The organism is Streptomyces sp. NPDC052396 (assembly GCF_044593195.1).
In the GTDB taxonomy this organism is placed as follows: Bacteria; Actinomycetota; Actinomycetes; order Streptomycetales; family Streptomycetaceae; genus Streptomyces.
The window spans coordinates 280,936-329,619 of record NZ_JBIUAW010000005.1; the positions used below are offsets into that span (position 1 = coordinate 280,936).

Annotated in this window: 47 protein-coding genes, 3 tRNA genes and 1 pseudogene (1 of these 51 only partly in view); 31 read left to right on the forward strand and 20 right to left on the reverse strand. The window is 70.1% G+C overall.

Going from position 1 to position 48,684, the window contains the following annotated elements; genetic code table 11:
- From sigM to trxA, 4 genes are all read left to right on the forward strand, one after another.
- Positions 1 to 570, forward strand: partial view of an RNA polymerase sigma factor SigM gene (sigM, locus tag ACIHFE_RS15185; protein ID WP_400106532.1) — the 3' portion only. It extends 138 nt beyond the left edge of the window; the window shows 570 of its 708 coding nt (coding positions 139-708); the start codon falls outside the window, past its left edge; the stop codon is at positions 568 to 570.
- Positions 567 to 1,496: a hypothetical protein gene (locus ACIHFE_RS15190; RefSeq protein WP_400106534.1), complete on the forward strand. Its 930-nt coding sequence runs from the start codon at positions 567 to 569 to the stop codon at positions 1,494 to 1,496. The genes sigM and ACIHFE_RS15190 overlap by 4 nt, the downstream gene beginning before the upstream one ends.
- 123 nt (positions 1,497 to 1,619) lie before the next feature.
- Positions 1,620 to 2,594, forward strand: coding sequence for a thioredoxin-disulfide reductase (gene trxB / locus ACIHFE_RS15195; protein ID WP_400106535.1), 975 nt, complete (start codon positions 1,620 to 1,622; stop codon positions 2,592 to 2,594).
- 45 nt (positions 2,595 to 2,639) lie between these two features.
- A complete protein-coding gene (gene trxA, locus ACIHFE_RS15200) occupies positions 2,640 to 2,969 on the forward strand; it encodes a thioredoxin (RefSeq protein WP_400106537.1) in 330 nt (109 codons plus the stop codon).
- A gap of 65 nt (positions 2,970 to 3,034) precedes the next feature.
- On the opposite strand, the gene ACIHFE_RS15205 is transcribed toward trxA, so the two are convergent.
- The 9 genes and pseudogenes from ACIHFE_RS15205 to rpmH form a co-directional block, all read right to left on the reverse strand.
- Complete coding sequence (locus ACIHFE_RS15205; protein WP_400106539.1) at positions 3,035 to 3,652, reverse strand: GNAT family N-acetyltransferase; 618 nt, start codon at positions 3,650 to 3,652, stop codon at positions 3,035 to 3,037.
- A 316-nt stretch (positions 3,653 to 3,968) separates the two neighbouring features.
- Positions 3,969 to 5,081 carry a ParB/RepB/Spo0J family partition protein gene (locus ACIHFE_RS15210; protein ID WP_400106542.1) on the reverse strand — a complete coding sequence of 371 codons (1,113 nt, stop codon included), beginning with the start codon at positions 5,079 to 5,081 and terminating at the stop codon, positions 3,969 to 3,971.
- The gene (locus ACIHFE_RS15215; protein ID WP_400106544.1) at positions 5,078 to 6,154 is read right to left on the reverse strand and encodes a ParA family protein; all 1,077 of its coding nucleotides are present in this window, start codon (positions 6,152 to 6,154) and stop codon (positions 5,078 to 5,080) included. Before ACIHFE_RS15215 ends, ACIHFE_RS15210 begins: the two co-directional genes overlap by 4 nt.
- Positions 6,155 to 6,412: 258 nt before the next feature.
- Positions 6,413 to 7,129, reverse strand: coding sequence for a 16S rRNA (guanine(527)-N(7))-methyltransferase RsmG (gene rsmG, locus ACIHFE_RS15220; RefSeq protein WP_400106546.1), 717 nt, complete (start codon positions 7,127 to 7,129; stop codon positions 6,413 to 6,415).
- A gap of 160 nt (positions 7,130 to 7,289) precedes the next feature.
- Complete coding sequence (locus ACIHFE_RS15225) at positions 7,290 to 7,814, reverse strand: protein jag (protein ID WP_400106548.1); 525 nt, start codon at positions 7,812 to 7,814, stop codon at positions 7,290 to 7,292.
- Positions 7,815 to 7,827: 13 nt separating this feature from the next.
- The gene (gene yidC, locus ACIHFE_RS15230; RefSeq protein WP_400106550.1) at positions 7,828 to 8,928 is read right to left on the reverse strand and encodes a membrane protein insertase YidC; all 1,101 of its coding nucleotides are present in this window, start codon (positions 8,926 to 8,928) and stop codon (positions 7,828 to 7,830) included.
- Positions 8,929 to 8,931: 3 nt separating this feature from the next.
- On the reverse strand, positions 8,932 to 9,249 hold the full coding sequence (yidD, locus tag ACIHFE_RS15235) for a membrane protein insertion efficiency factor YidD (protein WP_400106552.1): 318 nt from the start codon (positions 9,247 to 9,249) through the stop codon (positions 8,932 to 8,934).
- A 98-nt stretch (positions 9,250 to 9,347) separates the two neighbouring features.
- Positions 9,348 to 9,707, reverse strand: a pseudogene (gene rnpA / locus ACIHFE_RS15240) (ribonuclease P protein component); the annotation flags it as partial.
- Between the two features lie 24 nt (positions 9,708 to 9,731).
- The gene (rpmH, locus tag ACIHFE_RS15245; RefSeq protein ID WP_003949374.1) at positions 9,732 to 9,869 is read right to left on the reverse strand and encodes a 50S ribosomal protein L34; all 138 of its coding nucleotides are present in this window, start codon (positions 9,867 to 9,869) and stop codon (positions 9,732 to 9,734) included.
- 445 nt (positions 9,870 to 10,314) lie between these two features.
- On the opposite strand from rpmH, the gene dnaA reads away from it, so the two are divergent.
- The 10 genes from dnaA (at position 10,315) to ACIHFE_RS15295 (ending at position 23,025) form a co-directional block, all read left to right on the forward strand.
- A complete protein-coding gene (gene dnaA / locus ACIHFE_RS15250) occupies positions 10,315 to 12,141 on the forward strand; it encodes a chromosomal replication initiator protein DnaA (protein WP_400106554.1) in 1,827 nt (608 codons plus the stop codon).
- Between the two features lie 841 nt (positions 12,142 to 12,982).
- The gene (gene dnaN, locus ACIHFE_RS15255) at positions 12,983 to 14,113 is read left to right on the forward strand and encodes a DNA polymerase III subunit beta (protein WP_400106556.1); all 1,131 of its coding nucleotides are present in this window, start codon (positions 12,983 to 12,985) and stop codon (positions 14,111 to 14,113) included.
- A gap of 82 nt (positions 14,114 to 14,195) precedes the next feature.
- On the forward strand, positions 14,196 to 15,107 hold the full coding sequence (gene gnd, locus ACIHFE_RS15260; protein WP_400107018.1) for a phosphogluconate dehydrogenase (NAD(+)-dependent, decarboxylating): 912 nt from the start codon (positions 14,196 to 14,198) through the stop codon (positions 15,105 to 15,107).
- 33 nt (positions 15,108 to 15,140) lie between these two features.
- Complete coding sequence (gene recF, locus ACIHFE_RS15265) at positions 15,141 to 16,265, forward strand: DNA replication/repair protein RecF (RefSeq protein WP_400106558.1); 1,125 nt, start codon at positions 15,141 to 15,143, stop codon at positions 16,263 to 16,265.
- A complete protein-coding gene (locus ACIHFE_RS15270) occupies positions 16,262 to 16,777 on the forward strand; it encodes a DUF721 domain-containing protein (protein ID WP_400106560.1) in 516 nt (171 codons plus the stop codon). Before recF ends, ACIHFE_RS15270 begins: the two co-directional genes overlap by 4 nt.
- 306 nt (positions 16,778 to 17,083) lie before the next feature.
- Positions 17,084 to 19,105, forward strand: a complete 2,022-nt coding sequence (gene gyrB / locus ACIHFE_RS15275; RefSeq protein WP_400106562.1) for a DNA topoisomerase (ATP-hydrolyzing) subunit B — start codon at positions 17,084 to 17,086, stop codon at positions 19,103 to 19,105.
- Positions 19,106 to 19,151: 46 nt separating this feature from the next.
- Positions 19,152 to 21,797, forward strand: a complete 2,646-nt coding sequence (gene gyrA / locus ACIHFE_RS15280) for a DNA gyrase subunit A (RefSeq protein WP_400106564.1) — start codon at positions 19,152 to 19,154, stop codon at positions 21,795 to 21,797.
- A gap of 138 nt (positions 21,798 to 21,935) precedes the next feature.
- Positions 21,936 to 22,598 (forward strand): DUF3566 domain-containing protein, encoded by a 663-nt coding sequence (locus ACIHFE_RS15285; protein WP_400106566.1) that lies wholly within the window; start codon positions 21,936 to 21,938, stop codon positions 22,596 to 22,598.
- 50 nt (positions 22,599 to 22,648) lie between these two features.
- Positions 22,649 to 22,722 (forward strand) — tRNA-Ile (locus ACIHFE_RS15290).
- Positions 22,723 to 22,890: 168 nt separating this feature from the next.
- Positions 22,891 to 23,025: a DLW-39 family protein gene (locus ACIHFE_RS15295; RefSeq protein ID WP_003958712.1), complete on the forward strand. Its 135-nt coding sequence runs from the start codon at positions 22,891 to 22,893 to the stop codon at positions 23,023 to 23,025.
- Between the two features lie 126 nt (positions 23,026 to 23,151).
- Here the strand turns inward: ACIHFE_RS15295 and ACIHFE_RS15300 are convergent, their stop codons facing one another.
- Positions 23,152 to 24,327 (reverse strand): serine/threonine-protein kinase, encoded by a 1,176-nt coding sequence (locus ACIHFE_RS15300; protein WP_400106568.1) that lies wholly within the window; start codon positions 24,325 to 24,327, stop codon positions 23,152 to 23,154.
- A 19-nt stretch (positions 24,328 to 24,346) separates the two neighbouring features.
- Entirely contained in the window at positions 24,347 to 24,892 is a 546-nt protein-coding gene (locus ACIHFE_RS15305; RefSeq protein ID WP_400106570.1) for a helix-turn-helix domain-containing protein, read from the reverse strand.
- A 117-nt stretch (positions 24,893 to 25,009) separates the two neighbouring features.
- Between ACIHFE_RS15305 and ACIHFE_RS15310 the strand changes: the two genes are divergently transcribed.
- The 5 genes from ACIHFE_RS15310 to ACIHFE_RS15330 all read left to right on the forward strand — a co-directional run bounded on the left by ACIHFE_RS15310 (position 25,010) and on the right by ACIHFE_RS15330 (position 30,006).
- Positions 25,010 to 25,082 (forward strand) — tRNA-Ala (locus ACIHFE_RS15310).
- A gap of 199 nt (positions 25,083 to 25,281) precedes the next feature.
- Entirely contained in the window at positions 25,282 to 27,111 is a 1,830-nt protein-coding gene (locus ACIHFE_RS15315; RefSeq protein WP_400106572.1) for a glycoside hydrolase family 15 protein, read from the forward strand.
- 89 nt (positions 27,112 to 27,200) lie between these two features.
- Positions 27,201 to 27,410 (forward strand): ferredoxin, encoded by a 210-nt coding sequence (locus ACIHFE_RS15320; protein ID WP_400106574.1) that lies wholly within the window; start codon positions 27,201 to 27,203, stop codon positions 27,408 to 27,410.
- Positions 27,400 to 28,773 (forward strand): NAD(P)/FAD-dependent oxidoreductase, encoded by a 1,374-nt coding sequence (locus ACIHFE_RS15325; protein ID WP_400106576.1) that lies wholly within the window; start codon positions 27,400 to 27,402, stop codon positions 28,771 to 28,773. Before ACIHFE_RS15320 ends, ACIHFE_RS15325 begins: the two co-directional genes overlap by 11 nt.
- A 36-nt stretch (positions 28,774 to 28,809) precedes the next feature.
- Positions 28,810 to 30,006, forward strand: coding sequence for a cytochrome P450 (locus ACIHFE_RS15330; RefSeq protein WP_400106578.1), 1,197 nt, complete (start codon positions 28,810 to 28,812; stop codon positions 30,004 to 30,006).
- Positions 30,007 to 30,107: 101 nt separating this feature from the next.
- Here ACIHFE_RS15330 and ACIHFE_RS15335 read toward each other — a convergent pair whose 3' ends face one another.
- Positions 30,108 to 30,758 (reverse strand): DUF5324 family protein, encoded by a 651-nt coding sequence (locus ACIHFE_RS15335; RefSeq protein WP_400106580.1) that lies wholly within the window; start codon positions 30,756 to 30,758, stop codon positions 30,108 to 30,110.
- A 226-nt stretch (positions 30,759 to 30,984) separates the two neighbouring features.
- On the opposite strand from ACIHFE_RS15335, the gene ACIHFE_RS15340 reads away from it, so the two are divergent.
- Both ACIHFE_RS15340 and ACIHFE_RS15345 read left to right on the forward strand, forming a co-directional pair.
- Entirely contained in the window at positions 30,985 to 31,509 is a 525-nt protein-coding gene (locus tag ACIHFE_RS15340) for a peptidylprolyl isomerase (RefSeq protein WP_400106582.1), read from the forward strand.
- A gap of 101 nt (positions 31,510 to 31,610) precedes the next feature.
- Entirely contained in the window at positions 31,611 to 32,468 is an 858-nt protein-coding gene (locus tag ACIHFE_RS15345; protein ID WP_400106584.1) for a rhomboid family intramembrane serine protease, read from the forward strand.
- Positions 32,469 to 32,713: 245 nt separating this feature from the next.
- Here ACIHFE_RS15345 and crgA read toward each other — a convergent pair whose 3' ends face one another.
- Positions 32,714 to 32,968 (reverse strand): cell division protein CrgA, encoded by a 255-nt coding sequence (gene crgA, locus ACIHFE_RS15350; protein ID WP_400106586.1) that lies wholly within the window; start codon positions 32,966 to 32,968, stop codon positions 32,714 to 32,716.
- Between the two features lie 150 nt (positions 32,969 to 33,118).
- On the opposite strand from crgA, the gene ACIHFE_RS15355 reads away from it, so the two are divergent.
- The 6 genes from ACIHFE_RS15355 to ACIHFE_RS15380 all read left to right on the forward strand — a co-directional run bounded on the left by ACIHFE_RS15355 (position 33,119) and on the right by ACIHFE_RS15380 (position 37,192).
- Positions 33,119 to 33,883: a DUF881 domain-containing protein gene (locus ACIHFE_RS15355; RefSeq protein ID WP_400106588.1), complete on the forward strand. Its 765-nt coding sequence runs from the start codon at positions 33,119 to 33,121 to the stop codon at positions 33,881 to 33,883.
- Positions 33,884 to 33,898: 15 nt separating this feature from the next.
- A complete protein-coding gene (locus ACIHFE_RS15360; RefSeq protein WP_400106590.1) occupies positions 33,899 to 34,660 on the forward strand; it encodes a class E sortase in 762 nt (253 codons plus the stop codon).
- Between the two features lie 91 nt (positions 34,661 to 34,751).
- Entirely contained in the window at positions 34,752 to 34,928 is a 177-nt protein-coding gene (locus tag ACIHFE_RS15365) for a hypothetical protein (RefSeq protein WP_400106592.1), read from the forward strand.
- A complete protein-coding gene (locus ACIHFE_RS15370; RefSeq protein ID WP_400106594.1) occupies positions 34,925 to 35,569 on the forward strand; it encodes an aminodeoxychorismate/anthranilate synthase component II in 645 nt (214 codons plus the stop codon). The genes ACIHFE_RS15365 and ACIHFE_RS15370 overlap by 4 nt, the downstream gene beginning before the upstream one ends.
- A complete protein-coding gene (locus ACIHFE_RS15375; protein WP_400106596.1) occupies positions 35,566 to 36,459 on the forward strand; it encodes a class E sortase in 894 nt (297 codons plus the stop codon). Before ACIHFE_RS15370 ends, ACIHFE_RS15375 begins: the two co-directional genes overlap by 4 nt.
- A gap of 40 nt (positions 36,460 to 36,499) precedes the next feature.
- Positions 36,500 to 37,192, forward strand: a complete 693-nt coding sequence (locus ACIHFE_RS15380) for a class E sortase (RefSeq protein WP_400106598.1) — start codon at positions 36,500 to 36,502, stop codon at positions 37,190 to 37,192.
- Positions 37,193 to 37,253: 61 nt separating this feature from the next.
- On the opposite strand, the gene pknB is transcribed toward ACIHFE_RS15380, so the two are convergent.
- The 6 genes from pknB to ACIHFE_RS15410 all read right to left on the reverse strand — a co-directional run bounded on the left by pknB (position 37,254) and on the right by ACIHFE_RS15410 (position 45,257).
- Positions 37,254 to 39,272: a Stk1 family PASTA domain-containing Ser/Thr kinase gene (pknB, locus tag ACIHFE_RS15385; RefSeq protein ID WP_400106600.1), complete on the reverse strand. Its 2,019-nt coding sequence runs from the start codon at positions 39,270 to 39,272 to the stop codon at positions 37,254 to 37,256.
- Positions 39,273 to 39,406: 134 nt separating this feature from the next.
- Positions 39,407 to 40,867 carry a peptidoglycan D,D-transpeptidase FtsI family protein gene (locus ACIHFE_RS15390; protein ID WP_400106602.1) on the reverse strand — a complete coding sequence of 487 codons (1,461 nt, stop codon included), beginning with the start codon at positions 40,865 to 40,867 and terminating at the stop codon, positions 39,407 to 39,409.
- Positions 40,864 to 42,279: an FtsW/RodA/SpoVE family cell cycle protein gene (locus tag ACIHFE_RS15395; protein ID WP_400106604.1), complete on the reverse strand. Its 1,416-nt coding sequence runs from the start codon at positions 42,277 to 42,279 to the stop codon at positions 40,864 to 40,866. The genes ACIHFE_RS15390 and ACIHFE_RS15395 overlap by 4 nt, the downstream gene beginning before the upstream one ends.
- A 19-nt stretch (positions 42,280 to 42,298) precedes the next feature.
- Positions 42,299 to 43,813: a Stp1/IreP family PP2C-type Ser/Thr phosphatase gene (locus ACIHFE_RS15400; protein ID WP_400106606.1), complete on the reverse strand. Its 1,515-nt coding sequence runs from the start codon at positions 43,811 to 43,813 to the stop codon at positions 42,299 to 42,301.
- Positions 43,814 to 43,888: 75 nt separating this feature from the next.
- Positions 43,889 to 44,416, reverse strand: a complete 528-nt coding sequence (locus tag ACIHFE_RS15405; RefSeq protein WP_400106608.1) for an FHA domain-containing protein — start codon at positions 44,414 to 44,416, stop codon at positions 43,889 to 43,891.
- A 10-nt stretch (positions 44,417 to 44,426) separates the two neighbouring features.
- Complete coding sequence (locus ACIHFE_RS15410) at positions 44,427 to 45,257, reverse strand: FhaA domain-containing protein (protein ID WP_400106610.1); 831 nt, start codon at positions 45,255 to 45,257, stop codon at positions 44,427 to 44,429.
- Between the two features lie 325 nt (positions 45,258 to 45,582).
- Between ACIHFE_RS15410 and ACIHFE_RS15415 the strand changes: the two genes are divergently transcribed.
- Positions 45,583 to 45,669, forward strand: a tRNA-Leu gene (locus ACIHFE_RS15415).
- Positions 45,670 to 45,774: 105 nt separating this feature from the next.
- Here the strand turns inward: ACIHFE_RS15415 and ACIHFE_RS15420 are convergent.
- Positions 45,775 to 46,218, reverse strand: coding sequence for a MarR family winged helix-turn-helix transcriptional regulator (locus ACIHFE_RS15420; protein WP_400106612.1), 444 nt, complete (start codon positions 46,216 to 46,218; stop codon positions 45,775 to 45,777).
- 76 nt (positions 46,219 to 46,294) lie between these two features.
- On the opposite strand from ACIHFE_RS15420, the gene ACIHFE_RS15425 reads away from it, so the two are divergent.
- From ACIHFE_RS15425 to ACIHFE_RS15435, 3 genes are read left to right on the forward strand one after another with little or no spacing between them, the layout of a single operon-like run.
- On the forward strand, positions 46,295 to 47,329 hold the full coding sequence (locus ACIHFE_RS15425; RefSeq protein ID WP_400106614.1) for a hypothetical protein: 1,035 nt from the start codon (positions 46,295 to 46,297) through the stop codon (positions 47,327 to 47,329).
- A gap of 35 nt (positions 47,330 to 47,364) precedes the next feature.
- On the forward strand, positions 47,365 to 48,165 hold the full coding sequence (locus tag ACIHFE_RS15430) for a hypothetical protein (RefSeq protein ID WP_400106616.1): 801 nt from the start codon (positions 47,365 to 47,367) through the stop codon (positions 48,163 to 48,165).
- A gap of 10 nt (positions 48,166 to 48,175) precedes the next feature.
- The gene (locus tag ACIHFE_RS15435; protein WP_400106618.1) at positions 48,176 to 48,523 is read left to right on the forward strand and encodes a rhodanese-like domain-containing protein; all 348 of its coding nucleotides are present in this window, start codon (positions 48,176 to 48,178) and stop codon (positions 48,521 to 48,523) included.
- Positions 48,524 to 48,684 lie beyond the last annotated feature (161 nt).

The window sequence follows — 48,684 nt, forward strand, 5'->3', positions numbered from 1 at the left end:
GCGCTGCGCACCCTGGGCGACCGGGAGGAGGCCGCGGACGCCGTCCAGGACGCCCTGGTCTCCGCCTACCGGGCCGCTCACACCTTCCGCGGTCAGTCCGCCGTCACCACCTGGCTGCACCGCATCACCGTCAACGCCTGCCTGGACCGGGCCCGCAAGGCCGCCTCCCGGCGCACCGCCCCGCTCGCCGAGACCGAACGGCTGGAACAGCTCCTGGAACCCCATGAGTCGGCCGCCGAACCCGCCGAACGCGGCGATCTGCACCGAGAGTTGCTCGGCGCCCTGGCCACCTTGCCGCCCGACCAGCGGGCCGCGCTGGTGCTTGTGGACATGCAGGGCTACCCGGTGGCCGAGGCGGCCGCCGTGCTGGACGTACCGGTGGGCACCGTGAAGAGCCGCTGTGCCAGAGGACGGGCCAGACTGCTGCCGATGCTCACCCATCTGCGTCCCGGCGGCAGGGGTAGCCCTCCCGCCGACAGGGAAAGGAACCGGTCGCAGGGGACGTCCGTCCCACCACCGGCGGGGCAGAGTGACACGGATCCAGTGAAGGGCGGAGGTGGACGAGCGTGACCTCGACGACCGGCACGGACGGGCACCCGGAGGTCGCGGAGATCTCCGCGCTCACCGAGGGAGTGCTCCCTCCCGGGCGGACAGCCGACCTGAGGGAGCATCTGGCCGACTGCGCGCTCTGCGCGGACGTCCGCAGCTCCCTGGACGAGATCCGCCGCACCCTGGGCACCCTGCCCGGACCGGTGCGGATGCCCGCGGACATCGCCGGGCGGATCGATGCCGCGCTGGCCGCCGAGGCGCTGCTGGACGCCACCGCCCCGCACACGGTTTCACGTGAAACCACGGCGGTCGCCCCGGATGGGATGCCCCACGACGTGGTTTCACGTGAAACAGCGGCCGGGGACACCGGACGGGCCGCCATGGAGGGGCGTGTTTCACGTGAAACCGGCGACCGTCCGCCGGCCCGGCCGCGCTCGAGCACCGGCCCCGGCCGCCGCCCGCCCGCCGTCCCGGCCCGGCGGCGCCGCTGGTCGCGCGCCCTGCTGGGCACCGCCTGTGCCGCCGCGGTCCTCGGCGCCGGCACCTTCCTGCTCCAGTCCGGCGGGGACGACGGCGGCCAGGCCCGCTCGGCCGCCCCCACCCCGGCGCGGAGCCTGGCCGCCGCGGATCTGCGGACCAGGGCGCACACCCTGCTGAGCTCCCTGGAACCCACCTCGACCCGTGGCATGAGCGCCCAGAACTCCTCCGAGACCCTGCGGGACTCCGGGGCCACCGCCCCCGCCTGTGTCCGCGAGGGCATCGGCCGCCCCGAACAGGCGCTGGCCACCCGCCAGGAGAGCTTCTCGGGCTCCGACACCTATCTGGTGCTGCTGCCGCACCCCGGAGATGACACCCTGGTGGACGCCTATGTGGTCTCCGCGGCCTGCGCCTCCGCCTCTCCCTCGGTGCCGGGCCGGGTGCTGACCCACCAGACCGTGCCACGCTGAGCGCACCCGCCGCTGCCACTGCCGGGGTGCCACCGCGGGGAATGCTCGCCCCGTAGGATCCGTTGGGTGGGGTGAGACCCAGCAAGGACCTCAGTCAGCAGTCGGCAGACAAGGAAGACACCCGTGAGCGACGTCCGCAACGTGATCATCATCGGCTCCGGGCCCGCGGGCTACACCGCCGCGCTCTACACCGCCCGTGCGTCGCTGAAGCCCCTGGTCTTCGAGGGCGCCGTCACCGCCGGTGGTGCCCTGATGAACACCACCGACGTGGAGAACTTCCCCGGCTTCCGCGACGGCATCATGGGCCCGGACCTGATGGACAACATGCGGGCCCAGGCCGAACGCTTCGGCGCCGAGCTGATCCCGGACGACATCGCCGCGGTCGACCTCAGCGAGGACATCAAGACGGTCACCGACTCCGCCGGCACCGTGCACCGCGCCAAGGCCGTGATCGTGGCCACCGGCTCCCAGCACCGCAAGCTGGGCCTGCCCCGCGAGGACGAGCTGTCCGGCCGTGGCATCTCCTGGTGCGCCACCTGCGATGGGTTCTTCTTCAAGGACCAGGACATCGTGGTGGTCGGCGGTGGCGACACCGCGATGGAGGAGGCCACCTTCCTCTCCCGGTTCGCCAAGTCCGTCACCGTGGTCCACCGCCGTAACGCCCTGCGGGCCAGCAAGGCCATGCAGGAGCGCGCCTTCGCCGACCCGAAGATCTCCTTTGTCTGGGACAGCGAGGTGGCCGAGGTGCACGGCGAGACCAAGCTCTCCGGCCTGACCCTGCGCAACGTCCAGACGGGGGAGACCTCCGAGCTGCCCGTCACCGGCCTGTTCATCGCCATCGGCCACGACCCGCGCACCGAGCTGTTCAAGGGCCAGCTGAACCTGGATGACGAGGGCTACCTCAAGGTCGACGCGCCCTCCACCCGCACCAACCTCAAGGGTGTCTTCGCCGCCGGTGACGTGGTCGACCACACCTACCGCCAGGCGATCACCGCCGCCGGCACCGGCTGCTCGGCCGCCCTGGACGCCGAGCGCTTCCTGGCCGCCCTCGCCGACGGCGAGAACGTCCGCGAGCCCGAGCAGACCCCGGCCGTCTGATCCACCCCCACCCCCACCCCTACCGAAAGATCCAAGGAGACCTCAATGGCTCTCAAGGCCGTGACCGACGCGTCCTTCGACGAGGACGTGCTCAAGAGCGACAAGCCCGTGCTGGTCGACTTCTGGGCCGCGTGGTGTGGCCCCTGCCGCCAGATCGCCCCCTCCCTGGAGGCCATCGCCGCCGAGCACGGTGACAAGCTGGAGATCGTCAAGCTGAACATCGACGAGAACCCGGATACCGCCGCCAAGTACGGCGTGATGTCGATCCCGACCCTCAACGTCTACCAGGGCGGCGAGGTCGTGAAGACCATCGTCGGCGCCAAGCCCAAGGCCGCGCTGGAGCGCGACCTGGACCCGTTCCTGGCCGGCAAGTAGTCGTCGCACGCCGCTGTTTCACGTGAAACGGGGCCGCCCCTCGCCAGGGGCGGCCCCGTTTTCCGTCATAGCGGCCGCAGCGCCGGTTCCTTCTGCACCGCGCCCAGCAGCCGGTCCAGCGCCAGCTCCACGTCCTCCTTCCAGGACAGCGCCGACCGCAGCTCCAGCCGCAGCCTGGGGTAACGCGGATGCTGCCGCACCGTCTTGAAACCCACCGCCAGCAGATGCTCGGCGGGCAGCACACAGGCCGGTTCCTTCCAGCAGGCGTCGCCAAAGGCCTCGATCGCCTTGAAGCCTCGCCGCAGCACATCCTTGGCGACGGTCTGCACCATCACCCGCCCCAGCCCCTGCCCCTGGTAACGCGGCATCAGCCAGGCCGTGGTCAGCTGTACCGCGTCCGCGGCGACCGGACTGGTGGGAAAGGCCGTTGAGCGCGGCACATAGGCCGGCGGGGCATAGAGCACAAAGCCCACCGGCACCTCGTCGACATAGACCACCCGGCCACAGGAGCCCCACTCCAGCAGCACTGCGGAGATCCAGGCCTCCTTCTCCAGCTCCGGCCGGCCGGCCCTCAGCGCGGCTTCACCACTGACGGGGTCCAGCTCCCAGAAGACACAGGAGCGGCAGCGCTTGGGGAGGTCCGGGAGATTGTCCAGCGTGAGCGGTACCAGCCGACGCCCCATGAAGCCAGTTCCTCACTTCCCTCACGGGCTACGGCCTCGGCGGCACTCAGCGCGCTGCGCTCCCTGAGCAGGCTGCCGACGAATCCGCCGACCGCCCCCAGGCTCAGGCCCGTCACCACCAGTCCGGCCCGGCTCACCGTTCGCATGGCCTCGCCCCTGTCGTGAACGACGTCAACGTGTCCCACTCGGTGTGCTGGTGCGCCACACTCCAACGCATCGTATCCGCAGGCCCATTGGGCGGACAGCCGGACAAGGCAAAGGGCGGGTCGTGTTTCACGTGAAACACGACCCGCCCCTCGGCGGTCACCGCACGGCGCTAGTCGTCCGTGTCCCCGTCGGACAGCTTCTGGTCCAGCACGCCGCCCTCGCCCGGGGCCATGCTGCCCAGAATGCGCTCCAGATCCTCGATGGAGGCGAACTCCACCACGATCTTGCCCTTCTTCTGGCCGAGGTCCACCTTCACCCGGGTCTCAAAGCGGTCGGACAGCCGGGAGGCCAGATCGCTCAGCGCCGGAGAGACCCGGGCGCCCGCCCGGGGACCCTTGGCCTTCGCCGGGCGCTTGGTCCGGGAGGACATCAGATGGACGATCTCCTCCACGGACCGCACCGAAAGCCCCTCGGCCACGATCCGCCGCGCCAGCTTGTCCTGCTCCTCGGCGTCGTCCACGGCCAGCAGCGCCCGGCCGTGCCCCGCCGACAGCACCCCGGAGGCCAGCCGCTGCTGCACCGCCGGAGTGAGCTTCAGCAGGCGCAGGGTGTTGGAGACCTGTGGCCGGGACCGGCCGATGCGGTCGGCCAGCTGGTCATGGGTGCAGCTGAAGTCCTTGAGCAACTGGTCGTAGGCGGCGGCCTCTTCCAGCGGATTGAGCTGGGCCCGGTGCAGGTTCTCCAGCAGCGCGTCCAGCAGCAGCTTCTCGTCGTCGGTGGCCCGGACGATGGCCGGGATGCGCTCCAGCCCGGCTTCCCGGCAGGCCCGCCAGCGGCGCTCGCCCATGATGAGCTCATAGCGCTCCGGCGCCGTCTGCCGCACCACCACCGGCTGGAGCAGCCCCACCTCGCGGATGGAGGTCACCAGCTCGTCGAGGGCCTCCTCGTCGAACACCTCCCGGGGCTGGCGGGGGTTGGGGGTGATGGCATCCAGCGGCAGCTCGGCGAAGTACGCCCCGGCCACCGTCCCGCCCGGCTCCCCCGGGGCAGCGTCCACCGCCGCCATGGCCGGCGGCTCGGTTTCCCGTGAAACGGTCTCCTGCTGGGGCGCCGTCAGCATGGCCACCTGCAGCGCCGCGCCCCGGTCCGCCGTCAGCACCGGAACCGCGGTGGGTGAGGTGGCACCGAGCCCCGTCATGGGCGTGTCGCTCTCCGGCCCCGTCGGTGCCGCCGGGATCAGCGCACCGAGCCCACGGCCCAGTCCCCTACGTCGCTCACTCACTGCAGCCCCTCCGACATGCTGTGCTGGTCTTGCTGTTGCTGTTGGCCCGCCTGCTGCTGCCCCATCTGCTGCTGGCTCACCACATGGGCGGCCGCGCCGGGTTCATAGCGGACCCCGACCCCGCGCAGCGCGATCTCCCGGGCCGCCTCCAGATACGACAGCGCGCCGCTGGAGCCCGGGTCATAGGTGAGCACCGTCTGCCCATAGCTGGGCGCCTCGGAGATCCGGACCGAGCGCGGGATGCTGGTGCGGAGCACCTCCTGGCCGAAGTGGCTGCGCACCTCCTCGGCCACCTGCGAGGCCAGCCGGGTCCGGCCGTCGTACATGGTCAGCAGGATGGTGGAGACATGCAGCTTGGGGTTGAGGTGGCCGCGTACCAGCTCCACATTGCGCAGCAGCTGGCCCAGGCCCTCCAGCGCGTAGTACTCGCACTGGATGGGGATCAGCACCTCGGCCCCGGCGACCAGGGCGTTGACGGTCAGCAGGCCCAGGGAGGGCGGGCAGTCGATGAGGATGTAGTCCAGCGGCTGCTCATAGGCCTTGATCGCCCGGTCCAGCCGGCTCTCCCGGGCCACCAGCGAGACCAGCTCGATCTCGGCACCGGCCAGGTCGATGGTGGCGGGGGCGCAGAACAGCCCCTCCACATCCCGTACCGGCTGGACCACATCGGAGAGCTGCTTCTGGTCCACCAGGACGTCATAGATGGACGGCACCTCGGCATGGTGGTCGATGCCCAGTGCCGTGGAGGCGTTGCCCTGCGGGTCCAGGTCGACCACCAGCACCCGGTTGCCGTGCAACGCCAGCGAGGCGGCCAGGTTCACCGTGGTGGTGGTCTTGCCGACCCCGCCCTTCTGGTTGGCGACCACCATCACCCGGGTCTGGTCCGGCCTGGGCATCGGCTGCGGCGTTTCACGTGAAACCGCGTCCCCGGGAGCCAGGGGAGCAGGTACCGGTTCGGAGTCGGCGGGGCGGGGACCGGGGACCGGATCGGCCATCGGCCCCGCGATATTGGCGTCGGACCGCAAGGATTCACTCTCCTCGACATCAGGCTCGCGATGTGCAGAGCCTGCCATGTTTCCAGGGCCGTGAACCAGCAAGCCCCGCTCTGTGGTGAATGAGTCCACTTCCCCCGTGGAGACACCCACGTCCGCGACCGGCCTGCGGTCGCGACCGGCGGCCACCCGGCCGCGACTGATGATCCCATGCAACAAGGAGCGATGTTTCACGTGGAACACCATGCATAGCACCCACCGCTACCCCACCGCGACACTCCGGTTTGGGTAGTTTTGGCAGCTTGTATGGAGCATGGTGCTGGGCGGAACGGGCGGCCCTCAGCGCCGGCGGCGGGACCGGCCCACCCGGGCGGCCTTGGCCCGCTTGGCCGCGAACCGCACCCCGCCCGGGCTCTCCCCGACCTCGACCCGCACCAGGGTGGACGGCGGATCCACCACTCCCGCTCCGACCTGGAGCACCGAGGTCTCCACCACACCGAGCTTGCTCAGCGCTGCCCGGGCGCTCTTGAGCTCCTCCTCGGCGGTGTCCCCCTTGAGGGCCAGCATCTCGCCGTACGGCCGCAGCAGGGGCACGCCCCAGCTCGCCAGCCGGTCCAGCGGGGCCACCGCCCGCGCGGTCACCACATGCACCGGCGGCAGCTTGCCCAGCATCTCCTCGGCCCGGCCGCGCACCACCGTCACATGGTCCAGGCCCAGCAGCTCCACCACCTCGGACAGGAAGGTGGTCCGCCGCAGCAGCGGCTCCAGCAGGGTGATCTGGAGGTCGGGACGGACCAGGGCCAGCGGGATGCCCGGCAGGCCCGCGCCGGAGCCCACATCACAGACCGAGACGCCCTCGGGCACCGCCTCGGAGAGCACCGCGCAGTTCAGCAGGTGCCGCTCCCAGAGCCGGGGCACCTCCCGGGGACCGATCAGCCCGCGCCGCACACCGGCGTCGGCGAGCAGCTCCGCGTAGCGCACGGCATCCGCAAACCGGTCGCCGAAAACCTCCCGGGCCTCGGGGGGCGCCGGCGGGAGCTCCGCTGCCTCGTCCACGGGAAACCGTCCTTCCAACGTTCTGAGCGTGCACTACGCACTACAGGCACTACGCACTACAGGCACTACAAGGAACTGACTACCAGGCTGACAAGGATCGGCCCCGCCTGCGCGCAGACGGGGCCAGAGATACCTGGGACTACTCGATCGGGGACCGGGCTCAGGCGGGCAGCACGACCACGCGGCGCTGCGGCTCCTCGCCCTCGGACTCGCTGCGCAGCCCCGCGGCGGCCACCGCGTCATGGACCACCTTGCGCTCGAAGGGGGTCATCGGGTCCAGCTTGACCGCCTCGCCGGTGGCCTTGGCCTCCGCCACCGCCTGGGCACCCAGCTTGGCCAGCTCCGTCCGCTTACGGGCCCGGAAACCGGCGATGTCCAGCATCAGCCGGCTGCGGTCACCGGTCTCCCGGTTCACCGCGAGCCGGGTGAGCTCCTGGAGCGCCTCCAGCACCTCGCCGTCGCGGCCCACCAGCTTCTGCAGGTCACGGCTGTCGGCGTCGTCGCTGATGATGGAGACCGAGGCCCGGTCGGCCTCGACATCCATGTCGATGTCGCCGTCGAGATCGGCGATGTCCAGCAGACCCTCGAGGTAGTCGGCCGCGATCTCGCCCTCCTGCTCCAGGCGGGACAGGGTGTCGGTGCCCTCGGCGGCGGCCGCACTGGTCTGGTGCTGGGTGTCCGTCACGGTGGACTCCTTCTTACTTCTTGGACGAGGGGTGCTGAGGCCGCTGCTGGCCCTTGCGCTGCCCGGACTTGGCGCTACGGGACGAGGAACCGCGCTGCTCGGGCTTGGCGTCCTCGGGCTCCTGCTTGGCCGCACCGTTGCCGGACGAGGCCCGGGTGCGGGGCTGCGCGGGACCGGCCGGAGCGCTGGTCTGCCGCTTGGCCTTGGTCTGGCGCTTGGGCTGCTGGCGCGCGGACCGCGCGGCCTCGGCGGCCTCCTTGGCCGCCACCTCGGCCGGGTCCTCCTTGAGCTTGCCCTTGGCGCGCAGCCGCTCCTGGCGCTCCTGGTAGGCGAGGCTGCCCGGGGTGGGGTTGCGGCGGATGACGAACATCTGCTGGCCCATGGTCCACACGTTGGTGGTCAGCCAGTAGACCAGGACACCGACCGGGAAGTTGATGCCGAAGACGGCGAACATCACCGGGAAGACGTACATCAGCATCTTCTGCTGCTGCATAAACGGCGTCTTCACCGTGAGGTCGACGTTCTTGGTCATCAGCTGGCGCTGGGTGATGAACTGCGACAGCGACATCATCACGATCATGATGATCGTGACCACCCGCACATCGGTCAGGCTGGCCCCGAGGGACTCGACCTTGGCGGCGCTGTCCATGAACTTCACCGACAGCGGGGCACCGAAGATGTGCGCGTGACGGGCGCTGGTCAGCAGGTCCTGGTTGATGAAGCCAACCGTCTTGCCCTGGGCGATGTGGTTGAGGACCTGGTACAGCGAGATGAAGAAGGGCGACTGCGCGATGATCGGCAGGCAGCTGGAGAGCGGGTTGGTGCCCGTCTCCTTGTAGAGCTTCATCATCTCTTCGGACTGGCGCTGCCGGTCGCTCTTGTAACGCTCCTGGATCGCCTTCATCTTCGGCTGGAGCGCCTGCATGTTCCGCGTCGCCTTGATCTGCTTGACGAACAGCGGAATCAGGCAGACACGGATCAGCACCACCAGCGAGACGATGGACAGACCCCACGCCCAGCCGCTGTCCCTGTCGAACATCAGGCTGTAGAACGAGTGGAACTGGACGATGATCCAGGAAACTGCGTAATAGAGAGGACCGAGGATCGTGTCCACGAATCAGGCTCCTTGGGCGTTGGGCTGAGTCTCGGGCTGTGCGGCGGGCCCCAGCACGGGGTGCCCGCCCAGTCGGCTCCTCAGCCGCTGGTGCCAGACCGGACGCTTCCGGGGAGGTACGTGGTCGACGCCACCGAGCGACCACGGATTACAGCGCAGGATGCGCCAGGCCGTCAGCGCCGTTCCTTTGATCGCGCCATGCACCTGGATGGCCGTATAGCCGTAGTGCGAGCACGAGGGGTAGTACTTGCAGACCGGGCCCAGCAGCGGGCTGACGGTCCACTGGTACAGCTTGATCAACCACAGCAGCGGATACTTCACCGTGCGCTCCCTCCCGGGCCTCGGCCCGGTGTCCGGAGATCGCCCTCCGGGGGATTGCAGCTTCGCGGCGCCCTGCTCCCGGCAGCACCGGGAACATCCCCACCCAACAGCCGCTGCAGCGCGGTATCCAGGTCGCGGGCCAGCTGACCGTGATCCGCCTCGCCCGCGCCCGGCAGGGCGCGTACCACCACCAGGCTACCGGCGGGCAGCAGATCCAGCCGGTCACGCATCAGGTGGCGCAGCCTCCGCTTGACGAGATTGCGGACCACGGCGGAACCCACTGCCTTGCTCACGACGAAACCCGCACGTACCGGGGGAGCACTCTCCCCAGGTGCGTGCGGGTCCGTTGCGCCGCTGCGCAGGTGGACGACGAGGAGCGGGCGGCCTGCCCTGCGCCCTCGCCGGACCGCGGTCGCGAAGTCCTCGCGCCGCCTCAGCCGAGACTCGGAAGGCAGCACATCAGGACCTTGGCGTCAGGCCGGTCAGGCCGACAGGCGGGCGCGACCCTTGCCACGGCGGGACGCGAGAATCGCGCGGCCGGCACGGGTGCGCATACGCAGCCGGAAGCCGTGGGTCTTCGCGCGGCGGCGGTTGTTCGGCTGGAAGGTGCGCTTGCTCACTCGGGGGCTCCAGAAATGAATCGTGTGATGGCGTGACATCGCCTGGCTGTCACCGTGCGCCCACGAGAAGCTCGCAAGTGCGCGATTGCACCGCTTCACGATCATCTTCCGCTACGGAAGAGTGACCCTTGCCCATCGGAGGCAGGCGGCAGCAGCCATCGACAACTCGACCGGGCTACGGTACGCGTGATTACGCCATCCGGTCAAACCGGGAGCGCACCAGCCACCACCGTAGCGTTCCACGGGCCCGGCCGGACGACGCCATGCCTGGGACGCCGGGATGGCCATCGCATGGCACAGTTGTGCACACCCTGTGGACAACGACTTGAACCACGCCCCGCGGCCTGACTACCGTGACTGAACTCCGAATCCTTCCCGCCCGTCCCGAGAACCACACTTTCGTGGGACTCAAGGGCTCCCCAAGCTGACCGAGAGAGCGTGCCCTGTGGCTGACCTGCCTGCCGATCTTGCCGCAGTCTGGCCGCGCGTGCTGGAACAGCTGCTCAGCGAGGGCCAGGGCGTCGAGAGCAAGGACGAGCACTGGATCCAGCGCTGCCAGCCGCTGGCCCTGGTGGCCGACACCGCGCTGCTCGCGGTGCCCAACGAGTTCGCCAAGGGCGTACTGGAGGGCCGGCTGGCCCCGCTGGTGAGCGAGACCCTCAGCCGGGAGTGCGGCCGGCCGATCCGGATCGCCATCACCGTCGACAACACCGTCGGCCAGGAAAGCGCCCCGCCGGAGCGCCCGCAGCGCTTCGAGCCCCCCGCCGCCCAGGGCCGGGACGGCTACGAGGGCTATGACGCGCGCGGCGGCTACGAGCCCCGCGAAGCCCGTGAGCCCCGTGAGGCCCGCGATCCCTACGGCCGCCAGGGCGCCGCCGAGGAGCTGCCCGCCGTCCGCCCGGCCTACCCCGACTACGACCGGCCCCGCACCGAGCCCGGCGCCTGGCCGCGTCACCCGGCGCCGCCGGCCCAGGAGCGCGGCGACTACGGCTGGCAGCAGCCGCGCCTGGGCAGTTTCGCGGAGGCCGAGCGGGACCCGTACGGCACCCAGCCGCCCTCCGCCGGCTATGAGCCGCAGCAGAACGACTACCGCCCCGGCACCCCGGCGTACGAACCCCAGCGCCGCGAGCTGCCCGAGCCCCCCGCGCGCGGCAGCGGCCAGAGCGAGCGCCCCACGCCCGGCGGCGGCTCCGGCGACCGTCCCACCGGCGGCTCCGGTACCTCTGGTCCCGCTGAGCCCACCGCTCGCCTGAACCCCAAGTACCTCTTCGACACCTTTGTCATCGGCGCCTCCAACCGCTTCGCACACGCGGCCGCGGTGGCGGTGGCCGAGGCGCCGGCCAAGGCCTACAACCCCCTGTTCATCTACGGGGAGTCGGGGCTGGGCAAGACCCATCTGCTGCACGCCATCGGGCACTACGCGCGCAGCCTCTACCCGGGCACCCGGGTGCGTTATGTGAGCTCGGAGGAGTTCACCAACGAGTTCATCAACTCCATCCGGGACGGCAAGGCGGACGCGTTCCGCAAGCGCTACCGCGACATGGACATCCTGCTGGTCGACGACATCCAGTTCCTGGCCAGCAAGGAGTCCACCCAGGAGGAGTTCTTCCACACCTTCAACACCCTGCACAACGCCAACAAGCAGATCGTGCTGTCCTCGGACCGGCCGCCCAAGCAGCTGGTGACCCTGGAGGACCGGCTGCGCAACCGCTTCGAGTGGGGCCTGATCACCGACGTCCAGCCGCCCGAGCTGGAGACCCGGATCGCCATCCTGCGCAAGAAGGCGGTCCAGGAGCAGCTCAACGCCCCGCCGGAGGTCCTGGAGTTCATCGCCTCCCGTATCTCGCGCAACATCCGCGAGCTGGAGGGCGCGCTCATCCGGGTCACCGCCTTCGCCAGCCTCAACCGGCAGCCGGTGGACCTGGGCCTGACCGAGATCGTCCTCAAGGACCTGATCCCGGGCGGCGAGGACGCCTCCCCGGAGATCACCGCGCCCGCCATCATGGCCGCCACCGCCGACTACTTCGGGCACACCGTGGAGGACCTGTGCGGCGCCTCGCGCAGCCGGGTGCTGGTGACGGCGCGGCAGATCGCCATGTACCTGTGCCGGGAGCTCACCGACCTCTCACTGCCCAAGATCGGCGCCCAGTTCGGCGGCCGGGACCACACCACGGTGATGCACGCGGACCGCAAGATCCGCGCGCTGATGGCCGAGCGGCGCTCCATCTACAACCAGGTGACGGAGCTGACCAACCGCATCAAAAACGGCTGAGCAGGCACACGAGAACGCCGTCAGGGGCGCCTCGGGACGGATCCCGGGGCGCCCTTCGGCGTTCCAGGGGCCCGCTCGCCCGGGCCGCACCGCCAGCCGCCTGTTCGATTACGGGCCGCCGGCCGCCGGTTCTCCACAGAATCCGCCCGCGACCGGCGTCCACACCCTGGGGACCTGGAAGTTATCCAGATGATGTCCACAGCAGGCCCTGTTGATAGTCCATCAGGGGAGGTCAACGGCGTGTGGATTTGTGGTTGACCGGATTCCACACCCTGTGGACAGCCGGTCCGCGCGCAGCGCGGCCGCCGGTTGTCCACCGCCCGCCCACAGGCAGACCCCTGTTGTGCACAGCCTTTCCACATGGATGTCCACTGTTCGGCAACGAAACGCCCGGCGGCACCGGGGGGAGTGAAAGGCGTCACACCAGGTTGCCGGGTTGGCCTGTGGGGAACGCGGGTAAACCTGGGGACGGCTCTGGGGAGAAGTGCGCCCCGCCTGTGCACCGCCTGTGCAGAACTTTCTGTTCTCCACAGCGACCCCGGTTTTTCCACCACCGCCGCCCACAGGCCCCGTGGACAAAAATCCGCACCTGACCTGGGAGAAGGCGGTTATCCACGGTTTCCACAGGCCCTACTACTACGACCACAGAGTTCAAGCAGGGAAATCGCTTCGAAGTGGGTCCTGTGCACAACTTCGCCTCGGGCCGCCGAACGCCACCCGGGCCGACTTGACCCCGAGCAGCAACAGCTGTCAGCGGTGTGCGTCAGACTGGTCTCCGGCTACTGAAGCCAAGACGAGGCCAGCAAGGCGACGAGCCAGCAACAAGCAGGAGGCGGTTCCGGTGAAGATCCGGGTGGAGCGCGATGTACTCGCGGAGGCAGTGGCCTGGGCGGCCCGTAGCCTCCCGGCCCGTCCGCCGGTGCCGGTCCTCGCCGGCCTGCTGCTGAAGGCCGAGGACGGCACGCTCAGCCTCTCCGGCTTCGACTACGAGGTCTCGGCCCGGGTCTCGGTGGAGGCCGATGTGGAGGAGGACGGCACCGTCCTGGTCTCCGGCCGCCTGCTCGCCGACATCTGCCGCGCACTTCCCAACAGGCCTGTGGAGATCTCCACCGACGGCGTGCGGGTCACCGTGGTCTGCGGCTCCTCCCGCTTCACCCTCCACACCATGCCTGTGGAGGAATACCCGGCGCTGCCCCAGATGCCCACCGCCACCGGCACCGTCCCCGCCGAGGTCTTCGCCTCCGCCGCCGCCCAGGTGGCCATCGCCGCCGGCCGTGACGACACCCTGCCGGTGCTCACCGGTGTCCGCATCGAGATCGAGGGCGACACCGTCACCCTGGCCTCCACCGACCGCTACCGCTTCGCCGTCCGCGAGTTCCTGTGGAAGCCGGAGACCCCCGATGTCTCCGCGGTCGCCCTGGTCCCGGCCAAGACGCTGCTGGACACCGCCAAGTCGCTCAGCGGCGGGGAGAGCGTCTCGCTGGCGCTGTCCGGCTCCGGCGCGGGCGAGGGCCTGATCGGCTTCGAGGGCGCCGGCCGCCGCACCACCACCCGGCTGCTCGAGGGCGACCTGCCCAAGTACCGCACCCTCTTCCCGACCGAGTTCAACTCCGTGGCGGTGATCGAGACCGCCCCCTTCGTCGAGGCCGTCAAGCGCGTGGCCCTGGTCGCCGAGCGCAACACCCCGGTGCGGCTGAGCTTCGAGCAGGGCGTGCTGATCCTGGAGGCCGGTTCCAGCGACGACGCACAGGCTGTGGAAAGGGTCGACGCCCGCCTGGAGGGCGAGGACATCTCCATCGCCTTCAACCCCGGCTTCCTGCTGGAGGGCCTGTCCGCGATCGACTCCCCGGTCGCCCAGCTGTCCTTCACCACCTCCACCAAGCCCGCGCTGCTCAGCGGCAAGCCGGCGGTGGACGCGGAGGCCGACGAGGCCTACAAGTACCTGATCATGCCGGTGCGGCTCTCCGGCTGACGCCATCCGGGACGGAGCGTTTGAGCGCTCCGTCCCGACAGGTGTGCGCCAAGGCCCGGGCGTAGGCTCGGACCGGGGAACCATCCGCAACCACTACGGCACAGAGGAACAACTGATGGAGCTCGGTCTCGTCGGTCTCGGCAAGATGGGCGGCAATATGCGTGAGCGCATCCGCCGCGCAGGCCACACCGTCATCGGATACGACCGCAACCCGGACCTGGCGGATGTCCACAGCCTCAAGGAGCTTGTGGATTCCCTGACCGGTCCGCGCGTGGTGTGGGTCATGGTCCCGGCCGGGGCCGCCACCCAGTCCACCATCGACGAGCTGGGCGAGCTGCTCTCGCCCGGTGACATCGTGGTCGACGGCGGCAACTCCCGCTGGACCGACGACGAGAAGCACGCCGAGGAGCTGGCCGCCAAGGGCATCGGCTTCGTCGACTGCGGTGTCTCCGGCGGCGTCTGGGGCCTGGAGAACGGCTACGCCCTGATGTACGGCGGCGACGCCGGGAACGTGGCGAAGGTCCAGCCGGTCTTCGACGCGCTCAAGCCCGAGGGCGACTTCGGCGCGGTGCACGCCGGCAAGGTCGGCGCCGGTCACTTCGCCAAGATGGTCCACAACGGCATCGAGTACGCCATGATGCAGGCCTACGCCGAGGGCTGGGAGCTGCTGGAGAAGGTGGACTCGGTCACCGACGTCCGCGAGGTCTTCCGCTCCTGGCAGGAGGGCACGGTCATCCGTTCCTGGCTGCTGGACCTGGCCGTCAACGCCCTGGACAGCGACGAGCACCTGGAGCAGATCCGCGGTTACGCGGCCGACTCCGGCGAGGGCCGCTGGACGGTGGAGGCCGCCATCGACAACGCGGTGCCGCTGCCGGCGATCACCGCCTCGCTGTTCGCCCGCTTCGCCTCGCGTCAGGACGACTCCCCGCAGATGAAGATGATCGCCGCGCTGCGCAACCAGTTCGGCGGCCACGCGGTCGAGAGCAAGAAGTAACCCGTAGGACAACAGGAGGCTCGGCGCGCACTCATGCACGTTTCGCATCTCTCGCTCGCCGACTTCCGCTCGTACGCCCGGGCCGAGGTTCCGCTCGGCCCGGGCGTCACCGCTTTCGTCGGCCCCAACGGCCAGGGCAAGACCAACCTGGTGGAGGCCGTCGGCTATCTGGCCACCCTGGGCAGCCACCGGGTCTCCTCGGACGCCCCGCTGGTGCGGCTGGGCGCCGACCGGGCCGTCATCCGCGCCGCCGTGGTGCAGGACGAGCGGCAGCAGCTGATCGAGCTGGAGCTCAACCCCGGCAAGGCCAACCGGGCCCGGATCAACCGTTCCTCCCAGGTCCGGCCGCGCGATGTGCTGGGCATGGTGCGCACCGTGCTGTTCGCCCCGGAGGACCTGGCGCTGGTCAAGGGCGACCCCGGGGAGCGCCGGCGGTTCCTGGACGAGCTGGTCACCGCGCGTTCCCCGCGGATGGCCGGGGTGCGTTCGGACTATGAGCGGGTGCTCAAGCAGCGCAACACCCTGCTGAAGACCGCGGCCATGGCCCGGCGGCACGGCGGCCGTTCCATGGACCTGTCCACCCTGGATGTCTGGGACCAGCATCTGGCCCGGGCCGGGGCCGAACTCCTGGCGCACCGGCTGGAGTTGATCGCCACGCTGCTGCCGCTGGCGGATCAGGCGTATGAGCGGCTGGCGCCCGGCGGCGGCCCGGTGGCCTTCGACTACAAGGGCCCGCTGGGTACCGAGAGCGTCCGTGGCCGCGAGGAGCTGTACCAGGTGCTGCTGGACGCGCTGGGCGAGGCGCGCAAGCAGGAGATCGAGCGCGGGGTGACGCTGGCCGGCCCGCACCGTGACGATCTGGTGCTGCGGCTGGGCCGGCTGCCCGCCAAGGGGTACGCCAGCCATGGCGAGTCCTGGTCGTATGCGCTGGCGCTGCGCCTGGCCTCGTATGAGCTGCTGCGCTCGGAGGGCGCGGAGCCGGTGCTGGTGCTGGACGATGTCTTCGCCGAGCTGGACGCGCGGCGCCGGGAGCGGCTGGCGGAGCTGGTGGCCGGCGGTGAGCAGGTGCTGGTGACGGCGGCGGTGCCCGAGGATGTGCCGGGGGCGCTGAGCGGTGTGCGGTATGCGGTGTCCGAGGGGTCGGTGGAGCGGGCGTGACGGAGCAGACTCCTCAGCCTTCCGGGGTGGATCTGGCGCGGGTGGCGCTGCGTGCCGCCAAGGAGCAGGCGCGGGCGCGCGGCAACGCGGTGCAGCAGAAGAAGCAGGCGCGGCGCGGTGGTCTGCGTTCGGGTGCGCGGGCGGACGGCCGTGATCCGCTGCCGCTGGGGGCGGCGATCAGCCGGCTGATCACCGAGCGGGGCTGGGAGACGCCGGCCGCGGTGGGCGGGGTGATGGGCCGCTGGCCGCAGATCGTGGGTCCGGAGGTGGCGCTGCACTGTGAGCCGCAGCGCTATGACGATCAGGCCCGGGTGCTGACGGTGCAGTGTGACTCCACGGCCTGGGCCACCCAGTTGCGGCTGCTGGCGCCGACGCTGGTGGCGCGGCTCAATGACGATCTGGGTCAGGGCACGGTGCGGTTGCTCAAGGTGCTGGGGCCGGGTGGTCCGGCGCGCCGGTATGGGTCGCTGCGTGCTCCGGGGAGCAGCGGGCCCGGCGACACCTATGGGTGAGCATGGGTGGGCCGTGGCGTATGAGACCCCGCTCACGGTTGCGGGCGGTTGACAGCTCGAAGCGCTGAGTGCCGCTGTGAGCCCCCTGAAGCCCGGGGCCACATATAGGGAGTCGGCTGATGCCGGTTCAGGGCGGCACATGAGGACTCAGGCGCCGCCAAACCCCCATTCATGTCGGAGCTACCGGTAGACTGGTGGCATTCCGTCGCCAATTCGCGGAACAAGTCGAACGACGCAGCCGCTCCTGCCTGTCCGCCGGGTCCAGCCGGCCGGGGGCAACTCCCCGCAGCAGTCAGGGGAAGGGCTGTGCTGTGCCAGAAAGGGCGCTTCGTGGCCGATTCCGGCAACCCCAACGAGAACACCACCCCTTCCGCTCCTGGCGGTGAGACGTCGTACGACGCCAGTGCGATCACCGTGCTGGAGGGCCTGGACGCGGTTCGCAAGCGTCCGGGTATGTACATCGGTTCCACGGGCGAGCGTGGTCTGCACCACCTCGTCTATGAGGTGGTCGACAACTCCGTGGACGAGGCCCTGGCGGGCCACGCGGACACCATCGATGTGACGATCCTGCCGGACGGCGGGGTGCGCGTGGTGGACAACGGCCGCGGCATCCCGGTGGGCATCGTCCCCTCCGAGGGGAAGCCGGCCGTGGAGGTCGTGCTGACCGTGCTGCACGCGGGCGGCAAGTTCGGCGGCGGCGGCTATGCCGTCTCCGGTGGTCTGCACGGTGTCGGCGTCTCGGTGGTCAACGCGCTGTCGTCGCGGGTGGCCGTCGAGGTCAGGACCGATGGCTTCCGCTGGACCCAGGACTACAAGCTGGGCGCCCCCACGGCTCCGCTGCAGAAGAACGAGCCGACGGACGAGACCGGCACCTCGGTGACCTTCTGGGCCGACGGCGACATCTTCGAGACCACCGAGTACTCCTTCGAGACGCTGTCCCGGCGTTTCCAGGAGATGGCCTTCCTCAACAAGGGCCTGACCCTGTCGCTGACCGATGAGCGCCCCGACCATGTGGACGAGGAGGGCAAGCCGCTTACCGTCCGCTACCACTACGAGGGCGGCATCTCGGACTTTGTGCGCTACCTCAACTCGCGCAAGGGCGAGCTGGTGCACCCCACGGTGATCGATTTCGAGGCCGAGGACACCGAGCGCAAGCTCTCGCTCGAGGTGGCCATGCAGTGGAACACCCAGTACAGCGAGGGTGTCTACTCGTTCGCCAACATCATCCACACCCATGAGGGCGGTACTCATGAGGAGGGCTTCCGGGCCGCGCTGACCTCGCTGGTCAACAAGTACGCGCGGGACAAGAAGCTGCTGCGGGAGAAGGACGACAACCTCACGGGTGATGACATCCGCGAGGGTCTGACCGCGATCATCTCGGTCAAGCTGAGCGAGCCGCAGTTCGAGGGCCAGACCAAGACCAAGCTGGGCAACACCGAGGCGAAGACCTTTGTCCAGAAGGCGGTCTACGAGCACCTCACCGACTGGCTGGACCGCAACCCCAATGAGGGCGCGGACATCATCCGCAAGTCCATCCAGGCGGCCACCGCCCGGGTAGCGGCCCGCAAGGCGCGTGATCTGACCCGGCGCAAGGGTCTGCTGGAGACGGCCTCGCTGCCGGGCAAGCTGTCGGACTGCCAGTCCAATGACCCGGCCAAGTGCGAGATCTTCATCGTCGAGGGTGACTCCGCCGGTGGTTCGGCCAAGTCCGGCCGCAACCCGGAGTACCAGGCGATCCTGCCCATCCGCGGCAAGATCCTCAACGTGGAGAAGGCGCGGGTCGACAAGATCCTGCAGAACCAGGAGATCCAGGCGCTGATCTCCGCCTTCGGCACCGGTGTGCACGAGGACTTCGACATCTCCAAGCTCCGCTACCACAAGATCATCTTGATGGCGGACGCCGATGTCGACGGCCAGCACATCAACACCCTGCTGCTGACCTTCCTGTTCCGCTTCATGCGCCCGCTCGTGGAAGCCGGGCATGTGTACCTCTCCCGTCCGCCGCTCTACAAGATCAAGTGGGGCAAGGATGACTTCGAGTACGCCTACTCCGACCGTGAGCGCGACGCCCTGATCCAGCTGGGCCGGGAGAACGGCAAGCGGGTCAGGGACGACTCGGTGCAGCGCTTCAAGGGTCTCGGCGAGATGAACGCCGAGGAGCTGCGGGTGACCACCATGGACATCGACCACCGGGTGCTCGGCCAGGTCACCCTGGACGACGCCGCCCAGGCGGACGACCTGTTCTCGGTGCTCATGGGCGAGGACGTCGAGGCGCGGCGCTCCTTCATCCAGCGCAACGCCAAGGACGTCCGCTTCCTCGACATCTGAGTCGGCCTGGACCAACTTCCGCGGCTTGAAAGGACTTTGAACGACAATGGCCGACGAGACCACTCCCGAGACCCCTCCCACGCCCACTCCCGTCACGCCCGAGGGCCAGCCGGCCGCCATCGAGGGCGTGGGGATGCGCGTCGAGCCCGTGGGGCTCGAGACCGAGATGCAGCGCTCCTACCTCGACTACGCGATGAGCGTGATCGTCTCGCGTGCGCTGCCCGATGTGCGCGACGGTCTCAAGCCGGTGCACCGCCGGGTGCTCTACGCCATGTACGACGGCGGCTACCGGCCGGAGAAGGGCTTCTACAAGTGCGCCCGCGTGGTCGGCGACGTCATGGGTACCTACCACCCGCACGGTGACGCCTCGATCTACGACGCCCTGGTGCGCCTGGCCCAGCACTGGTCGATGCGGATGCCGCTGGTGGACTCCAACGGCAACTTCGGCTCCCCGGGCAATGACCCGGCGGCCGCCATGCGGTACACCGAGTGCAAGATGGCGCCGCTGTCGATGGAGATGGTCCGGGACATCGACGAGGAGACCGTCGACTTCCAGGACAACTACGACGGCCGTAACCAGGAGCCGACGGTGCTGCCGTCGCGCTTCCCCAACCTGCTGGTGAACGGCAGCGCCGGCATCGCCGTCGGTATGGCCACCAACATCCCGCCGCACAACCTGCGCGAGGTGGCCGAGGGTGCCCAGTGGTACCTGGCCAACCCCGGGGCATCGCCGGAGGAGCTGCTGGACGCCCTGATCGAGCGGATCAAGGGCCCGGACTTCCCGACCGGCGCCCTGGTGGTGGGCCGCAAGGGCATCGAGGAGGCGTACCGCACCGGCCGCGGCTCGATCACCATGCGCGCGGTGGTCGAGGTGGAGGAGATCCAGAACCGCCAGTGCCTGGTGGTCACCGAGCTGCCCTACCAGGTGAATCCGGACAACCTGGCGCAGAAGATCGCCGACCTGGTGAAGGACGGGAAGATCGGCGGTATCGCCGACGTCCGTGACGAGACCTCCTCGCGCACCGGCCAGCGTCTGGTGATCGTCCTCAAGCGGGACGCGGTCGCCAAGGTCGTCCTCAACAACCTCTACAAGCACACCGATCTGCAGACCAACTTCGGTGCCAACATGCTGGCGCTGGTGGACGGGGTGCCGCGCACCCTGTCGCTGGACGCGTTCATCCGCAACTGGGTGACGCACCAGGTCGAGGTCATCGTCCGCCGGACCCGCTTCCGGCTGCGCAAGGCCGAGGAGCGGGCGCACATCCTGCGCGGTCTGCTCAAGGCGCTGGACGCCATCGACGAGGTCATCGCGCTGATCCGGCGCAGCGACACCGTCGAGGTGGCCCGCACGGGCCTGATGGGCCTGCTGCAGATCGACGAGATCCAGGCCAACGCGATCCTGGAGATGCAGCTGCGGCGGCTGGCCGCCCTGGAGCGCCAGAAGATCGTCGCGGAGCATGACGAACTCCAGGCGAAGATCAACGAGTACAACGCGATCCTGGCCTCGCCGGAGCGGCAGCGCGGCATCATCAGCGAGGAACTCACCGCGATCGTCGAGAAGTTCGGCGACGACCGGCGCTCCAAGCTGGTGCCGTTCGAGGGCGACATGTCCATCGAGGACCTGATCGCCGAAGAGGACATCGTGGTGACCATCACCAACGGTGGCTATGTCAAGCGCACCAAGACCGAGGACTACCGCTCGCAGAAGCGCGGCGGCAAGGGCGTGCGGGGCACCAAGCTGAAGCAGGACGACATCGTCGACCACTTCTTTGTCTCCACCACCCACCACTGGCTGCTGTTCTTCACCAACAAGGGCCGGGTCTACCGGTCCAAGGCGTATGAGCTGCCGGACGCCGGCCGGGACGCCCGCGGCCAGCATGTGGCCAATCTGCTGGCCTTCCAGCCGGACGAGAAGATCGCCCAGATCCTGGCGGTGCGGGACTACGAGGCGGCGCCCTATCTGGTGCTGGCCACCAAGTCGGGCCTGGTGAAGAAGACTTCGCTGAAGGACTACGACTCGCCGCGCTCCGGTGGTGTGATCGCCATCAACCTCCGGGAGATGGCGGACGGCCGCGAGGACGAGCTGATCGGCGCCGAGCTGGTGTCGGCCGACGACGACCTGCTGCTGATCAGCAAGAAGGCGCAGTCCATCCGGTTCACCGCGACCGATGACTCGCTGCGGCCGATGGGCCGGGCGACCTCGGGCGTCAAGGGCATGAGCTTCCGCGAGGGTGACGAGCTGCTGTCGATGAATGTGGTCCGTCCGGGCACCTTTGTCTTTACAGCCACCGACGGCGGCTATGCCAAGCGGACGCCCGTGGACGAGTACCGGGTCCAGGGACGCGGCGGTCTGGGCATCAAGGCCGCGAAGATCGTCGAGGACCGGGGTTCGCTGGTCGGTGCGCTGGTGGTCGAGGAGGGCGACGAGATCCTGGCGATCACCCTCAGCGGTGGCGTGATCCGTACTCGGGTCAGCGAAGTCCGGGAAACCGGCCGTGACACGATGGGCGTCCAACTGATCAACTTGGGCAAGCGAGATGCCGTGGTCGGCATCGCCCGCAACGCCGAGGCCGGCCGCGAGGCCGAGGAGGTCGACGAGGAGCCGTCGGCCGAGGCATCGGGCGTGACGGGTGACCAGACGCCCGAGACGGCCGAGGGCACCGAGTCCCCGGCCGAGACCACCGAGGAGTAAGACGTGAGTCGAGCCACGGGCGCCACGGGTGGGCGTCGCGGTTCCGCGAGCAGCGCATCCGATGAGACCGGCGCCCGTGTCCCCGGCGGGGACGGGGCAGACTCCCGGGGTGGGTCCACCACGGGCAGGGGGATAACCATGACGGACACCCGAGAGCCGTACCACCCGCCGAAGGCCTATGAGCCTCCGGCGGGGGCGGACGGGGCCGGCGGGGGCGGTGGTGCCAAGACCGGCACCAAGGCCGCCGCCGCGGCGGGGGACGGGAAGACCGGAAAGACCGGTGACGGGACCGGCGACAAGGCCGGTCCGAAGACCGGCGTGAAGACCGGCGTGAAGGCGCCTGCCAAGGCCGTGGGACGGCCTCAGCAGGCCGCGCAGCAGGGCCGGGCGGCCACCGAGCGCCCGGCCCCGGCCGCGGCCGATCCGGGGCCGCGTACCCGCTCGGCCCGGCTGCGGGTGGCCAAGGCCGACCCCTGGTCGGTGATGAAGGTCAGCTTCCTGCTGTCGGTGGCGCTGGGCGTGTGCACCATCGTGGCGGTGTCGGTGCTGTGGCTGGTGCTGGACGCCATGGGTGTCTTCTCCGCGGTGGGCAGCACCATTCATGACGCCACCGCCGGCGAGGGGGGCGGCTTTGACCTGCAGGGCTTCCTGTCGCTGCCGCGGGTGCTGATGTTCACCGTGATCATCGCGGTGATCGAGGTGGTGCTGGCCACCGCGCTGGCCACGCTGACGGCCTTCGCCTACAACCTCTCCGCCTCCTTCGTGGGCGGGGTGGAACTGACCCTGGCCGAGGACGACTGACCGCGATTTTGGGACTGGGCCCCAAGTGCGCTAATCTTTCGGTGCAGCGCGGGGCTATAGCTCAGACGGTTAGAGCGCTTCCCTGATAAGGAAGAGGCCACAGGTTCAAGTCCTGTTAGCCCCACCGGCGCGATCGGCCCGGACGGAGATTCTCCGTCCGGGCCGATCGGCTTTCCCGGTACGGGAGTTGGGATACGGCAAAGGTCGGGACGCAGGTCACCGATCGGTATCGGCCGGTGTGTATCATCGGCCCCCAGAGTCCCCTTACGTCAAGGAAAGACGAGGTCGCGCGGTGAAGAAGCTCCTCCTGGTCGCACTGGCCGCCATCGGCGGGCTCCTCGTGTACCGCCAGATCCAGGCGGATCGCGCCGAGCAGGATCTGTGGACGGAGGCGACTGACTCCGTGCCCGCAGGTTCGGGTGTGTGAGACATAGAGCCCCTGACCGGGCCCCGGCCGTTCCCACGGCCGGGGCCCGATCTGTTTTCCTGCTGCACCCACTCCCACTCTATTTGCCACTGCAAATAAAATGATTGCGAAGGTGAATGCCGCCGGTCAGCCGGTGGCCAGCGCCCACAACCCCACCGCCAGGCAGACCAGGGCCAGCAGCAGCACCGGCACCGCGACCCTGGCGGGCGGCCCCGGCGCCCGCCGGACGGCCGCCGGGGCGGCGGGCAGCGGAAGGGTCGGCGCGGACGGCGTAGGGCCCGTCAGGGGCGGCTGTGGGGTCTGTGGCGGGGTGTGCGGCGGGTGGACGGGACGCGGCGGTGTGACGGGCCCGCCCGGGGCCTCCGGCGCCATGGGGGTGCCGGCCGCGGTGGCCCAAGTGCCCTGTGCCCGGGCGGTGTCGGGCTCCGGACCGTCCGGCCCGAAGCCCGGCGGCAGCGGGCCGAGCTGGTCGAAGACCTCGATCCGCTCCTCCTCCCCGCCGGGCTCCGGCAGCAGCTCCACCACCGCGCCCAGCGCCTTGCGCACCCCGGTGGCGGTACGGAAGCGCACCGCCGGATCGGGCTGCAGCAGGCCGGCCACCACTTCCCACAGCGGCGGCGGGACTTCCGCCGGCGGGCCGGGTACGCCCTGTTCCTCAAAACGCCGCACCAGGGCCTCGGCGTCCGGTTTCCGCCCGGAGAGCAGATAGAGCGCGACCAGTCCCACCGCGAAGAGATCGGCCGGGAAATCCGGTTCCTCACCCGCCATTTGCTCCGGCGCGAAGTAACCGGGCGTTCCCATGACGTAGTTGGCCTGGGTGAGCCGTGGCTCGCCCTTGCGCATGGCGACGCCGAAATCCGAGAGCCGTAAATGCGGGCGGCCCGTTCCGGTCGCCTCCAGAAGGAGATTGGCGGGTTTGATGTCGCGGTGCACCACGCCCTCCAGATGCACCGCGGCCAGCCCGGCCAGCAACTGGTCCAGCAGCACACAGACGAAGCGCGGCGGCAACGGCCCGTAATCACCGATGAGATGGGCCACCGAACCGCCGCGCACCAGGTCCATGGTGAACAGCACCTTGTCGTCGTCGGCCGCCCAGCTCTGCGGTGCCAGCACATGGGGGTGGTCGATGCGCAGCGCCTGTTCGCGGACGAACCTCAGCAGGGTGTGGGCGTCACTGTGCAGCAGCACCTTGGCGGCCGCATAGCGGCCGCGGCGCCGGTCCCAGGCGCGCCACACGGCCCCCGCGCCGCCGCGCCCGATGGGGTCGACGAGGTGGTAGCGCCCGGCGAAGAGCTCACCCATGGCTCCGCTCCGGGCGCCGTCAGCTCTGGTGCGCCTCGTAGTGCGCGACCGCCTCGGCGGTGCGTCCGGCGCCGTAGACCCGCAGGAACTCGGCGAGTTCGGGATGGGCGGGGGCGAGGGTGTGCGCGGCGTCGATGATGTCCCCGGCGCCGGCCACCGAGCGCAGCAGCGACTGGATCTCGCGGACCACCCGCTTGACGGTCGGAGCGCCGCTGCTGGCCGTGGTCTGGGTGGAGTTGAGGACCGAGCCGCCCGAACTGCGCTTGACCTCCTCCATCCGCTCCGCCGCCTCGACGGCGCTGACCGAGCCGTCGGCGACCTGGGTGGAGAGCTCCTGCAGCGCCTGAACCCGCTGTACCACCGCCGGGTTGCCGATCTTGGCGCGCTGACCACTCATCAACTGGGAGAGCATGGGCGCCGAAAGGCCCAGCACGGAGGCGAGACGCGCCTGGTTGAGGCCGAGATCGTCGATGAGACGGCGGAACAGGGCCCCCAGCGGCTCCCCGTACCAGCTCCGCTGAAGCTCTCGTGCGCGGGCCGTGGCATCCTGCTGTGCTGCGTCCATCTCGCTCTCCCCTTCGCTTCGCTGCCGCGAATCTTGCGCTGCATCCTACGGAGAGCGACGGGTGCGGGCGATACCCGGTCGGGAACACCTCCGACACCGGGTAGTCTGGTGCGGGACGGGGCCTTAGCTCAGTTGGTAGAGCGCTGTCTTTGCATGGCAGATGTCAGGGGTTCGACTCCCCTAGGCTCCACTGGACGCCACTTGTGAAATGCCCCCTGACCTGCGGTAACGCTGGCTCAGGGGGCATTTTGGCGTGCGCGGGCGGGGAGCGCTCATGCGGCGGGCGGCGTTATTCTCCGAACCAGTGGGGGTGAGCACGTCCAGGGGCGGCCGGGCGGCGCATGCCGCGGTCGGCGTCCTTTCGGCGGGCGCGACAGGGAGGTGCTGCGATGTACGGGGCACCGGGACGGGACACATCCGAGCGTTATCTGCCGATCGCGGACCACGGCCTGATCGGGGATCTCCGCACGGTGGCTCTGGTGGGCACCGACGGCACCATCGACTGGTACTGCTGCCCGGCGTTCGATTCCCCCAGCGTCTTCGCGGCCATCCTCGACGCGGACCGGGGCGGGGCCTTCGAGCTGGCCGCCGCCGTTCCGGCCCGTACCAAGCAGCTGTACTTCCCGGACACCAATGTGCTGATCACCCGGTTCTTCACCGAGGAGGGGCTGGGGGAGATCCAGGACTTCATGCCCTTGTCGGAGTCCGGCGAGGCGGACGGCCACCGGCTGGTCCGGCGGGTGGTGTGCGTGCGCGGAACGATCCCGTTCCGGGCCCGGGTGGCCCCCCGGTTCGGCTATGGCGCCGAGCGGCACACCGTGCGGATGACGGACGGGGCCGCGGTGTTCGACTGCGCGGCACTGTCGCTGTCGCTGAGGCTGACCGCCACGGTGCCGCTGGAGTGCGACGGCGGGGATGTGGCGGGCGATTTCCGGCTCGCCCGGGGCGAGAGCGCGGTCTTCGCCCTGGAGCGGGCCGGCGGTGAAGCCGCGCCGCGCGGCTGCCCATGGGAGCGGGCCGAGCGGGAGTTCACCGCCACGGTCGCCTTCTGGCGGAACTGGCTGCGCCAGTCCCGCTACCGCGGCAGATGGCGGGAGATGGTGCACCGCTCGGCCCTCACCCTCAAGCTGCTCACCTACGCCCCCACCGGCGCGATCGTGGCGGCCCCCACCACCAGCCTGCCCGAGCGGATCGGCGGCGGGCGGAACTGGGACTACCGCCATGTATGGGTGCGCGATGCCGCGTTCGCCGTCTATGCGCTGCTCAGGCTCGGTTTCACCGGGGAGGCCGAGGCGTTCATGGGCTTCCTCACCCGGCACACCGAGCGCCGAGGCGGCGGACCGTCCGGTCCCCTTCAGGTGATGTACGGCATCGACGGACGCCTTGAGCTGCCCGAACGCGTGCTGCCCCAGCTGGAGGGGTACCGGGGCTCGGCACCGGTGAGGGTCGGCAATGGTGCCGCCACCCAGCTGCAACTGGACATCTACGGTGCTCTGCTGGACTCCGTCTACCTGTACGACAAGTGGTGCCGGCCCATCTCCAGCAGTCACTGGCGCGGGGTGTGCGCCCTGGTGGACTGGGTCTGCGAGCACTGGGACCAGCCGGACGAGGGGGTGTGGGAGACCCGTGGCGGGCGCAAGAGGTTCCTCTACTCCCATCTGATGTGCTGGGTGGCCATCGACCGGGCCCTGCGCATCGCCCAGCGGCACAGCCTGCCGGCGAAGTCGGCCCGCTGGGTGCCGGTCCGGGACGAGATCTACTGGCGGATCATGGACCGGGGCTGGTCGCCCGCCCGGCAGGCGTTCGTCCAGCACGAGGACTCCGAGGTGCTGGACGCCGCGGTGCTGATGATGCCGCTGACCAAGTTCATCGCGCCGACCGACCCGCTGTGGCTGTCCACCCTGGACGCCCTCGGCGAGGAGCTGGTGTCCGACTCGCTGGTGTGGCGCTATGACCCCAAGGCCAGCCCGGACGGCCTGGAAGGGGAGGAGGGCACCTTCTCCATCTGCTCCTTCTGGTATGTCGAGGCCCTCACCCGGGCCGGGCGCCTGAACGAGGCCCGGCTGGCGTTCGAGAAGATGCTCACCTACGCCAACCACCTCGGTCTCTACGCCGAAGAGATCAGCCACACCGGCCGGCAGCAGGGCAACTTTCCCCAGGCGTTCACCCACCTCGCCCTCATCAGCGCCGCCTTCAACCTCGACCGCGCCCTGGGCTGACCCCGCCGCCGGGGCGATCCAGGTGCGGAAGTCCGGCTTGTCCCGCAGGCTGGCGAGGAGGGGGTAAGACGGCGGAGGGAGTGACGGGGATGCGGGTCGTGGTGGATCTCACCCGTTGCCAGGGCTATGCGCAATGCGTGTTCCTGGCACCGGAGGTGTTCCAGCTGCACGGTGAGGAGGGGCTGCTGTACGACCCGGCCGTCCCCGACGAGCAGCTGGAGCGTGTGCGCCAGGCAGCGGCGGCCTGCCCGGTCCAGGCCATCCTCCTCGGTGCGGAGGTGAACCCCGATGGGCGGTGACCTCAGGGACGGCCGGATCGTCATCGTCGGCGCCTCGCTCGCCGGACTGCGGGCCGCCGAGAAGCTGCGCGAGGAAGGCTTCACCGGCTCGCTGACCGTGGTCGGGGACGAGCCCCATCCGCCCTACGACCGGCCGCCGCTGTCCAAACAGGTGCTGCTCGGCCAGGCGGCGCCCCGGTCCACCGGGCTTCCGATGCGCCGGGACCCGCACGCCGACTGGCGGCTGGGCGTACGCGCCACCGGCCTGGACCCCCTCGGCAAGCGGGTGCTGCTGGCCGACGGCGAGCCACTGCCCTACGACCGGCTGCTGATCGCCACCGGCACCCGGGCCAGACCCTGGCCCAACCCCCAAGAGGCCGCCCTGGACGGGGTGTTCACCCTGCGCACCCGCGAGGACGCCGCAGGCCTGGCCGAGCGGCTGGCCGCCGGGCCGCGCCGGGTACTGGTCATCGGCGGCGGCTTCACCGGCTCGGAGATCGCCTCGGCCTGCCGGGAACGCGGACTGGACGTCACCGTCACCGAACGCGGCCCCGCGCCCCTGATCGGCGCGCTCGGCGGCACCCTGGCCAGACTCGCCGCCGCCATGCACCGCAACCACGGCGTGGACCTGCGCTGCGGGGTGACTGTCACCGCACTGCGCGGGGACGCGGGCGGCCGGTTCACCGGCGCGGACCTGTCCGACGGCAGCCGCCTGGAGGCGGATGTCTGCGTCGCGGCGCTGGGCGCGGTCCGCAACGTCGAGTGGCTGGCCGAGACGGGACTGGCGGCGGGCCCGCGCGGCATCGCCTGCGACGCCGGGTGCCGGGCCTTCAACATGTACGGGATCGTCACCGACGACGTCTTCGTGGCCGGCGACGTCTCCCGCTTCCCCCACCCGCTCTTCGGATATCAGCTGCTCTCCCTGGAGCACTGGGGCAACGCGGTCGCCCAGGCGGAGGTGGCCGCCCACAACATGGTCAGTCCAGGGCCGTTGCGCCGCCCCCACCTGGCCCTGCCCACCTTCTGGTCCACCCAGTTCGGCCTCAATATCAAGTCGGTGGGCGTCCCCACCTTCTCCGACCAGGTGGTCATCGCCCAGGGCACGCTGGAGGAACGCCGCCTCGCCATGGTCTACGGCTACCAGGGCCGGGTCACCGCCGCGGTCACCGTCAACATGGCCAAGTCCCTGGAGTACTACCAGCACTTGATCGAGACCGCCGCCCCGTTCCCGCCCGCGCCCGGCGCGCCCGACCGCCCGATGGCGGCCGAAATCCCGGTTCCCTCCGATGTGCCGGACCCCAAGGGCCTGTCCCACGGCCCCACCGTGGCACTCACCGGTCACCTCCCCGACCGCCGGCTGACCGTGGTGCCGCCCGCCGGCTGACCCGCGTTCCCGCCCACCCATGAGGAGCCGACCCCCATGCCCGCTGACACCCTGCTGCAACGGATCACCGACTACGCCAGCCGTCCCGATCCCTATCCGCTCTACGCGGAACTGCGCCAAGCCGGCCCCGTGGTGCGGCAGACGGACGGCAGCTACCTGGTCGGCACCTACTACGAGATCACCGCCCTGCTCCACAACCCGCGCTTCAGCGCGGACCCCCGCAGCGGCACCACCGCGTCCGGGGAGGAGCCGAAGCCGCCGTTTCTGCGCCTGGACGACCCCGAGCACCACAGGCTGCGCACCCTGGCCATGCGGCCGTTCGGCCCCCCGCACAGCCCCGGCCGGGTCGATGGCATGCGCGAGGAGATCGCCCGGGTCACCGGGGAACTGCTCGACGGGCTGCGGGACCGTACCCAGATCGATGTCGTGGACGACTTCGCCTACCCGCTGCCGGTCATGGTCATCTGCCGGCTGCTCGGTGTTCCGCGCGAGGACGAGCCGCAGTTCCGGCAGTGGTCCGACGCGGTGGTCGTCTCCGCCGACATCCGGCCCGGAGAGGACACCTCCACCGAGCGGGACCAGGAGGGCGAGCGGGCACGCGTCGCGATGGGCCAGTACCTGGTGAACCTCGCCGAACAGCGCCGCGGCCACCCCACCGGCGACATGCTCTCCGCCTTCGTCAACGAACCCGACCCCGCACTGCGGCTCACCCCCGAGGAACTCGCCCAAACCGGCGTGCTGCTGCTGATCGCCGGACATGAGACAACCGTCAACCTGATCACCAATGGTGTGCTCACCCTGCTTCGCCACCCCGACCAGCTCGACCGGCTGCGCCGCGACCCCGGCCTGCTGCCGGCCGCGGTGGAGGAACTGCTGCGCTATGAGCCCCCGGTCCATATGCGCGAACGCATCCCCCTCGCCGACATCGACATCGCCGGTACCACCATCCCCAAGGGCTCCTCCGTGGTGCTCGCGCTGGCCTCCGGCAACCGCGACCCCAAGCGCTTCCACGACCCCGACCGGTTCGACCCCACCCGCACGGACAACCAGCACCTCGGCTTCGGCAGCGGCATCCATCTCTGCTACGGCGCCCCGCTCGCCCGTATCGAAGCCCAGACCGCGCTCGCCGCGCTGATCCCCCGCCTCGGCGCCGCGACCCTGCTTCAGGACCCGCCCCCCTACCGGCAGGCGGCCATGCTCCGCGGACCGCGCCACCTCCCCGTCCAGTTCTGACGACGTCCAGTTCTGACGACGAACGCCCTCCGACCCGCTGACCCGCGAAGGGGCGGTCGGAGGGCGTCCTGGTAGCCCGGGTAGTCCTGCTGCGCGCCGGGCTACGGGTTTTCGTGCCGGTCGTCCTCGCCCTCGCCCAGGCGGTCGGCCTCCGCCTCCTTGGCCTGGACCTCCGGGTCCAGACCCCCGGCGCCGACGCTGCCGTCCACCGAGCTGAGCGAGGAGCGGCCGGGCTCGGTGGCGAGCGGGGGTTCGACCAGCCAGTCGGGGTTGGACTGCCGGTCCCACCACTTCCAGGCGGCGACGGCGCCGCCGGCGAGCAGGCCCAGGATCGCGAGCCGCTTGGCCACCCGGCCCGCCCGGCAGCGCCGCTGTCGCTGCCGCACCAGCTTGTCCACCTCGGCGGCGGAGACCTGGCCGCGCAGCGCGGCCAGCGCGGCACCGCCCCGGGCGAGCGCCTCGTCCCGTACCGGCTCGGCGGCCTCCAGGGCCCGGGCCGCGGCCTGGCCGACCCTGGGCGGCAAGGTCTCGCGGGCCTGTTCCAGCCGGGGCTGCAGGTGGGCGTCGTACTGCGCCCGGGCCTGCTGCGCGGCCTCCGCCATAAGGGGGGCGAGCCGTTCCCGGGCCTCGTGGGCATAGTGCACGGCGGCGTCCCTGGCCGTGCCTGCGTAGGGCGCCACCATCTCCGCGGCGTGGCGCACGCTGTCCTTGGCGGTGCTGGTCGCGGCGCGCACGCTGTCCTTGCGGGTCACGAGAACCTCCTCCTCGGTGGCGTATGGTTTGTCGCCTTTCCACCCAATGGAAGATCATGCCTGCCGATGGGCGGTCCGGCATGTGCGAGCGGGCATCCGGGTCATGGGAGCTCGGCTTCGACCATGCCATGGTTCGCCGCCGCGCGCGGGGCTTTGGGCATTACTCGCCCGCCGCCGCTCCATGCGAGGATCGGGGGCTGTCAGCGCACACTATGGAAGGTAGATCGTGGCCGAGCAGCTCTACGCCACCCTGAAGACCAACCAGGGGGACATCGTGATCCGGCTTCTGCCGAACCACGCTCCCAAGACGGTCAAGAACTTCGTCGAGCTCGCCCAGGGCGAGCGCGAGTGGACCCACCCGGCGACCGGCAAGAAGTCCCAGGACCGGCTCTACGACGGCACCGTCTTCCACCGGGTCATCAGCGGCTTTATGATCCAGGGCGGTGACCCGCTGGGCAACGGCACCGGCGGCCCGGGCTATGAGTTCGGTGACGAGTTCCACCCCGACCTGGCCTTCACCAAGCCCTACCTGCTGGCCATGGCCAACGCCGGCCCGGGCACCAATGGCTCGCAGTTCTTCATCACGGTGGCCCCCACCACCTGGCTGACCGGCAAGCACACCATCTTCGGCGAGGTCGCCGACGAGGCCAGCAAGAAGGTCGTGGACGCCATCGTGGGTACGCCCACCAACCGCAACGACCGCCCGCTGCAGGACGTCAAGATCGAGTCCGTGGTGGTCGAGACCCGATAGGGCGCAACGCGCACGTACCGGGAACCCGGCGCCCCGCCCGTCCGTATTGACGGGCGGGGCCGTGTGTTCCGCCGGCCCCCGACCGGGGCGATGGGGAGAGCATGAACGACCAGGCCGTCTGCTGTTACCGGCATCCCGACCGGGCGGCGGGGGTGTGCTGTACCCGCTGTGACCGGCGGATCTGCCCCGACTGCATGGTCAGTGCCTCGGTCGGCTTCCAGTGCCCGGAGTGCGTGGCCGGTCCGTCCGGCACCGGCCACCGGCCGCACCCCGAGGAGCCGCGCACCGTCACCGGTGGCGCGCACCCCAGGGACCCCGCCCTGGTGACCAAGATCATTCTTGGTGTCAATGTCGCGGTGTGGATCGCGGTGCTGGCGGCCGGCGACGACCTGGTCACCAGGCTGGAGCTGTTCGGCCGGTTCCCGCTGCGCGACGACCTGTCGGCAGGCGTCGCCGAGGGCGAGTGGTACCGGCTGCTGACCAGTGTCTTCCTGCACCAGACGCCCACCCATATCGGCTTCAACATGCTCTCGCTGTGGTGGCTGGGCCCCCCGCTGGAGGCCGCCTTCGGCCGGGCCCGCTATCTGGCGCTGTATCTGCTGGCCGGGCTGGGCGGCAGTGCGCTGACCTACCTGGTCGCCCCGCCGGACAGCGCCTCGCTGGGCGCCTCCGGCGCGATCTTCGGGCTGCTGGGTGCCACCGCCGTGCTGACCAGGCGGCTGAAGTACGACATGCGCCCGGTGCTGGCCGTGCTGGTGCTCAACCTGATCTTCACCTTCACCTGGAGCAATATCGCCTGGCAGGCGCATATCGGCGGCCTGGTGGTGGGCACCGCGGTGGCCTACGGCATGGTGCACGCGCCCCGGGGCAGGCGGCTGCTGGTCCAGACGCTGACCTGTGGGGCGGCGCTGGCCGCGATCACGGCCCTGGTGGTCGTACGGACGTTCCAGCTCGGCTAGCGGTCACTCACACCGGTGGGCGCTCAGGTTGTCCACAGCGTCCCCCACTTGGTGGACAACCACTGGGGACATGCCCATGGGCAGCCCATCGGAGCCGTGTTTGCGCTGGAAGAAGCCGGTGTGACGGAGGGAACGCAGCGCTTGCGATCAGTCACACCGGCGTCAACCGGCTGGAAGTTATCCACAGATCTTCTGAGTTTTTCCCCACTGTGGACGAGGGTGTGGATAACTCGCCCCGCCGGGGGCTACTTCCACTGGGTGGAGACCACGAACCCGGCGGCGATAAAGCCGAAGCCCACCACGATGTTCCAGTTGTGCATGGCCGAGATGGGCATGTCGCCGCCCGTCACATAGAAGACCACGATCCAGGCCAGCCCGATCAGGAACATCGCCAGCATCACCGGCGCCACCCAGCCGCGCCCGGAGCTCAGCTTGATGTTCTGCTGCTTGACGGGCGGCGGGGTGAAGTCGTCCTTCTTGCGGATCCGTGACTTCGGCACGAGGAACTCTCCTGTCGATGCGCTGCGTGACCGCGCTGGGGATGTACAAGGGCTGTGTTGTCGGGCTGTGGTGTCCGGCGGAGCGCGCTGCCTTCCCCCGGGCGTCCGTTAGCGTAGTGCTTCCGCGGCGTCGGAGAGGACAAGGGTACGTTGAGCAATTCCGCCGACTCCACCAGCAGGCCCTCCCGGCGATTCCGGCCGGTCCGGCTGTTGACCGTGGCCGTGTTCGCGCTGGCGGGCCTGATCTTCTGGATGAGCTTCAACACCGCCAAGGGCACCAACATCCGTACCGATGCCTCGATGCTGCGGCTGTCCGACCTGATTCAGGAGCGCAGCCGGGCCAATGGCGAACTGGAGGGCGGCGCCGCCGGCCTGCGGTCCGAAGTGGACGCGCTGGCCAGGCGGGACACCGGCGGCAACACCGCGCAGAACAAGCGGCTGGCCGCGCTGGGTGCGGCGACCGGCACCCAGCCGCTGACCGGCCCCGGACTGACCGTCACCCTCACCGACGCCCCGCCCGGCGCCGGCCCGAAGATCCCCGGGGTGCCCCCGCCGCAGCCCAATGACCTGGTGATCCATCAGCAGGACCTGCAGGCCGTGGTGAACGCCCTGTGGCAGGGCGGCGCCCAGGGCATCCAGATCATGGACCAGCGGCTGATCGCCACCAGCGCGGTGCGCTGTGTGGGCAACACCCTGATCCTGCAGGGCCGGGTCTACTCCCCGCCGTACAAGGTGACCGCGGTCGGCGACCGGGGCGCGCTGCGCAAGGCGCTGGACGCCTCCCCGGCGATCCGCAACTACCTGCAGTATGTGACCGCCTATGGCCTCGGCTGGAAAGTCGACCAGCATGACTCGGTGACTCTTCCCGGCTACTCGGGCACAGTTGACCTCCCCTATGCCAAGCCCGTGGGGTAGCAACGGGAGGCGCGGATGCGGCTGTTGGTCCGTACGCTCAGTGAACTGTGCGTCACCGCCGGTCTGTTGACGGTCCTGCTGGTGGTCTACCTCCTCTACTGGACCGGGGTCCGGGCGGACGGGGCCATGGACGGCGAGCTGCACCGGCTGCGGCAGCAGTGGGCGGCCCCGGCCGGCCCGGCGGGCCGTTCCGCGTCCGGGGCCGGCGAACGGACCGGACCCGGGGCCGTGGCCGGAGCCGAAACGGGAACGCGAACGGGACCGGCCCCCGCCGCGCAGCCCCCCGGGGAGCCGCCGCCCGGCTACCGCCCGGGCGCCCCCTTCGCGGTGATGTACATCCCGCGGCTGGGCGCCCACTGGGCCAAGCCCGTCCTGGAGGGCACCGGCACCGGGCTGCTGAAGAAGGGGCTGGGCCACTACGCGGGCACCGCCCGGCTGGGCGCGGTGGGCAACTTCGCGGTGGCCGGGCACCGACGCACCTATGGCGACCCCTTCAAGGACCTGCCGCGGCTGCGGCCCGGCGACGCGGTGGTGCTCACCGACGGCAGCAACTGGTTCACCTACCGGGTGGACGCCCCGCCCTACCGGACGCTGCCCGATGACACCACGGTGCTCGATCCGGTGCCCGCCGAGGCGGGCCGGACCCGGCCGGGCCGCTACCTCACACTGACCACCTGCGATCCGGAGTGGGGCCACAGCCACCGGCTGATCGTCTGGGGACACCTGGACGCCATACGGCCGGTGTCCGACGGCAAGCCCAAGGCTTTGCCCGGCTGAGCCCCGTGGCACCGCCGCGCCCCTTAGGCTGGGACCGCAATTCACTCGGTCAGTTCGGTGAGTGGTCATTCGGCAAGCAAGTAGGGACAGTATGTACGCGTGGATCTGGCGTCATCTGCCGGGCAACGCATGGGTGAAGGCGCTGATCTCCCTGGTGCTGGGGCTGGGCGTGGTGTACCTGCTCTTCCAGTACGTCTTCCCCTGGGCGGAGCCGCTGCTGCCGTTCAATGATGTGACGGTCGACAACGGCATGGCGGTGACCCGATGAGTCCTGCACGCATTCTGGTCGTGGACAACTACGACAGCTTTGTCTTCAACCTGGTCCAGTACCTCTACCAGCTCGGGGCCGAGTGCGAGGTGCTGCGCAACGACGAGGTGGCCACCCGGCACGCCCAGGACGGGTTCGACGGCGTGCTGCTCTCCCCCGGCCCGGGCACGCCCGAACAGGCCGGTGTCTGTGTGGAGATGGTGCGGCACTGCGCGGACACCGGGGTGCCGGTGTTCGGCGTCTGCCTGGGCATGCAGTCGATGGCGGTGGCCTACGGCGGAGTGGTGGACCGGGCCCCGGAGCTGCTGCACGGCAAGACCTCGCGGGTGACGCACGAGGGCGCGGGCGTCTTCAAGGGCCTGCCCTCCCCGTTCACCGCCACCCGCTACCACTCGCTGGCGGTGGATCTGGACCGGCACTGGCCGGATGAGCTGGAGGTCACCGCCCGTACCGAGTCGGGCGTGGTGATGGGGCTGCGCCACCGCGATCTGCCGGTGGAGGGTGTGCAGTTCCACCCCGAGTCGGTGCTCACCGAGTACGGCCACCGGATGCTCGCCAACTGGCTGGTGGCCTGTGGCGACGAGGGCGCGGTGGAACGGTCCGCCGGGCTGGCCCCGGTGGTCGGCACGGCCGGGGCGTGACCACCGAGGACCTCCGGCCGTCCCAAGTGGCTTACGGGTCCGGTGCGTTGTATGTGACCGGCGCCGGAACGCCGTCGGCTCCGCGGGCGGTGTCCCAGCCGCTGCCGCCGGAGGACGACGCCACCATGCGGCTGCGCCGGATCGAGGTGCCGGCGCCCCGGCCGGCCGGCGGCCGCGCCCAGCGGCGCCGGGCCGCCCGGCGGGCGCGGCGGGACGGTCTGGGGGTGGTGCTCAGCCGGTTCACCGGCGAGGTGTTCATCACCGTGGGCGTGGTGATGCTGCTGTTTGTCGCCTACCAGCTGTGGTGGACCAATGTGATCGCCCACCGGCAGGCGCATGGCGCGGCCAGCAGCCTGCAGCACGCCTGGGACAGCGGCGGGGGCAGGGACCGGGACGCGGGCGCCTTCTCGCCCGGCCAGGGCTTCGCCATCATCTATATCCCCAAGCTGGATGTGAAGGCGCCCATCGCGGAGGGCACGGGCAAGCACCAGGTGCTGGACAAGGGCATGGTTGGGCACTACTCCAGTCCCTTCAAGTCCGCGATGCCCTGGGACAAGCAGGGCAACTTCGCGCTGGCCGGGCATCGCAACACCCATGGCGAGCCCTTCCGGTACGTCAACCGGCTGCAGCCCGGCGACAAGATCGTGGTGGAGACCAGGAGCGCCTTCTACACCTATGAGGTGACCAGCCGCCTGGACCAGACCTCGCCCGCCAATGTGGGCGTCATCCAGCCGGTTCCCCAGGGTTCGGGCTTCGGCGGGCCCGGCCGCTACCTCACCCTGACCACCTGCACCCCCGAGTTCACCAGTACGTACCGGCTGATCGTGTGGGGCAAGATGGTGGACGAGCGGCCGAGGAGCAAGGGCAAGCCGGATGCGCTCCTTGAGTGACCGCCAGGTCTCAGGACAGGGAAACGGGGTACGAGCAGCGGTGGCAGAGCGGCACGACCGTACGCGCGGGCGGATAGCCGCCACCGTCGGCGTCATCGGTGAACTCCTCATCACGGCAGGGGTGTTGACGGCCCTGTTCGTGGTCTACTCGCTGTGGTGGACCAATGTCCTGGCGGACCGTGAGGCCAAGCGGCAGGGCGATCAGGTGCGCAGGCACTGGGCGGCGGCCGGCGGGCCCGGCGCGCTGGACACCAAGGACGGCATCGGCTTCCTGCATGTGCCCGCCATGCACAACGGCGAGGTGCTGGTGAAGCAGGGCACCGGGACGAGTGTGCTCAACGAGGGCGTGGCCGGTTACTACCGCAAGCCGGTGAAGTCGGCGATGCCCTGGGACAAGCAGGGCAATGTCACCCTGGCCGCGCACCGGGACGGGCACGGTGCCAAGTTCCACAACATCCACAAGGTGGCGAACGGTGACGCGGTGGTCTTCGAGACCCGGGACACCTGGTACGTCTACAAGGTCTTCAAGGAGCTCAAGGAGACCTCGCGGTTCGATGTGTCGGTGCTCGACACGGTCCCCAAGGAGTCCGGGAAGACCGCGCCCGGCCGCTATCTGACGCTGACCACCTGTACGCCCATGTACACCTCGGACTACCGGTATGTGGTCTGGGCGGAGCTGGTGCGCACCGAGAAGGTGGACGCCAAGCGGACTCCGCCGAAGGAGCTGCGCTGAGCGGTAGCCGCACAAGGGGAAGCCCCCGGTGAGTTTTCACTCACCGGGGGCTTCCTCGTCGTCAGTCCTGTCCGCCTGTCCAGTTGCCCAGGGGGCCGCCCTGGTTGCCGTTGGCGCCGTTCTGGCCGGCGACACCACCGGGGAGGGGGACGCCCGTGGTCCACAGATTGACCGGCTTGCTCTTGTCGCCCTGGCTGTTGCCGGCCGGGTCCTGGGCGGTGACGAGGGCGTTGTCGTCCTGGGACCCGTTGATGGCGCCGACCTGGAACCCGGCGTCGGTGAGCGCCTTCTTGGCGTCCTTGAGCCTCTTCATGGTCACCATGGGCACCGCGGTCTGCTGCGGGCCCTTGGAGACGGTGAGGGTGACCGTGGAGCCGGGGGCGGCCTGGGTGTTGCCGTCCGGGCTCTGGGTGATCACATTGTTGGCCGGCTGGTCGGAGTCCTGGTCCTGCCGCTGGACCGAGAAGCCCAGGTCGGAGAGCTGCTTCTTGGCGGCGTCGAAGGGCTGGCCGACCACGGAGGGCACGGTCCGCTTCGCCTGGGCGATGGCCACGGTGAGCTTGATCTTGGCGCCCTTGTCGGCCTTCTCACCGTCCGAGGGGTCCTGGGACAGCACGGTGCCCGGGTCCTGCTCGGTGGACTCCTTGGTGGCCTTGGAGACCTCGAAGCCCTTGTCCTCCAGGATCGACTTGGCGTCGTCGTACTGCTTGCCCCGGACGTTGGGCACATCGATCTGGCCCGGTCCCTTGGACAGCACGACCTTCACCGTGCTGTTCCGCTTGACCTTGGTGCCGACCTTGGGGTCCTGGTCGCAGACCTTGCCCGGGTCCTGGTCGCAGTTCTTCTCGCCGCCCTTGACCACCTTGAGGTCGACGTTCTGGCCCAGCTTCTGGGCGGAGTCGAAGGTCTCACCGGTCAGCTGCGGGGTGGAGACATCACCTCCGGAGCCGCTGGTGCCGCTGAACAGCGACTTGCCGATAAAGATCGCGCCGACCAGCACCAGGACGCCGGCCAGCACCAGCAGCACGGTGGAGAGCTTGCTCTTGCGGCCGCCGCCGTGGCCGCCATGGCCGGCGGGTCCGTCGTCATAGCCGCCGTAGCCGCCGCCACCGTCGCGGACCGGCGGCAGCATGGAGGTCTGGCCGGCGCCCGCGTCGTGCGGGCGGAGCATGGTGGTGGGCTGGTCCTCGCCATAGCCGCCGTAGCCCACCGCGCCCATGGCCGCGGTGGCCGCCACCGGACGGCCGTCGAGGTACGCCTCGATGTCGGCGCGCATCTCGTCGGCCGACTGGTAGCGGTAGTCGGGGTCCTTGGTCAGCGCCTTGAGGACGATGGCGTCGATCTCCGGCGCGATCTCGGGGTCGAAGACGCTGGGCGGGTTGGGCTCTTCCCGTACGTGCTGGTAGGCGACCGCCACCGGGGAGTCGCCGATGAACGGCGGCCGGACGGTCAGCAGCTCGTAGAGCAGGCAGCCGGTGGAGTAGAGGTCGGAGCGCGCGTCGACCTGCTCGCCCTTGGCCTGCTCGGGGGAGAGGTACTGGGCGGTGCCGATCACGGCCGCGGTCTGGGTCATGGTCATGCCGGCGTCGCCCATGGCCCGGGCGATGCCGAAGTCCATCACCTTGACCTGGCCGGTGCGGGTGAGCATCACATTGGCGGGCTTGATGTCGCGGTGGACGATGCCGGCCCGGTGCGAGTACTCCAGCGCCTGGAGCACACCGTTGGTCATCTCCAGCGAGCGCTCGGGCAGCAGCTTGCGCCCGGAGTGCAGCAGCTCGCGGAGGGTGGACCCGTCCACGTACTCCATGACGATGTACGGGATCGAGACCCCGTCCACATAGTCCTCGCCGGTGTCGTAGACCGCGACGATGGACGGGTGGTTGAGGGAGGCGGCCGACTGGGCCTCACGGCGGAACCGGGCCTGGAAGGACGGGTCGCGGGCGAGGTCCGCCCGCAGCGTCTTCACGGCGACGGTGCGGCCGAGCCGGGTGTCGTGGGCGAGGTAGACCTCGGCCATGCCACCGCGGCCGAGCACCGAGCCCAGCTCATACCGGCCGCCGAGGCGACGCGGCTCTTCCATAGCTCCAGCCCTTCCGTTTTCCGACCGCACGGGGCGTGGGTCCGGCGGTGTGCTGTTCGCGCATACGGTACCCGGCGTACTCGGCACCGGGCCGTCACCCGATACGCGACCGTTACCACCGGCCGTGACCGGGGTCACTTCGAGGTGCTGAGCACCGCCTGCATGACGTTCTTGGCGATCGGGGCCGCCAGCTTGCCGCCGGCCACGTCGTCCCGGGCGGTGTCCTTGTCACCTTCGATGACCACGGCGACCGCCACCGGGGAGCCCTTGTCGGTCATCGCGTAGGAGACGAACCAGGCGTAGGGCTTGCCGCTGTTGTCCACACCGTTCTGGGCGGTGCCGGTCTTGCCACCGACTCGGACGTTGTCGATCTGGGCGGCCTGTCCGGTGCCGTCCTTGACCACCGTCTCCATGGCGCTCTGCAGCTGCTGGGCGTGCTCGGGGGTGAGCGGCTGGCTGAGTTCCTTGGGCTGGGTGGTGTCGATCACATTGAGGTTGGGGGCGCGCAGCTTGTCCACCATGTAGGGCTGCATCAGCTTGCCGTTGTTGGCGATGGCGGCGCCCACCATGGCCATCTGCAGCGGGGTGGCGCGGTTGGAGGCCTGGCCGATGCCGTCCATGGCGTTCTGCGGGCGGTTGTCCTTGGGGTAGACGCTCTCGGCGACGCCCACCGGGGTCATCAGATTGTTGTTGTTGAAGCCGAACTTCTGGGCCTCGGCGCGCATCTTGTCGTTGCCCAGGTCGCCACTGATCTTGCCGAAGACGCTGTTGCAGGAGACCCGCAGGGCCTCACGCATCGAGACGTCCTTGCACTGGATGGTGCCCTCGTTCTTCAGCGGGACGTTCTGGGTGTCCGGCAGGTAGTACGGCACCGGCGACTGGGTGTTCTGGTCGACGCTGCCGTAGAGCCCGTTCTCCAGCGCGGCGGAGGCGGTGACCAGCTTGAAGGTGGAGCCCGGCGGATAGGTCTGGCGCAGTGCCCGGTTGAGGATGGGCTGGTCCTTGTCCGCGTTGAGCTTCTTCCATGCCTCGGTGTCATTGGCACCGGCGATGGTGGAGGGGTCGTAGGAGGGCGTGGAGGCCAGCGCGAGGATCTTGCCGGTGCGCGGGTCTATGGCGGCGACGGCGCCCTTCTTGTCGCCCAGGCCCTTGAAGGCGGCCTCCTGGGCCTTGGCGTTGAGGGTGGTGATCACGTCACCGCCCTTCTTGCCCTTGCCGGTGATCATGTCGATGGTCCGGTTGAAGAACAGCCGGTCGTCGTCGCCGGTGAGGATCTTGTCCTCGACGCCCTCCAGGTACTTGCTGCCGTAGACCTGGGAGCTGTAGCCGGTCACCGGCGCCCACATGGCGCCGTCCTTGTAGCTGCGCTTGTACTTGTAAGTGATGCCGTTGACCTGGTCGGAGCCGGTGATGGCCTGACCGTCGACGATGATGTTGCCGCGGGGCTGGCTGTAGCGGGCGATGGTGACCCGCAGGTTGTGTTTGTTGTTCTTGAGTTCGTCGGCCTGGACGAACTGGAGCCAGTTGTCGCGGATCATCAGGGCGAGGACCAGGAGTCCACAGAAGATCGCGATCCGGCGCACGGGCTTGTTCACGGTCGGACCACCTGGGTCATCTCGGCGTCGGGGTTGACGGGGGTCGGGGCAGGGCGGCGGGCGGTGTCGCTGATCTTGATCAGGATGGCGATCAGCGCCCAGTTGGCGATCACCGATGAGCCGCCCTGGGCCAGGAACGGCATGGTCATGCCGGTCAGCGGGATCAGGCCCATGACGCCGCCGGCCACCACGAACACCTGGATGGCGAAGGCGCCGGAGAGGCCCACGGCGAGGAGCTTGCCGAAGGGGTCACGGGCGGCCAGGGCGGTGCGTACGCCGCGTTCCACGATAAGGCCGTAGAGCAGCAGCAGGGCCATCATCCCGGCCAGGCCCAGTTCCTCGCCCACGGTGGCCAGGATGAAGTCGGAGTTGGCGGCGAAGCCGATCAGGTCGGAGTTGCCCTGGCCCCAGCCGGAGCCGGAGACCCCGCCGGAGCCGAAGGTGATCAGCACCTTGACCATCTGCTCGCTGGCATCGGACTTGCCCCAGCCGGCGAAGGGGTCCAGCCAGGCGGCCACCCGGGCCTGGACATGGCTTTCGAAGGAGGCCACGCCCACCGCGCCGACCGCGGACATCAGCAGGCCGAAGGCGATCCAGCTGGTGCGCTCGGTGGCGACATAGAGCATCACCACGAACATGCCGAAGAACAGCAGCGAGGTGCCCAGGTCGGTCTCGAAGACCAGGATGAGGATGCTCATCGCCCAGACGGCCACGATGGGGCCGAGGTCGCGTCCACGGGGCAGGTACATGCCCATGAAGCGGCGGCTGGCCAGGGCCAGGGCGTCCCGCTTGACCATCAGATAGCCGGCGAAGAACACCGCCAGGATGATCTTGGCGAACTCGCCGGGCTGGATGGTGCCCAGGCCCGGGAGGTTGATCCAGATCCGGGCGCCGTTCACGGGCGGGAAGAACATCGGCGCGATCAGCAGCACCAGCGCCAGCGCCATCGAGATATAGGTGTAGCGCTGCAGGATCCGGTGGTCCTTGAGCAGCATCAGCACCGCGACGAACAGGGCGATGCCCAGCGCGGAGAACAGCAGCTGGTGGGTGGCCGCGGGGGCGAAGGTCTTCAGTGCCCGGAAGCGTTCCGACTGGTCCAGGCGCCAGATGATGACCAGGCCCAGGCCGTTGAGCAGGGTGGCCAGGGGCAGCAGCACCGGGTCGGCGTGGCGGGCGTAGCGGCGCACCGCCAGGTGGCCGACGCCGGCCAGCAGGCCCAGGCCGATGCCGTAGCCGAGCATGCCGGAGGGCATCTTGCCATCCAGGGCCAGTCCCACGTTCGCATAGGCGAAGCAGGGAATGACCACGGCGAAGGCCAGCAGGATCAGTTCGGTGTTGCGCCTGCTGGGCTGGCCCACCGTGCTGATGGTCGCGGTGGGGTTGGTGTGGGGCAAGGGGGAGATCGCTGCCATGCTCGCTGTCCCGGTGTCCCTACTGCGAGCCGACGCTGCACTGGTCGGCCAGCTTGCGCTCTTCGTCGCTCAGGGTGGGGGCGGGACTGGGTGCCGGGGTGGCGGCGGGCGGGGTGGCCTTGGCGGTGCGGGTACGGACGTCGCCGGAGATCTTGCTCTCGGCCTTGGCCGCGGCGGCCCGCTTCTGGTTGTCCCGGTTCTGCTTCTCGGCCTGGTCCAGCGCGGCCTTCTTCTTGCAGACGCCGGCGATGGTGCCCAGGTCCTTGACCTTCTGCAGGGCCTGCTCGCGGCTGCCCATGGCGATGGTGTCCTCGACCCGGCTGCGCTGGTCGACCGGCAGGTACTTGAGTTCGATCTCGGGGTGGTCCTCGGCGAGCTTGCTCAGGCTGACCCAGGCCAGGTTCTGGTCGATGCCCTGGTAGAGGGCGACATGGTTGCCGTCCTTGGCGCCCACGTAGTACTGGGTCTGGGTCCACTGGTAGCCGCCGTAGAGGCCGCCGCCGACCACGCCCAGGGCCAGGGCGATGATCAGGGAGCGCTTGAGCCACTTGCCACGGCGGGCGGGGCGCAGCGGTTCCTCGTCGAAGTCGTCCACAAAGGCGCCGAAGCCGCCTTCGGGAGCGCCGTCGACGGTGGGGCCGCTGCCGGGCGGGCCGAAGCCGCCGGCGGGTTCCTGGGGGGTGCGGCCCAGCTCGGAGGCGCGGCCGGCGGGGGTCTGCATGGCGCTCTCGCCGAGCGGGAACTGGTTCTCGGCGACCGCGCCGACGATCACCGGGGTGTCGCTGACCTGGTGGCCGAGGGTGTCGTCCCCGCCGAGGTCCAGGACGTCGGCGACGATCACGGTGACATTGTCGGGGCCGCCGCCGCGCAGGGCGAGCTGGATCAGTTCCTGCACGGTCTCGTGCGGGCCCTGGTACTGGGCGAGGGTCTCCTCCATGGTCTGGTGGCTGACCACGCCGGAGAGGCCGTCGGAGCAGATCAGGTAGCGGTCGCCGGCCCGTACCTCGCGGATGGAGAGATCGGGCTCCACATGGTCGCCGCTGCCCAGCGCGCGCATCAGCAGCGAGCGCTGCGGGTGGGTGGTGGCCTCTTCCTCGGTGATCCGGCCCTCGTCGACCAGGCGCTGCACCCAGGTGTGGTCCTGGGTGATCTGGGTGAGGACGCCGTCGCGCAGCAGGTAGGCGCGGGAGTCGCCGACGTGCACCAGGCCCAGGCGCTGGCCGGTCCACAGCAGGGCGGTGAGCGTGGTGCCCATGCCCTCCAGCTGGGGGTCCTCCTCGACCATCACCCGCAGCTGTTCGTTGGCGCGGTGGACCGCGGTGCCCAGCGAGGTGAGGATGTCGGAGCCCGGGATGTCGTCGTCCAGGGTCACCAGGGTGGAGATCACCTCCGAGCTGGCGACCTCGCCGGCGGCCTGGCCGCCCATGCCGTCGGCGATGGCGAGCAGCCGGGGGCCGGCGTAACCGGAGTCCTCGTTGCCCTCCCGGATCATGCCCTTGTGCGATCCGGCGGCGAAACGCAGTGTCAGACTCATGCGCACCTCGCCGGTCGGTTCCGGGTACAGGCCGTTGGCCACCTCGCTGCCCACCCTCCGGTCGTCATGGTCCTACTACTTCCGCAGCTCGATGACGGTCTTGCCGATGCGAATCGGCGCGCCGAGCGGGATAGGGGTCGGGGTGGTCAGCCGGGTCCGGTCGAGGTACGTGCCGTTGGTCGACCTGAGGTCTTCGACGATCCACTGGCCGTCGTTGTCCGGATAGATCCTGGCATGCCGGCTGGAGGCGTAGTCGTCGTCCAGCACGATGGTGGAGTCATGGGCGCGGCCCAGGGTGATGGTCTGCCCCTGCAGGGCCACGGTGGTACCGGCCAGGGTGCCCTCGGAGACCACCAGCTTGGTGGGCGCTCCGCGGCGGCCGCGCTCGGCCCGCCGGCCGCCGCTCTGCTGCTGGCGCTGCGGCGGCGGGGTGGCCTGGGCCTGCCGCTGGGTCTGCCGCTCCGCGCCGCCGCGTCGTGAGCCACGGGCGGTCACCCGGGTGCCGAAGAGGTCACTGCGGATGACCTGTACGGCCACGATCACGAACAGCCACAGTACGGCGAGGAAACCCAACCGCATGACCGTGAGGGTCAGCTCTGACATTGCCCCCGCTTCACCCTTCGGCTTGCCGGTAAACGATGGTGGTACTGCCCACGACGATGCGTGAGCCGTCGCGGAGCGTAGCGCGGGTGGTGTGCTGCCCGTCCACGACGATGCCGTTGGTGGACCCCAGGTCCTGGACCGTGGCGGGGGTGCCCACCCGGATTTCGCAGTGCCTGCGGGAGACACCGGGGTCGTCGATGCGCACGTCCGCCTCCGTGCTGCGGCCCAGCACCAGGGTGGACCGGGAGATCTGGTGGCGGGCGCCGTTGATCTCGATCCAGCGCCGGACCTGTCCGCTGGGGGCGGCCGGGCCCGCGGGGCGGGGCGTGGGGCGGCTCACACCGGGCGGCGGTGCGGAGGGCATGGGCGGTGCACCGGCGGGCGACGGGTAGCCGGCGCCCTGGGTGGCCGCGCTCGGACCCGAGCGGGGAGCGCCCGGATATCCGCCGTGCGCCTCCTGGGACTCACTGGCCGCCAGGGTGCGGCTGCGCACCCGGTACAGCCCGGTGTCCAGGTCGTCGGCCTTCTCCAGGTGGACCTTGATGGTGCCCATGAAGGTGTAGCGCTGCTGCTGGGCGTAGTCGCGGACCATGCCGGACAGCTCGTCGCCGAGCTGGCCGGAGTACGGGCTGAGCCGCTCGAAGTCCGGTCCGCTGAGCTCGACGATGAAGTCGTTGGGAACGACCGTCCGGTCGCGGTTCCAGATGGTGGCGTTGTTGTCGCACTCCCGCTGGAGTGCGCCCGCGATCTCGACCGGCTGCACCTCTGACTTGAACACCTTGGCAAAGGTGCCGTTCACGAGACCCTCGAGTCGCTGCTCGAAGCGCTTCAGTACTCCCACGGGGCACCTCCTTCCCTCGGTGACGCCTGTGATGCTCGGTGCCGTTCCTTGTACTGCTTACTGATCGTATCCACGCCTCGGGAAAACGGCTGGTTCCCCTTCGGCGCCATGAGTGACGAGTGTCGCCCTCGGGCCGTCGCGCGTGCCCGCACCACGGATCGTAGAGGCGCCCGGGAGCCAGTGTCCCGCAACCGTCCGCCTGCGCGGGCGGGCGGCCGCCGGGAACGGGTTTGTAAAGCACCCTCGGAGCCGTGCTAATGTTCTGCATGTCGGAAGGCGCGAGCGGCCCGGAAGGGAAGCGAAGGCCCGAAGGCAACACCCAGATGCGCGGGTGGCGGAATAGGCAGACGCGCTGGATTCAGGTTCCAGTGCCCGCAAGGGCGTGGGGGTTCAACTCCCCCCTCGCGCACCACCGAAGAGGTGTCTCCCCGGTGACGAAAGTCACCACGGGAGGCACCTCTTCTCGTTGTTCCCCTTCAGTGTTCCCCCTCGGCGCCCGCCCGCCGGCCCCGCCCGTCTAGGCCGAGGCGTTGTAGCGCAGCAGATAGGCGGCGAAGCGGGCCAGGTCGTCCTCGTTCCAGTCGGCCAGGCGCTGCTGGAAGGCGGTGCGGCGGCTGGTGGTGACCTGCTCCAGGGTGTGGATGCCGTGCTCTGTGAGATGGAGCACCTGGACCCGCTGGTCGTCGGGGTGGACCCGGCGCTCGACCAGGCCGAGCTGTTCCAGGCCGGCGACCTGGCGGCTGACCGTCGACTTGTCCAGCAGGTAGTGCGCGGCGAGGTCGGTGGCGCGGCATCCCTGCTGGTCCTGGAGGTGGGTGAGCAGGGTGTACGAGACCAGGGACAGTTCCGGGTGCATCCGGGCGGCGGTGGCGCGGGCGCGGCGGGCGAACTTGGTCAGCTCGCGCTGGATGGTCTCCAGCGAATCGGTTCGGTCCGGCACGGGGGATTCCTTTCGGCGCATGTAGTTGTACAGTACAACTTGACCGATGAGTTGTAGAAGCCAACTATCTCCCCGAATCAACCGAGAGGGGGCCGCCATGAGGCCCGCGCTGCGTCATGTCCTGACCCATCTGCTCACCCCCCTGCTGATGTGCCTCGGCATGGGGCTCGCCTACCTGGGCGCCTTCGCCGACCCTTCGCCGCACCACCTGCCGGTGGCGGTGGTCGGCTCCGGGCCCAGGGCCCAGGTGCTGGCCCAGTCCATCGAGGAGAAGGCCGGGCAGGGCCGGCTCGAGGTGCGTACCGTCGCCAGCCGCGCCGAGGCGGTGCACCAGCTCCAGCGGCAGCAGGTGTTCGGGGCGTATGTGCCGGACCGGCGGGCGCCCGAGCTGCTGACCGCCTCGGCGGGGTCGGACACCACGGCCTCGGTGGTGCAGAAGGTCTTCGCCCCGGTCGCCGCCCGCCAGCAGGCGCCGCTGAAGGTGACCGATGTGGTGCCGCCGGCCGGGCACGACCCCACCGGGCAGGGCATCTTCTTCCTGCTGGTGGCGCTGAGCATCGGCTCCTACGCCTCGGTCGCGGTGATCGGCGGCGCGGGCGCGGCCCTGCCGATGCGGATCCGGGCGCTGCTGGCGGCGGCCACCTCACTGGTGGTGAGCCTGATCGGGGTGATGCTGGCGAAGCCGGTGTTCCACCTGGTCGACCATGGTCTGTGGGGCGTGTGGGGCATGGCCTGGCTGTACTCGGCGGGCGTGCTGCTGATCGGCACCGGGCTGCACACCTTCCTCAAGCGGTGGACCACGCTGGGACTGATGGTGTTGTTCGTCATGCTCAACTTCACCAGCTCCGGCGGGGTCTTCCGGCCCGAGATGCAGAGCGGGTTCTTCGCCGCACTGCACTCCTTCTGGAATGGCGCGGGCTTTGTGGAGGGCGTGCGCAGCCTGGTCTACTTCGGCCACGCCGGCCTGTCCGGGCACCTGTGGACGCTGGGGCTGTGGCTGCTGGCCGGCCTGGTGGCCGTCGCCCTGGCCTGGGGCGTTGAGTCCCGGCGGACGGGCGTAACGGCTCCCGCCGCGGAGGCCGCGGAGTCCGAGGAGGCCGAGGAGGAGATGGCGGAGGCGGTCGGCGTCTGACCGCTCCCGCCGCCGGGAACTCGTACGCTGGGCGGGTGACCAACCCGGAGACGGAACCCCAGGAACCCGGCACCGAGCGGCTTGCTCAGGCGGTGCTCACGGCCGAACAGGCGCTGATCGAGTTCGAGATAGCGGTGGAGACCTTCCGGGTGGAGGTGGACAACTTCTCCCGGCTGCACCACCAGCGGCTGGGGCCGCTGTACGCCACGCTGGACCGGCTGGACGCCCGGATCGCCGAGGCGGTCGCGGCCCGTACCGGTGACCCTGAGGACCTGCGCAAGGCGCAGGAGGCGGCGGCGCTGGTGGAGCCCATGCCGGGCATCGAGCAGCTGTTCGGCGGCTGGCTGGAGGAGGACGGGTTCTCGCCCGAGGCCATGGCCATGCTCACCGGTCAGCCGGTGCAGCCGCCCAAGCGGGTGCGGCCCAGCGACGCCGCCCGCAAGGCCTACCGCGAGCTGGTCCGCAAGGCCCACCCGGACCTGGCCCGGGACGACGCCGAGCGGGAGCGGCGGGAGGCGTTCCTGGTGCGGGTCAACGCCGCCTATGCGGCCGGGAACGAGGCGGAGCTGGCCGAGCTGGCCGAGGAGTGGGCGGCGGGTCCGGTCCCCGCCCAGCGCCGGCCCGGCCGGGCCGAGGAGCTCTACGCCCGGCTGGAGTGGCTGGCCGAGCGCAAGGAGATGCTCTCCCGGCTGGTCGCGGAGCTGGAGGAGTCCGCGATCGGCTCGATGATCAGGATGGCGCCGGACGACCCGGACGCGCTGCTGGAGGAGATCGCCGCCGGGCTGCGCTCCCAGATCGCCGAGCGGGAGGCCCGGCTGGCCGGGCTGGTCGGGTAGCGTCGGCGTTATGAGTTTCGGAGCTGGAATCCCCACCGTCGAGGTCGCCGAGCTGGCGCCGGATGCCTTCCTGCTGGACGTCCGGGAGGACGACGAGTGGGAGGCCGGGCACGCCGAGGGTGCGCTGCACCTTCCGATGAGCGAGTTTGTGGCCCGCTTCGGCGAGCTGACCGAGGCGGCCCCGGACGGGGGCCGGATCCATGTCATCTGCCGCTCCGGCGGGCGGTCCGCCCAGGTGACCAACTATTTGGTGCAGCAGGGGCTGGACGCGGTCAATGTGGCCGGTGGGATGCAGGTGTGGGAGGCGGCGGGCCGGCCGGTCATCGGCGCCGGCGGCGCGCCGGGCGTGGTGATCTAACGGCTGGCACGGTGTGCCGAGTGTGTCGTGGGGTTGCCCCCCGGGGGGGGCCCCCCCCCCGGGGGGGGCCCCCCCCCCCCCCGGGCCCCCCGGGCCCGGGGGGCGGGACCCCCCCCGCGCGGCCCCCGGGGCCGGGGGCCGGCCGGCCCCCCCCCGCCCCC

Excerpts from the sequence above, each read along its gene's own strand:
- ACIHFE_RS15330 (WP_400106578.1), top strand. The coding sequence starts at position 28,810 with ATGCCCGCTGACACCCTGCTGCAACGGATCACCGACTACGCCAGCCGT.
- ACIHFE_RS15345 (WP_400106584.1), top strand. The coding sequence starts at position 31,611 with ATGAACGACCAGGCCGTCTGCTGTTACCGGCATCCCGACCGGGCGGCG.
- ACIHFE_RS15300 (WP_400106568.1), bottom strand. The coding sequence starts at position 24,327 with ATGGGTGAGCTCTTCGCCGGGCGCTACCACCTCGTCGACCCCATCGGG.
- ACIHFE_RS15400 (WP_400106606.1), bottom strand. The coding sequence starts at position 43,813 with ATGAGTCTGACACTGCGTTTCGCCGCCGGATCGCACAAGGGCATGATC.
- ACIHFE_RS15420 (WP_400106612.1), bottom strand. The coding sequence starts at position 46,218 with ATGCGCCGAAAGGAATCCCCCGTGCCGGACCGAACCGATTCGCTGGAG.
- ACIHFE_RS15360 (WP_400106590.1), top strand. The coding sequence starts at position 33,899 with ATGCGGCTGTTGGTCCGTACGCTCAGTGAACTGTGCGTCACCGCCGGT.
- ACIHFE_RS15405 (WP_400106608.1), bottom strand. The coding sequence starts at position 44,416 with ATGTCAGAGCTGACCCTCACGGTCATGCGGTTGGGTTTCCTCGCCGTA.
- ACIHFE_RS15215 (WP_400106544.1), bottom strand. The coding sequence starts at position 6,154 with ATGGCAGGCTCTGCACATCGCGAGCCTGATGTCGAGGAGAGTGAATCC.
- ACIHFE_RS15285 (WP_400106566.1), top strand. The coding sequence starts at position 21,936 with ATGACGGACACCCGAGAGCCGTACCACCCGCCGAAGGCCTATGAGCCT.
- ACIHFE_RS15320 (WP_400106574.1), top strand. The coding sequence starts at position 27,201 with ATGCGGGTCGTGGTGGATCTCACCCGTTGCCAGGGCTATGCGCAATGC.
- ACIHFE_RS15370 (WP_400106594.1), top strand. The coding sequence starts at position 34,925 with ATGAGTCCTGCACGCATTCTGGTCGTGGACAACTACGACAGCTTTGTC.
- ACIHFE_RS15435 (WP_400106618.1), top strand. The coding sequence starts at position 48,176 with ATGAGTTTCGGAGCTGGAATCCCCACCGTCGAGGTCGCCGAGCTGGCG.
- ACIHFE_RS15205 (WP_400106539.1), bottom strand. The coding sequence starts at position 3,652 with ATGGGGCGTCGGCTGGTACCGCTCACGCTGGACAATCTCCCGGACCTC.
- pknB (WP_400106600.1), bottom strand. The coding sequence starts at position 39,272 with ATGGAAGAGCCGCGTCGCCTCGGCGGCCGGTATGAGCTGGGCTCGGTG.
- ACIHFE_RS15425 (WP_400106614.1), top strand. The coding sequence starts at position 46,295 with ATGAGGCCCGCGCTGCGTCATGTCCTGACCCATCTGCTCACCCCCCTG.
- trxA (WP_400106537.1), top strand. The coding sequence starts at position 2,640 with ATGGCTCTCAAGGCCGTGACCGACGCGTCCTTCGACGAGGACGTGCTC.
- ACIHFE_RS15305 (WP_400106570.1), bottom strand. The coding sequence starts at position 24,892 with ATGGACGCAGCACAGCAGGATGCCACGGCCCGCGCACGAGAGCTTCAG.
- ACIHFE_RS15395 (WP_400106604.1), bottom strand. The coding sequence starts at position 42,279 with ATGGCAGCGATCTCCCCCTTGCCCCACACCAACCCCACCGCGACCATC.
- ACIHFE_RS15315 (WP_400106572.1), top strand. The coding sequence starts at position 25,282 with ATGTACGGGGCACCGGGACGGGACACATCCGAGCGTTATCTGCCGATC.
- ACIHFE_RS15325 (WP_400106576.1), top strand. The coding sequence starts at position 27,400 with ATGGGCGGTGACCTCAGGGACGGCCGGATCGTCATCGTCGGCGCCTCG.
- recF (WP_400106558.1), top strand. The coding sequence starts at position 15,141 with ATGCACGTTTCGCATCTCTCGCTCGCCGACTTCCGCTCGTACGCCCGG.
- ACIHFE_RS15365 (WP_400106592.1), top strand. The coding sequence starts at position 34,752 with ATGTACGCGTGGATCTGGCGTCATCTGCCGGGCAACGCATGGGTGAAG.
- gyrA (WP_400106564.1), top strand. The coding sequence starts at position 19,152 with ATGGCCGACGAGACCACTCCCGAGACCCCTCCCACGCCCACTCCCGTC.